Origin of the sequence: Aeromonas sp. R2-4, from assembly GCF_040908365.1 — a bacterium.
Taxonomy (GTDB): Bacteria; Pseudomonadota; Gammaproteobacteria; order Enterobacterales; family Aeromonadaceae; genus Aeromonas; species Aeromonas veronii.
On the sequence record NZ_JBFODO010000051.1, the window covers coordinates 1 to 56621 of the forward strand.

Here is a 56621-nt window from a genome sequence, read left to right on the forward strand (position 1 = left end):
GCGCCGGACAGCAACACGGTGACCGAAGACACCCCGCTGGTGGTGGGCAAGGCTGGTGGTCTGCTGGCGAACGACAGTGACGTGGACAACACGCTGACGGTGAGCAAGATCACCGTGAACGGTACCGACTACACCGTGGGTGCCAACGGTGCGACCGTGGAGCTGGCGGGCAAGGGCACCCTGGTGGTGAACAGTGATGGCAGCTACAGCTTCACGCCGGTGAAAGACTTCGCCGGAGCCCTGCCGGTGGTGGGTTACACCACCAACACCGGCGCGAGCTCGACACTGACGCTGACCATGACGCCGGTGGTTGACGGCGTGACGCTGAAGGTTGAGCTGGTGAGTGGCGGGTTTGTGCCGGGAGCGGTGAAGGTGGAACAGATTGTGTCCGGCCTGAATGGCAAGACGCCTTCTACGTCGCCAACTAACAAAGATGATTATCTGGTTTCCAGTAATGGCGGCTGGGTTCAAGGCGGTGTTGGCCATGACACCATCAAATACGGCAGTGGCGATAGCTTCCTGGCCGATGGCGGGGTGGGGGATGATATTCTGATCGGTGGTGCGAGTGATGTTGATTATCTGATCGGTGGCGATGGGGATGACATATTGATTGGCGGTAAAAATGCTGTTGCGTCGGTCACTCTACATGGCGATGCCGGCAACGATACGCTGATTGCCCAGAGCTTGAAGGCCTCTACATCATATTATGGTGGCGATGGTCTGGATGTGGCCTATATGCCGGGCTCGATGAAGGATCTCAAGCTGATTAAGCCTAGTGGCTCACAGAGCTTTGATTACAGTCTCGTGTATAAAGACCCGATTAGCGGTGCTTTGACTTACCATGATTTTTACAGCGTTGAGACCCTTTATCTGCAAGATGGCAAGTATGAGTTCAAGGATGGCAACCTGACTAAGGTGGCAGATCTGGCGACCTTGAAGGTTGATGTCGATTTGATCGATACCGATGGCAGCGAACATTTTACCGAGTTGACTATCAAGGGGTTGCCACAGGGTACTGTGCTTTCGGGTGGCACACTGCAAGCCGATGGTAGTTGGAAAGTACCGGCCAGCATGCTGGATAGAGACGGGAAATTGTCGCTGCAGGTGGAGTTGCCTGTCGGTAGCCAGAATATCAAGGTGACCGTGGTGGCAGGCTCGCAAGAGTATGACATGAATGGTCAGCCGATAGTCGGTGAAGTGAAATATACCGAAGCGGATACCGGCTTTATGGTCAAGCCCACTAACCCGAATGGGGACAATGGTACGTCAGACAAACCTGTCGAGGGTGGGCGTGGTGATGATGTATTGCTGGGAGATATAGGTGGTATCAAGACCTCTGTTGAACCGGGTAAAAACTACAATATCGCGCTGATCGTTGATACGTCGGGTAGCATGCAATGGGGATTGGATGGCAGCCAATACCCTGCTACGGGTAAAGACAGAATGACGTTGACGATTAACGCCCTGAAAGCGTTGGCCAATCAGCTGGCGGACCATGATGGTGTCGTTAACGTGACGCTCATAGGCTTTCATGAGTGGGCAAGTTCACTCTTGACGATTAGCGATCTGTCCAAGAGTAATGTGCAGTCATTTATCGACAAGGTCAGCTCGTTGTCTGCTGGCGGTGCGACCAACTATGAGGATGCCTTTATCAAGGCTACCCAGTGGTTTAACAGCAAGCCTGGCAGCAGTTCCGGATTGACCTTTGAGAATGTCACTTACTTCCTGACCGATGGTGATCCAACAGCTTATAATGGGAACAGTAATGCATCTGAATCTGATGCGATGCAAAAGGCTATCGATGCATTTGGACATTTGTCCGGGCAAAGCGAGGTCAAGGCGATCGGCATCGGTAATGGCGTGAAGAAGGAAAATCTGGAGTATTTTGACAATACGCAGGTGACTGGCTCAGGCACTAAATATGAGAATGCTCTGTTACTGAATGATTTTTCCAGCAATACGGGGCCATGGAGCGCGAGTAGTTGGAGCCTAGCCGGCGATATCTTTGGGAGTGTCACAAGGGTCGGTAGTCGGTTGGAATTGACGGACAATGCGAAAAACGATGCGTCGGTATTTGCTAGCGAAAAAATGACGTTGGCGGCTGGTAGCGGTCTGCGCTTCGACCTGAGCAAAGGTAGTGATGTCGGCTCCGCAGACAGTTTCTCGGTGCAGCTGCAACGCTGGAACGGTACTGCCTGGGTAAACATCGGTGCTGCGGTGACCTCAGTGGGGACAATCAACAGCGGTGCGCTGGCTGCGGGCGATTACCGTTATGTCTTTACCATAAACGAGTGGGGAAGCTCAGGAACGGCTACCCTGAAGATCGATAACTTGAATAAGGTGATAGGTGGGCGTCCGCCAGTTGGTCAGCCCGACATCATCAATACGGCAGATCAGCTCAAGGCCGTTCTGGTCGGCAGTTCGACCACCAACACTCCTGCCGAAGTGGGGGCCGATGTCCTGCACGGTGGCGCGGGTAACGATATCCTGTTCGGGGATGCCATCAATACTGATCACCTGCCGTGGGGCACGGCTGGCAACCCAGCCAAACCGGCAGATTGGGTTGATGGCAAGGGACTGGATGGTCTGACCCAGTTCCTGACCTTGAAAAACGGTTATGCACCCAGCTCCCTTGAGCTTTACGAGTACATCAAGGGGAATGCCAACTCATTTGATGTGGCGGGCGATACCCGGGGGGGCAACGACAAGCTGCACGGGGGGCTGGGGGACGATATCCTGTTTGGCCAGGGTGGTGACGATGAGCTCTACGGTGACGATGGCAAGGATATCCTTTATGGCGGCACCGGCAGCGACAAGCTGGATGGTGGTGCCGGGAACGATATTCTGAGCGGCGGCATGGGCAACGATACTCTGAGCGGTGGTCTGGGCAACGACATACTGACCGGTGGCGATGGAGCGGATATCTTCGTGTGGAACAAGGGGGATACCGAATCAGGTAAGTTGACGGTTGATACTGTCACGGACTTCAAACCGAGCCTGAGTGATCCGACGCTGCGCGACAAGCTGGATCTGAGTGACCTGCTGGATCATGATGGGTCTAAAACAGAGTCATTGCTTAAAAATCTGTTGTCTGTGTCTGCAGATAGCCAAGGTGTGCATCTCAAGGTTAGTGATTCGGTGGGTGGTTCTGTGACCCAGGAGATTGTGTTGTCTGGTCACACTTTTGGCTCTCTGACCGGTAATAGTGGTGCAACGGCTAGCCAGGTGATCGATTACATGTTGGCCAACAACATGCTCGATATTGATAAACAGTAAGCACTAACAACTACGCAATAAAAAAGCGGCAGAGCAATCTGCCGCTTTTTTTATCTTTGCAGGGAAGAGAAATCAGTTGCCGAGGGTGGCAAACAGGCTCTGCTCCAGGGTGCCGCGGGAGACACAGACCGGCTTGATGGACGGGGCCGGTACGCGCTCGCCTGAGGATTCAACGAAGAACAGCTCTGTGTTGCCCTTGACGTTGACCGTGGCCACGCTGCTGTTGCCGCTCTGGGTGATGATCAGGTTGATCTGCAGGTTCGGGTTGCCCAGTGCAACTTTGGAACCCATAGTTCCGCAGTCCAGCCACTCCAGCCCGTCGGCTGACTGGTTGACGTTGGCGGTCATCAGGCCGGAGCCACGCTGGCTGTTTTCGATGGTGAGGCCGTGATCGGTGAACCACTTCTCGGCGCGAGCCCACACCAGATCCACCGGGATCGCCATTTCCTGAGTGTTGTTGGTTGCCTTGGCAATTGGCGGGTTGTAGCGATACTCCTCACCGCCGTTATTGTCACCAGCACAACCAACCAGCAGCAGCGCCAATGCGCTCCCCATAATCTTTTTCATCTTGTTTCTCTCGTCCATATCACCAGGCCATTGGCCAACCGGCGCCTATTATCGCCGGAGCGACAATCTCTGTCAGCAACCATCCAGCGTTCGATGTTATGGGGAGGTGATCGGGGTGCTTTACAAAATTGGTTTGCTATCATAGATTTGCTCGAAATTCCTCCATAAGCACCCCTGTGACCAACATGCTCACCCCGGATCTGCTGCAGCAGATCATCGACCAATTGCCAATGAGTATCTTCTGTCGAGATAGTCATGGGTGTTACCTGTTCGCCAATCGTGAGTTCGCCCGTGAAGCCAAGCTGGAGTCGCCTGCCGAGGTAGTCGGCAAGACAGATGCTGAGATGCCATGGGGCGATCTCTTTCGCAGTGAGGATGAGCAGCTGCTTGCCGGAGGCGTGCCGATGCTGTATCAGCAGCTTCATTGCAACCGGGGCGGGAATACCTGCTGGATGGAGGTGCACAAGGTGCCTCTTTACACTCCGCAGGGGGAAGCTTGCGCAGTGTTCGGGGTGGTTAATGAGATTGCCCAGCGCAAGAGCCTGGAACAAACGGTCAAACAGCAGCAGTTGCTGCAGCGTTTTCTGCTCGATGCCATTCCTGACCTGATCCGTTTTGATGATCACAACGGGGTGTTGCTGGAGTGCAATCAGGCGTTTCTCGACTTTATCGGCCAAGGGGCGGATGAGGTGCTGGGTCAGCAGCTGCCGTTCCGGTTGGCGGCGCCGCAGGGGATGGGGCATGGCGAGTGCTGTCTGCTGGATGCCAGCGGGCAGGGGCGACACATGGAGATCACCCGGGTCGATGTCCCCGATGGTGACGGCCACTCCCTCGGGATCCTGACGCTGGGGCGTGACATTACCGGCCTGCGCACCACTCAGGCGCAGTTGCAGCAGGAGCAGCACTACGACAGTCTGACTGGACTGCTCAAACTCTCCCGGTTCTTGCAGACCAGCCGCCATCTTGGGGGACGCAGTGCCACACTGGTGCTGGTCGATCTGCACCATTTTCGTGAAATCAACGATCGCTTCGGGATCCGGATTGCCGACCGCCTGCTGAGCCAGGTTGCCAAGCGGTTGCAGCAGCTGGTACCGCCGCGTTCCCTGCTCTGTCGGGTCGCTGCCGATGACTTCAGCCTGTTGCTGCCGGATTTCAATGAGCCATTGCAGGGGTGGAGCCAGCATCTGCAGCAGCAGTTGATGGAGCACTATCAGGTGGAAGATCATCGCATCCAGATCCCGGTGTTTCTGGGGCTGGCCCAGGGGCGGGCAAGCGATGCCGAGCGGTTGCTCAGTCATGCCGAGGCTGCGCTGGCGCAGGGCAAACGGCAGCAACAGTACTGCACCCTGTTTGATCCCGAGCTGCATGCCCGGCTCAAGCGGCGTCAGCTGATCGCCGCCCAGTTGCCGCTCGCTATCAAGTCCGCCCAGCTGGTTGCCGTCTATCAGCCGATCATCTGTACCCGCACCCATCGGCTGCATGGCGCCGAACTGCTCTGTCGCTGGCCGCATCCCGAGCTTGGGATGATCTCCCCCGATGAGTTCATTCCGTTGGCGGAAGAGATGGGGATCATAAGTCAGCTTGGCCAGTTAATGCTGGAGCAGGGGTGTGCCCAGTTGGCGCAGTGGCAAACTGCGCAGCCGGATATGGTGCTATCCATCAACCTCTCACCGCTACAGTTCCGTGATCCGGCGCTCTGTGAGCGGGTCTCAGCCTGCATTGCCCGCCATGGTCTCAAGGCCAGCCAGCTGGAGCTGGAGATCACCGAAGGGGTACTGATGGAGAATGCCGACGAGATTGAGACCAACCTCGACAACCTGATCGCCGCCGGTTTTCAGCTGGCCATCGACGACTTTGGTACCGGTTACTGCTCGCTGGCCTATCTGCCGCGTTTGCAGGTGGCGACCCTCAAGCTGGATCGCAGCTTCACTCAGGGGCTCGCCAGCAATAGCGCGACCACCGCTATCGTGCGGTCAGTCATCGGGTTGGGCCATGAACTCGGGATCCGGATCACTGCCGAAGGGGTGGAAACGCCCGAGCAGCAGTTGTGGCTGACCGAGGCGGGGTGTGATCGGTTACAGGGCTATCTGTTCAGCCGCCCCCTGCCGCCGGCGGAGTTTGCTGCCAGCTATCTGGCGTGAGAGATCGTCAGAAACAACAAGGCCACCGCAAGGTGGCCTTGTTGTTTTACGATGGAGGCAGGATCAATCCTGGAAGTAGGTGCCCCAGCCATCGTAATCCACCCCGTATTTTTCCAGGATGGGCAGCATCTTGGCGATATCGGCGACGATCGCTTCGACATTCAGTTTGCACTCGATGGTGGCATCGAAGCAGAAGATGGTGGCGCCGTCATCCAGTTCCATCTCTTCGGCATCGGTCACTTCAAAACCAGCCTTGAACAGGTCAACCGCTGCTTTTTCCAGACGGTCGAAATCCTGGCAGGCGAAGTGGTGCTCGATATCGTAATCCGCATCGGGATTGCTGCCATCGGCCAGCAGTTCGTTGACGATCTCGGTGGTCTCATCACGCCACTCTTGCATATTCAGACTCATGTTGCCTCCAGGCGGTATCATTGCGGCAAAGCATACTCGCAGAGTGGATTCGGCTCAATGCGGCGGACCCACTGAACCTCGAATTTCCATCATATTGGCGCAGCCTGCAGGGTGTTCAGAGGCCAGCAAGTACGGCAAACAGGACTGAAATGGATAATAAATGGCCGCTTCGTTCGGTTGTTGAGCGAACGCGCTTTTTATCGTGCCATCATGGTTGACACTCAGCGCTGGAAAGGGTTTAATGCGCGCCGTTGCCCAGATAGCTCAGTCGGTAGAGCAGGGGATTGAAAATCCCCGTGTCGGCGGTTCGATTCCGTCTCTGGGCACCATAATTCCTCCTTAGTTCAGTCGGTAGAACGGCGGACTGTTAATCCGTATGTCACTGGTTCAAGTCCAGTAGGAGGAGCCAAATTCGAAAAGCCCGCTCAATCGAGCGGGCTTTTTCATTTCTAGTTGCTGTTGCATGCTGCCAAAAAGAGCGTCGCGCCACAGGTGGCACTGAACAGCAGCATTCCGGTCTGCAGCATGCTGCCAGGGCATGGCTTCTTCTCTCTTTTTCTGGCCCTGATCCACTTCGGTTTCATCACATTCCCTTATCCATTTTGTCGGCCTGAATGGCTGCACTCCTGTGCAGGCGAGCCATCTTTGTTGAATGGCGCCATGGCGTCAATCTCCCCTGCAAAACAATTAATTCAGCACTGTTGAAGAGCGGCTTGTCTGGTGATGTTTCGACCTTTAAGCCATTGTTAACATTTTGGAAAACCGGAGTGACCCTGTGGCTGGGCGGGGATATGATGGGGTCAATGATGTTCCCATCCTGACGGAGAGACCCCAGATGAGCAGCCCCTTGAGCTATGTATTGGACGGCATTCATTGCGAGCCGCACTTTTTTACCGTTCCCCTCGATCATGATGAGCCGGATGGCGACAGCATTACTCTGTTTGCCCGTACCCTCTGCCGTAAAGACAAGCTCGATGAGAAGTTGCCCTGGCTGCTTTTTCTGCAAGGGGGGCCGGGATTCGGGGCTCCGCGCCCGACGGCCAACAGTGGCTGGCTCAAGCGGGCGTTGCAGGAGTTCCGAGTGCTGCTGCTGGATCAGCGTGGCACCGGGATGTCGAGCCCCATTCACGGGCAGATTCTGGCCAAAATGACACCGACCGAGCAGGCGGAGTATCTCGGCCATTTTCGCGCCGACAGCATAGTGCAAGATGCCGAGTTCATCCGGCAGGAGCTCAGCCCCAAGCATCGCTGGAGCCTGCTGGGGCAAAGCTTTGGTGGTTTTTGCTGCCTGACCTATCTCTCGCTCTTCCCCGATAGCCTGCGGGAGGTCTATATCACCGGCGGCATCGCGCCGATTGGCCGCAGCGCCGAGGAGGTTTACCGCGCCACCTACCAGAGGGTGGCTGACAAGAACCGAGCCTTCTTCGCCCGCTTCCCCCATGCTCAGGGGATTGCCAACCGGCTGGCCAACCATCTGCACCAGCATGATGTGCGACTGCCCAACGGCCAGCGCCTGACGGTGGAGCAGTTCCAGCAGCAGGGGCTGGATCTCGGTGCTACGGGTACCTTTGAGGAGCTTTATTACCTGCTGGAAGAGGCCTTTATCGGCGACAAACTGAGCCCGGCCTTTCTCTATCAGGTGCAGAGCATGCAGCCATTCAATACCAACCCGCTGTTTGCCATTCTGCACGAGGCTATCTACGCCGAAGGGGAGGCGACTCGCTGGGCAGCGGATCGGGTCAGAGTGGAGTTTCCTGCGGTGAACTGGGTGCCCGGCAAGGATTTCGCTTTCACCGGCGAGATGGTTTACCCCTGGATGTTCGAGCAGTTCCGCGAGTTGCTGCCCCTGAAAGAGGCGGCCCATCTGCTGGCCAACAAGGCGGACTGGGGGGTGCTCTATGACCCGGCCCAGCTGGCCCGCAACCAGGTGCCGGTAGCCTGCGCCGTCTATGCCGAGGATATGTATGTGGAGTTTGACTACAGTCGCGAAACCCTGCGTGGCCTTGGCAACAGCCGTGCCTGGATCACCAATGAGTATGAGCACAACGGCTTGCGGGCAGATGGTGAAGCGATTCTTGATCGTCTGATCGCGTTGAATCGCGATCGTTAATTGTCGTTATCGGCAACCATCGCGGGAGCCGGACTCCAGCGATGGTTGTTATGAATGCGTGACACCCTGAACCTTGACCCTCACTTGCCGACGATTCGTGGATAGCTGGCTGATTAATTCACCCCCTTTCACTGTCTCTGCCGATCCCTCACCATATACATGCCAAACGACTCTGTATTGAGTAGCGGTCAAACCGATTGACCAGCCCGTGCTCGTTACCATTAGAAAGTCGCTCTGCCACTCTGTATCCCGCATATCAGATTTGCCATCCCTGCATGCTCCGTGATCGGGAGAGGGATGGCCGTGCTTTTCAATCAAGATAAGGATGTATGATGAGAAAGTCTCTGTTGGCCTGCTCCCTGTTGCTGTGCCCTGCTGTGTTTGCTGCCACCCCCCATTGGGAATATAGCGGTGAGGCGGGGCCTACCCACTGGGCCAAGCTGACTCCCGAGTTTGGTCAGTGCGCGGGCAGCAATCAGTCGCCGGTTGACCTGAACGGGCTGGTTGATGCCAAGCTGGCCCCGCTGGTACTTCACTATCAGGCGGGTGGTAACACAGTGGTCAACAACGGTCACACCGTGCAGGTCGGTTATGCCCCGGGCAGCACCTTGCAACTCGATGGCACCAGGTTTGAGCTCAAGCAGTTTCACTTCCACGCCCCGAGTGAAAACCTCATCGAGGGCAAATCCTATCCGCTGGAAGGGCATCTGGTGCACGTCAGTGACAAGGGAGAGATCGCCGTGGTGGCGGTGATGTTCGAGGCTGGCAAGGCCAATCCAGCGCTGGCGGCAGCTTGGGGTGAACTACCGGCCAAGGTGGGGGATATTCACACTCTCAAGGCACCGCTCTCTGCTGAGCAACTGCTGCCCGAGAATCGTGACTACTATCGCTTCAGCGGTTCCCTCACCACGCCTCCCTGCTCGGAAGGAGTGCGCTGGCTGGTGATGAAGCAGCCGGTTGAGGTCAGTCAGGCCCAGATCGACGCCTTCAAGGCGGTGATGTACCACCCCAACAACCGGCCGGTGCAGCCCCTCAATGGGCGCGTTGTACTGCAATAACACAGCATTGCAATGGCGTTGCAGATAGCAAAAACAACAAAGAGGGCCGCGAGGCCCTCTTTTACATGGCGAGGTATCGGTGTGCAATTAAAGCGCGGCGGCGATGCGGGCGCCAAGCGCCGCGTTGTTCAGTACCAGCTGGATGTTGGCGGCGAGCGAGTTGCCGCCAGTCAGCTCGCAGACGCGGGCCAGCAGGAAGGGGGTTGACGCTTTGCCCTTGATACCCTGCTCGTCCGCTTCATGGAGCGCCCGGGCAATGGCTGCGTCGATATCGGCTTTCGGCATGGCGTGTGCGGTCGGGATGGGATTGGCCACTACGGCGCCGCCCGCCAGTCCCAGCTCCCACTTGAGGCGAAGCGCCTCGGCGATGGCTGCCGGACTCTCCAGTCGATAATCAACCTTGAAGCCGCTCTCGCGGGTGTAGAAGGCGGGCAACTCTTCGGTCTGATAGCCGATCACCGGTACGCCCTGGGTCTCCAGATACTCCAGCGTCAGTCCGATATCTAAGATCGATTTGGCTCCGGCACAGACTACGGCCACCGGCGTTTGCGCCAGCTCCTGCAGATCGGCCGAGATATCGAAGGTCTCCTGCGCGCCGCGATGTACCCCGCCAATGCCACCGGTGGCAAAGACCCGGATCCCCGCCATGGCAGCGATGATCATGGTGGAGGCGACCGTGGTGGCTCCCATCCCCTTGCGCGCCAGTACGAACGGAATGTCGCGGCGGCTGCACTTGGTCACGCTGTGGCCAGCCCGGCCCAGCGCTTCCAGCGCACCGGCATCCAGACCCACCTTGAGGCGGCCGTCGAGGATGGCGATGGTCGCCGGAATGGCGCCGTTGTCGCGCACCACCTGTTCAACCTGACGGGCCGTCTCCACATTCTGCGGATAGGGCATGCCGTGGGAGATGATGGTGGATTCGAGGGCGACGACCGGTTTGCCGGCGGCCAGTGCGGCAGCCACTTCCGGTTGGATATCGAGGTAAGTGTTCAGCATGAGTACTCCTCCAGTATGCGGTCAACGGCGGTCTTGCTCAGACCGGAAAAAACGGTATCGGAACAATTGACGGTGAGGGCGGCGCAGCCCAGGGCAAAGCGGGTGGTCTGGGCAATGTCGAGCTGTTGCAGCCAGGCGTGGGCGAGGCCAGCCATAAAGGCATCCCCGCCGCCGGTGACGTTAAGTACCGGACTGCCCAGCACCGGCAGGTGGCCCTGCTGCTCGCCATCGCTGTAGAAGATCCCCTGTTCACCCAGACTGAGGAACAGTCGCTTGACCCCGGCGCGGTGGAACCAGGCGGCCACCATGGGCCAGGTTTCGGGTCCGGCGATGGTCATGCCGCACAGCTGCTCAGCCTCGCTGCGATTGGGTTTGAGGGTGTGGATCTTGCCGAGCCAGGGGCGGATCTTCTCTACCTTGGCCACCGAAACAGTATCGACAAAGATGGCGTGCTCACCTTGCCGCTCGAACAGCCAGTCAAGGGTGTGAATGGCCAGATTGGTGTCGAGCACCCAGAGCCGGGCACCGCCGAGAAAGCCACCGAGTGGGGTCAGGCGGGCAGGAGTTAGCTGCTCGATAATGGCCATGTCATTGATGGCACAGCTCATTTCGCCGCTGCCATCATGCAGGCTGAGATAACAGGAGGTGGTGTGGCCATCGAGCACCAGAGTCTGGCGCACATCGACGCCGGCTCGCTGGCTTACCTCCAGCAGATGATGACCATACTGGTCGTTGCCGACTGCAGTCAGCAGTCGGGTATCGCTGCCGAGCCGCGCCAGATTCTCGGCGATATTGCGGCCAACACCACCCGCCGAGGTGCGCACCTTGCCCGGATTGGAGTCGCCGAGCAGCAGGTTGTCGTGGCTGGTGCCGCAAATATCCATATTGGCACCGCCGATCACCACCACGTAGGGACCCTCTCGCAGTACATAACCTCTGCCTTGCACATATCCCTGCCGGATCAGGCTGGAGATGTGGCTGGCCAGCGCGGAGCGGCTGATGCCGAGGCGATCGGCCAGCTCCTGCTGGGCAATCATGGGATCCTGACGCAGCAGGGCGAGGATCTCTTGTTCACGCTCAGTCATAGACAAACATCCATTTACAAACGTTTGTCTATTATTGCTGGGAAACGTTTGCTGGCTATCGACTTGTACAAAATTTGTCGGCTTGCGCACAAAAAATCGACATTCGTGATGGGGTGACGAGTCGTTGAGCCTGGCGAGGTACTTTTAACGGGTCGATGACCCCGCAGCGGCATATAATGGTCGCCGCAAGATGAGGAGAGATGATGGAAAAGAGTGCATTCTGCTGCGTGGGGCTGGTCAATCCCAAGTCCCCGGAAAATGTCGGCTCCGTGATGCGGGCTGCGGGTTGTTACGGGGTGGATGAGGTCTACTACACCGGCAACCGCTTCGAACTGGCGCGCCGTTTTGCCACCGATACCAAGCAGATGGTGGAGAAGATCCCGCTGCTCGGGGTGGATGATCTGATGGCGTTTATCCCGCAGGGATGCGTGCCCGTGGTGGTTGATCTGATCGATGGCGCTACGCCGCTCCCCGACTATGTCCATCCGGAGCGCGCTTTTTATATCTTCGGGCCGGAGGATGGCACGCTCGATCCCGCCCTCTATGGCGCGGTGAAAGATGTGGTTTATGTGCCGACCCAGGGCTGCATGAATCTGGCCGCCTCGGTCAATGTGATCCTCTATGACCGATTGGCGAAGGGGTTCCGGCAACCCTGAGTTGTGGCGTGGCTACGGTGACTTAAACCACAATGGAAAGGTGTTGCTCATGGGCAGGTTGCTGGCGGTGGCCGCGATTGACGGGGCTGCGGTATCCTTCTCTTTCCCCTATGGTGGGATCAGTTTTCGCCGGCCTTAACCGCCTGCTCCTCGAGAAAGTCGCGATAGTAGTCATAGAGGTGATAACGGCGATATATCTCGGCCAGCGTGCCGCGACGGATCAGATTCACCATCTCCTGATCCCACAGCTGCAGTAGCCGGTCGCCCTGCTCGGTATCGGCAAAAATGGGGTAAGTCGGGATCCAGCGCAAAATGGTGCGGTACATATTGGCCGGGGTCTCATCGGCGGAATGGAGCACCCCAGCGGTCAGGTAATAGCGATAGCGCCCCTTGCCAATCAGCTGCAGGGCCATCTCATGACTGTCGATCTCGTGCCACCGCATGGTGATCGGAAGATATTTATCCAGCACCCATCCTCGCCGCCAGAGGACGGTCTCGCCTTCCAGACTGCGCTCTCCCCGCCATTGCGGCTGCCACTGCTTGAGCATGAAGACGGTCACATCATCGGCGGAGGCTGGCTGATGGGGCTGCCTGACCCCCTTGATCTCGTCCAGATAGACACTCATCGCCATATCCCCCTCTTGCCTGGCTACCATGGCGACGGCACGTTTGTAGGGCACGATATGGGGCACGATCTGATAGCCGTGGGGTTGGTAAATGGTTCGCACCAGATCGAGATAGATACCGCGGCCATCCGGTTGGCAGAAACCGGGCCAGCCATCGCAATAGACGTGAATATCAGCTGTGCGAGCGTGGACGATCGCACACAGAGAGCAAAGCAGCAAACAACCGATGCGCAGCATGGTCAGCATTATCCTCGCAGGGGTGAGGAGAGCATTTATCACCTGATTTATACCATGCATTGATCGCGGCGGGCGGAGAAAACATCTCGCATCTCCATTTTGCGACAGGGTCGAGGGTTATTTGCGGTCGGAGCGTTATGATCGAGTAAAGATTCAATAGCACCCTAATCAGTAGAGGAGACTGCATTATGCCATCGATCAAGACTCTGCTCTGTCCAGTCGATTTTTCCCAAATGTCTCGCGCGGTACTCGACTATGCCGTTTTCATGGCACAGAGCCATCAGGCCCAGCTCAAGCTGATCCACGTGGTTGATCAACTGCACGGTTTTGACAGTTACAAGATCCTTCATATGACGGCCATCGAGATTACTCACGAGATGGAGCGTCAGGCCAGAACCCAGCTCAAAGAGCTGGTTGCCACCCTGCCGATCCCGGCCACCTTTGATATTCGCTTTGGCCGTGCCGCCGATGAGATTGTCATTCAGGCCAAGGAGGATGAGGTTGAGCTGATCGTGATGGGCAGCCACGGTCGCTCCGGTATCAGCCATCTGCTGGTAGGCAGTGTCGCCGAGTCTGTGGTGCGTCATGCACCCTGTCCGGTACTGGTGGTGCGCCAATAACGCGCCACGTTTAGAGTGAAAAGCGTAACAAACAAGGCCAGCGATCGCTGGCCTTGCGTTTTCTGGTGTTGTGCCCGCTAGCCGTGGGCGTAGATGACACTCCCTCCCTTGATGGTATCTATGATGGCTCTGGCCTGCTCTTTGGGCAGGGCGGGGCAACCCCAACTGCGGCCCAGCTTGTCATATTTGCGCAGATGGGTCGGGCTGGCATAGGCGGCGCCATGTACCACGATGGCACGCTTGCGGGCATTGCTGTTCTTGCCAGGGCTGAGCCCGTCCAGCCGCAGGGAGTAGCCATGCTTGCCCAGATAGGTTTCTGCGGTGCGATAGACGCCGAGGGAACTTTGGCGGGAGTTGAGCTGGTTGGAAAAGTGTTTTGCTGCCAGTTCACCTGAGTTGCGGCCATGACTGACCCAGGTGTGATAGAGCAGCTTATGGCGTTTCATATCGATGACAAACAGCCTGCGCTGGGTAGATGGCTTGCTGTAATCGATGATGGTGAGAATGGGTTTTCGTTTGTGGCGCACAGTTTGATAACTGTTGAGTGCCTGACGAAAGGTCTGTTTATCCAGCTTGCCGGCCAGACCCAGTTGACGATAGAGGCTCTGATCCCAGCTGGCATCTGCCGTGCTGCTCCAGATGAGCGATATCAACAGCAGTGGCAACAACAGCCACCCGCCTTGCCAGTCTATGTTACCGCGCGCTTGTCTCATCCGTGAATATCTCCTTGTCACTCCCTGTCAACGGCGCGGATATTGCCATCAATCCGCTCGATAGTTATATGCAAGGTGCTGAAAAGGCGCAATAAAAAAACCGGCCGCAGAGCGGCCGGAAGTAATTCAAACAGTAGACATTGGTATCACAGGGTATAACTGACTTCCAATTACTTAGAAGTTGTACTGCAGAGCCACACCGACTACGTCGTCAGTGTTCTGGCCCAGCTTGCTGGTAGAGTCAGCAACGGAATCCAGCAGGTTGACCTTGTAGTCAACGTAGGCGTTGAAGTTGTCGGTGAAGTTGTACCAGGCACCGATAGATACGTACTCGGTGTAGGTGTCATCGATACCGTGAGCGGAGTCTTTCACGTCAGTGCGCAGGTAGGCCAGAGAAGGCTTGAACTTGCCGATGGTGTACTGGGCTACAGCTTCGTAACCGTCGTGCTTCTCGGCGTAGCCGTTGAAGCCATTCCCGATATACAGGTGGTTCTCGCCGTGCGCATAGGTGGCAGCCAGGTAGAGGTCACCTACAGCGTACTTGGCACCAAAGCCCATCAGCTTGGCATCCTTGTCGCCACCGAAGGCAGCGAATTGAGCTTGTTCATCGGTCTTGCCAGCCTGGTTGTAGGCAGCTGACAGGCCCAGACCCATATCGAAGTCATAGGAGGCAGCTACAGCAAAACCTTCTTTGGAACCTTTCTTGTTCCAAGTTGTGCCATTGGTGTTGAAGTTGGAGCGATCGGCATTCTGCGGATCATTGTTGCCGGTGAACTGGGCACCCAGGGTCAGGCCATTGTAGGTGTACAGGTACTGGGCCAGACCGTTGGTACGGCCGGTACCGAACACTTCGGTGCCTTTGCCCAGGCCGTCACCGCCCCACTCGGGCAGTACGTCGGTGTAGTCGTTCACGATGCGGAACAGACCATCCTGACGACCGTAGCTGAATGCGCCGAAACGATCGTGCTTGATGCCGGCATAGGCATAACGCAGCTCGTCGTTGTCAGAACCGGAAGTCGGCAGGTTGTACTCGGCAAAGCCGAACGCCTTCATCTCAGGGGTGATCTTGGTCTCACCGCGCATGTTTACACGGAAATAGCTCTGGTCACCTTCGGAACCGTTGTCGTCAGTACCGTAGTAAGCACCTTGTGCACGGCCGCCGATTTCCAGTTTGGTATCGTTCTGGTTGTAAACGGTAGCAGCATGGGCGCCGCTCGCCAGCAGCAGGCTGGAGATGGCAATAGTCAGTGCAGACTTCTTCATATGCGTTATTCCTCTGATGTAAACACTTCCGAACTTGTTGTCGGTTCTGTGAAATCGGAAATGATCCGATAGCCACACGGTAGGCGCCCCAACCTTGACTGGGCCTGAATCCATCGCCATTTAATTGAGGTGGCGGGGTTGTTATCAAGACTGGATGTGACGGTTTTTGACAAGATAAAAAGAGATTAAATTCAATGAATTATTTTCTAGTGACTTTTTTGACATCAAGGCTGTTCTGAGCAACAAGGTCGATGGCTCAAGTTGTGAGCTATATCACACAGGGGAGAATGGGGGCGGGAAAAAAACGTGGGGAGCCTTGCAAGGCTCCCCCAGTGATCAGATGGGCTTTTGCCACAGGGTCAGCAGCAGATCCTGTTCCAGTTCACCCGGGCCCTGTTGAGCGAAAGCGTGACGCTGCTCACCGGTTGCCCGCCAGCCAAGACGGCTGGTCTCCAGAATAAAGCTGCGCATGGCCTGATCCATGGTGAGACTGAACTGGCAGCGCTGTTGAGCCATCGGATTGAGACCGCCGAGGGTTGGCCAGCTGAGGGGGTGTTCCATGCTCACCGGATTGAGGCTGACCCGCAGTTGCCACTGATGGCGCGGGCCCGGCTGCAGATAGAGCAGATAGCCACCGGGGGCCAGCCAGCTGACAAGCTGCTCGGTCTTGACCTTGAGATCGTTGACCAGCAACACCTGAACCGAGCCTGGTTGTAGCGGCGCACGGGCGGGATCGGCAATGACAAATTGACCGTCCGGCTGCGCTTTTTTTGCAGCAAAGATGGTGTTTTTGGCGATATCAATCCCGGCAAACTGCCAGCCGGGCAGGCGCTCTGCCAGCGCGCGACAGTAGTAGCCTTCACCACACCCAAGATGGATCAGCTCTTGTGGTGCCAGCGGAGCGAGCAGTGCGGCCATGGCCTCGACCAGCGGCAGTTGGTGCCCGGCTTCCAGGAAATGGTGCTTGGCGCGCATCAGGGCACGGCTGTCGCTGTCTTTGGGGTTTTTCTTGCCGGGGATGAGATCCAGATAACCTTCCGGAGCCGGATCGAAGTGATGCTTGTTGTCGCAATAGCGCCCCTGGGAGGCTTCATGAAGATGGAGCGGACTGCGGCAGCGGGGACATTGAAGGTGCATAGTAACTCTCTGGGCGAATGCCGGAACAGTGAAGGGCGTTCGGCATTATAGGGGAGAGGATCAAAAAAGGCTGCCGTAGCAGCCTTTTTTATCCCAAGGCCTCAGTCAGGCCTGCGGACGGGTCATCAGCGAGTGCCAAATACCACAATGGTCTTGCCGTGAGCAGAGATGAGCTCCTGCTCTTCCAGCATCTTCAGGATGCGGCCCACGGTTTCACGAGAGCAGCCGACGATCTGGCCGATCTCCTGACGGGTGATCTTGATCTGCATGCCATCCGGGTGGGTCATGGCATCCGGCTGCTTGGCCAAGTTGAGCAGGGTCTGGGCGATCCGGCCGGTCACATCCAGGAAGGCGAGGTTGCCCACTTTCTGGCTGGTGTGTTGCAGGCGCTTGGCCATCTGGCCAGAGAGACGCATCAGAATGTCCGGGTTGACCTGGATCAGCTGGCGGAACTTCTTGTAGGAGATCTCTGCCACTTCGCAAGAGCCTTTGGCGCGAACCCAAGCGGAGCGCTCGGGATTCTCGTTCTCCTCGAACATCCCCATCTCGCCCAGGAAATCGCCCTGGTTCAGATAGGAGAGGATCATCTCTTTGCCCTCATCGTCCTTGATCAAGACGGCCACAGTGCCCTTGACGATGTAGTAGAGGGTCTCCGCTTTTTCACCCGCATGGATCAGGGTGCTCTTGGCGGGATACTTATGAATGTGGCAGTGCGACAAGAACCATTCCAGGGTGGGATCGCTTTGCGGTTTGCCAATGACCATGAGAATTCCTCTGTAGTGTCTTTTTATGGACTTGTGCGTCCGGGCAAGCTGCCAATCTTGCCATTCCTTGTATTGGTCGCAGTAGGATAAGAGCCTTTGCCTGTGCTGACAAGGCTTTGCGGGCTTTTGACAGAGCCCTTTGAGTAATGCCTGCTGCGCCGCTTCGGCCATTCTAGGGAAGATAGAGGTCGGAGATGTTGATTTTGATCTATTTCCATCCTAACTCCCCCTGTTCGGCAGAGATAAGCGACTGGGTTATGCTAGGGATCCATCATCATGATTAACAGGAGAGAGTGCGAGATGAAAGCCAAGGTCAGCTGGGTGGAAGGGATGAAGTTTGTGGGTGAGAGTGAATCCGGTCACAAGGTGATCCTGGATGGTGCCAACCCCGGTGAGGGGGCCAGCCCGATGGAGATGATCCTGCTGGCGGTCGGTGGCTGCAGCTCCATTGATGTGGTTTCCATCCTCGAAAAAGCGCGCCAGTCGGTGACCGCATGCCATGTCGATGTCAGTGGCGAACGGGTCGATAGCGTGCCCCGGGTTTTCGAGAAGATTAATCTGCACTTCGTGGTGACAGGCAAGGGATTGGCGGAGAAGCAGGTGGCCAGAGCGGTCGAGCTGTCGATGGAAAAATATTGTTCTGTTTCCCTGATGTTGGAAAAAGCGGTACAAATTACCCATAGTTATCAAATTGTTGAAGCTTGATAACGATAGTTTCGTTGGTACCCTGGCATAAGGCCGTTACGTAAGGCCACTGCACAAGGCCATGACATAAAGCCATTACATAAGGAAAGTGCAATGAAAAAATTGATCGCTCTGCTTCCCCTTTTGGGCCTGGCGGCGTGCAGCAGCCCGCAACCTACCCAGTATCAATACAGCCAATACCAGTGTGGCGAAGAGATGCTGGCCGTTACCTATGATGCCCAGGCCGACATGGTGCAGTTCCCCTATGCCGGGGTTTATCACAAGCTGGCGCGTGTGGAGTCAGAGTCTGGCGCCAAATATTCTGACGGCCTGACCACCTTCTGGAATCAGGAGAAACAAGCCCTCCTCACCCAGAAAGGGGTCACACTGCTGACCTGTACGCTTAAATAAGTGACCACAGATAGTTGAAGGTGTGCAGCTTTGTGCCCGGGTCTGGCCTAGGCCGGATTGGGTCAAGAGGTTGAGACCACAAAAAACGGCTTGCCGGGAAGCAAGCCGTTTTTCTATCCATCCGTTATCACTAAACAAGCGCTAGTTGGTGGGGACGCGATGGAGCAGCTCGGCCGCGAGCTGTTGGCTAAGCGCCTGACGTTGGCTGTCTGCAATGCTCACGTCGCTGGTCAGCTGGATGATGCTGCTCCAGACCGCTTTCTGGGTTTTGCGATCGAGCAGCACGATGGCCAGCGACCCTTTGCGCTGGTTGGCCGAGGCATATACCCCCGGCGTCATGCCAAGACGGGCGAAAATCTCGCCGTCACTCATATCCTTGCCGCCTGCGACGCCGATGGCGACCCACAGATCCGCCTCGTCGAGCGGTGCACTCTGCCACCCCTTGCCATTGAGCTCCCGGCTTACCGCCTGCTGCATTGGCTCCAGCCACCCTTCCGCCAACTCACCGGCAAATTGATACTGTTCGGCCAGGGCGTAGCGCGGGGTTGCACCATAGGTCCAGTTGCCCATCGGGCGAACCAGCATGGTACCGGACTCCAGCGTGGGGGCCGCCGGCCCGCTGCTGCAACCGCCAAGCAGGGCGAGCAGTGCCACAGAGAGATAAGCAAGCCGCATCGTGAACTCCTTTGAATCAGGTTATTTTGCCGGTTTCGATCAATTGCTGGATGAGCGGGCGCAGGATCAGCTCCATCGCAAAGCCCATCTTGCCACCCGGCACCACTATGGTGTTCATCCGCGACATGAATGAGCCGTCGATCATCGACAGCAGGTAGGGGAAATCCACCTGCTTGATACCGCGAAACCGGATCACCAGCATACTCTCGTCCAGACTCGGGATCACCTTGGCGCTGAAGGGGTTGGAGGTATCCACCGTCGGTACTCGCTGGAAGTTGATATGGGTGCGCGAGAACTGCGGGGTGATGAAGTTGATGTAGTCATCCATGGAGCGAACGATGGAGTCGGTCACCGCCTCGCGGGAATGCCCTCGCTCCGAGGTATCGCGGATCAGCTTCTGGATCCACTCCAGATTGACGATGGGCACTACGCCTATCAGAAAATCCACGTGGCGCGCTACATTGTGATCCTCGGTGACCACACCGCCGTGCAGCCCTTCATAAAACAGCAGATCGGTATTGCTGGGCAGATGCTGCCAGGGGGTGAAGGTGCCGGGCATCTGGTTGAAGGGCACCGCCTCGTCAAAGCTGTGCAGGTAGCGGCGATACTGGCCATTGCCATCCTGCCCATAGCCTTGGAAAAAGCTCTCCAGCAGCCCGAAGTCATTGGCCTCAGGGCCAAAATAGCTGATATGACGCCCCTGTTCGCGCGCCTTGCGGATCGCTACATCCATTTCCGGTCGGGTGTAGCGGTGAAAACTGTCACCTTCCACCACCGCCGCGGTATATCCCAGTTGATGGAACATGGAGCGAAAGGCGTTGGTGGAGGTGGAGGTGCCGGCTCCGGACGAACCGGTAACGGCAATAATGGGGTGCTTGGCCGACATGGGATTCTCTCTTCCTTGGGAATTCCGTTATAAGGTCCGGATTGCGGTTGGGTCAAGACTGCTCGATGAAGCGGTCTTTCATCACGATATTCACCGATTCGTGCAGCTCGCTATAGACGATGACAGCTTTGCCTTGCTGTAATTGTTCTCTCACTGCATCGACTTTGACGCCAAGTGGGACATCCTGTTCTCCATATTCGGTTCCCTCCTGCAACACAAAGTGTTCGATCAGGTTGGTCAGGGTGTCGCCGTCCAGTTCTTGCCAGGGAATGATCATTTAAAGGTCTCACAGCAAAAGAGGTGATCGTCAGGCTATTGTTGTGTTGAATCCCGCGAATGCAATCACTTTTTACCTTTTCACCGGAGTCTGAGAGATGTTGTCTGAAGCGCAGCGCAGCGCGCCGTTAACCCTGACTGAGCATCTGGACAGCGCACGTCGAGAGGCGATTGCCCGAGGCATGGTGTGGTTCTGGTTGTTGAACTGGCTGGTGGTATTGTTTCTTTCGATACGCTACGAGGTTTACAGCCAGGTCGGGCTCGCCAGTGATGACAGCTTGCCCTGGCGCTTTCAGAGTGAGCTGGCCCTGGTCATGGTGGTGCTATTGCTGCTACCTGTTGTCAGTCTGTTTTGTGACCATCTGCAGGATCGCCTCTGGTTACGGATGGCTGCGCTGGTGATGGTGCTATGGGGCGGACTCTGGACGCTGCATATCTATACGATTGGTCAGGTGGAGCTGCGGGGAGGGGTCAGCTATGCCAACGGGATCATGCGGCTCAACCTGCTGGCTGCGCTCATTGCGTTTTATCCCGATCGCAAGGTTTTTTATGGCTATCTCTTGGGCCCGATGACGGTGGGTGTAGGGTTGGAGCTCTTTTTACGCGTCGATTTTCCCCAGATCTACCTGCTTGGCGTGTTGTTTGGCGTGATTGCGCTGGAGGTCGGCCGTCGCATGCTGCACCGCTGGTTTGAGCTGGCGATCATGCGAGAGCATGAAAATCTGATGCTGCTGCGCCAACTTGATCATCTCGCCAAGCAAGATCCTCTGACCGGTGTCGCCAACCGGCGGCATTTCAATATCGAGTTAGATCGCGCGTTGGCCCATAGCCAGGAGAGCGGCGCTCCGCTATCGCTCATTCTGATCGATGTGGACTATTTCAAGCGCTTCAACGACCACTATGGCCATCAGGTGGGGGATATGTGTCTCAAGGAGGTGGTACAAGCGCTCAACCGTGCGGTACGCACGCCATCTGATCTGGTTGCCCGCTATGGCGGAGAGGAGTTTGTGCTGCTGCTGCCCAATACCGACCGTCAGGCTGCGGCCAGCGTGGCGCAGCGGCTGCAAGATGGCTTGGCCAGCCTGCAGCTGGAGCATCTGGCGTCCGATGTTGCCCCCTGGGTGACGGTGAGTCAGGGGATTGCCAGCAATGTGTCCGGTGAAGGGGCAAACCAGCTGCTGGAGCGGGCCGATCAGGCGCTCTATCGGGCCAAGGAGTCGGGACGCAATCAGTTCTGTGTTGCGGAGTGACTCTGTTCGGCAATCCAGCGACTGATCCGTTCATCCAGCCAAAACCGTGGCCGCCAGGGAGTGCCGTGCAGAAAGCCGACATGGCCGCCACGCTGGCTCAACTCATAGCGCACCGTGGGCGAGAGTTGCTCCGGCCGGGGAATGGCCGCGTGTGACATAAAGGGATCGTCGGCGGCGTGCAGGATAAGGGTAGGGATGGGGATTTGAGCCAGCAGCGGTAGTCCCGAGCAGCTCTGGTAGTAGTGGTTGGCGCTGTGAAAGCCGTGCAGCGGCGCGGTAACCAGCTCGTCAAAATCGCGCAGGGTGGCAATCTGCTCCACTTGTCGAGGTTGCCAGCGTTCACTCGCTTTCTGCTGCTGGCTGATTTTGCTGAGCAAATTGCGGCGCATGGTGCGCAGCAGATAGTTCTGATAGACCTTCGAGAAGCCCTGATTGACCCGTTCGGCACAGCTCGCCAGTTGCAGCGGGGCCGAGACCACCACCGCCGCTTTCAATGCCGCAGGACAGCCCCGCGCCAGCAGATTGACCAGCATATTGCCACCCAGTGAAAAGCCGATGGCGATCAATGGTTTGCCCGGGAAGCGCTGGCTCAGCTCGGCAATCAGCTCCTGCGCATCACCGATGGCGCCGGAGTGATAGGCCTGCAGGTGGCGATTGGGCTCGCCGCTGCAACCGCGAAAGTGCATCAGCACGGCCTCTCTGCCCTCTTGCTGCAGGTGGGCGAACAATCCCTTGGCGTAGTGGGAGTGAATGCTTCCCTCCAGCCCGTGAAACACCACTATCAGCGGCCGTTCATCAAGGCTGACTTCCCCGCTCCAGGCGAGGTCGACAAAGTCCCCATCCTGCAGTTCAAACCGCTCCGCCACAAAACGGGCAGGGGGGCGGCGCAGCCATTTGGGCAGTATGGTCTGCAGATGAGGATTGCGTGCCCACCAGGGGGCGTGGAAGTGGCTCTCGGTCAGCATGGGGTCAGTCGGTCTGGGTCGAAGATAAGGAGGACGGGAGGCGTGTTCCTCCCGCCAGTCATTGCTTATTTCAGCAGGCGATCGTGATGTTCGGCGCCGCGCAGCATGGCCTGGATCAGCTCATTGGCTTCGAACTTGGTCAGCGCCTCATGGGCTCCCACCTGATGGGCCCGCTCCACACTGATCTCGCTGGAGAGGGATGTGTGCAGGATGATGTAGGCCCCCGCCAGTTTGCTGTCGCTCTGCACCTCGAAGGCCAGCTCGTAGCCATCAAGCCCGGGCATCTCGATATCGCTCACCAGAATGTCGATCGGGGTCTTCTGGCTCGCCCGCGTCTGCATCAGGGTCAGTGCATCCTTGCCATTGGTGCAGACCTCATAGGGGATATTGATGTAGTCGAGCGCGGCCATCAGCTGACGGCGAGCGACCGAGGAGTCATCGACCAGCAGGATCCGCATCGGCTTGATCCGCTCCCGCTGCACATCGGTCAGTACCGGATAGAGGTGGCTCGGATCGTCCGGATAGACCCGGGAGAGGATCAGCTCCACATCCAGCAGCTGGATCAGCTGGTCATTGACCCGGGTCACGCCGGTTACGAAGACATTGTGGCCGAGGGAGGCGGGGGGCGATTCGATATCGCGCCAGTTGCACTCGGTGATCTTGTCGATGCCCCGTACCAGAAAGCCCACCAGGGTACGGCGGCAGTCGGTAATGATGATGAAGCAGTGGGGCATCTCCTCCTTGCTGATGGGGCGATAGCCCACCGCCATCGCCATGTCGATCACTGGAATGGTGGAGCCGCGCATATTGGCAGCCCCCAATACGGTCGGGTGCGAGTGCGGCATTGCCGTCAGCTGGGTGTAGGGCACTATCTCCTTCACCTTGAGGGTTCCGATGGCAAAGGATTGTTTGGCTGAAAGGTGAAACAGCAACATGCCCTGGGATTGATTGGCTTTGCTCGTCATGGCAGATGTCCTGTTGGTCGAAACGTTGGCAGTCACTTCAGGCCTCTAGCATAAAGGATTACGGGTGGAATGGCCCTTCCTTGTTAACGACCATCTGGCAAAAAACTGGACTCATTCAGCCAATTTCGTTGGCGTATTCCATCGGCGTCCGGTTATTGATCGCTATCCTCGCCAACGCCCCACTGTTGGCAGGCCGCTTGCAACGCGGCCTCATCGGCATAACCCAGCTTGCTGGCCACCTGCGCGGGCTTGCTGCCGCCCTTGAGCAATCTGAGCGCCTGCAGCAGTTGCCACTGTTGTTGCAATGCAGACCCTTCCACTGGCGCATCGACTTGTTGTGCCCACAGTTGCAGAGACTCCGGTTGGCCATTGGCCAGCGCTTGCCAGCAGGCTTGCAGCTCACCGTGACCCTGCTGGCTGATGGCACACTGTTGCAGCTCATCCAGGATCACCTGCAGTCGCTGACCGTAGGCCCCTTGCCACTCTTTCGGACGTTGCCACCGGGCCAGCGAGTCGAGCAGGGCATCGAGCAGCGGGGGGGTCTGCAGCCAGCCTGCCTGCTGCGGCTGAGCCACGCGCAAAGAGACATTCAGCTGATCGTACTCGCAACCGCTGAGGGGGCTGAAGGCCGCAAGGGCATCGGCGCAGAGCCAGAAGCTGCTGCCAGCCGGCAGCAACAGCTCATGTTGACCCAGTCTCAGCAACGCGGCGCCCCGGGTGATCCGCAACAGCTGCCCGACCGGAGTTCGTTTGCGGTTGCCGGCGTGCAGGCCCTGGCAGGAAAAATGGTGATACTCGATGGCGTGATGCATGTAAAAACCCTGATATGATGCTGCCTGGAGGTAACAAATATGGAAACCAGACGTAAAAAACGCTTCATTGCCGGTGCGGTTTGCTCGGCGTGCGGCAAGTTGGACAACATGATGCTGTATCTGGAGCATGGAGTCGAGAAGGTGACCTGCGTCGCCTGTGGCGATACCCAGGTACAAACGCCTGCCGAGGTCGACAAGCAGACTCGCGAGGCGGAAGAGGTGATCGGGGTGTTTCGCCCCTGATAAGGCAACGGCGGGTGGAATGCGGGCCTTCTCGCTGACGCTGCTGCCGTTTTTTTCGTCACTCCGTGGCGCCGCACGCCATATGCGCGGCCCGCTTTTTAGGGTATTCTGAGCCCGTTTTTTTCTATCCGCAGGATCCTGACATGAAAGTAGCTCCTCTGAGCGTGGTTACGCTGGAATACACAGTCACCGACGAGCACGGTGAAGTCATCGACAGCACTGTCGGCAAAGAGCCGCTGGTCTATCTGCACGGCACCCGTTACCTGGTCTCAGGCCTGGAAGCCGAGCTGGAAGGTCGCGCGGTAGGTGAAGCCTTCGAAGTGACTCTGGCACCGAGCCAGGCCTACGGCGAATATGACGAGACACTGGTACAAGAAGTACCGGGCGAGCTGTTCGACGGCATGGAAGTCTCCGAAGGGGATACTTTTGTGGCTGAAACCGACGATGGCCACCGTCCGGTGACCGTGGTTGAAGTGTCTGAAGAGTTCGTCAAGGTAGATGGCAACCATCCGCTGGCTGGCGTGACTCTGGGCTTCAAGGTCGAGATCAAGGACGTGCGTGCCGCCACTGCCGAAGAGCTGGCTCACGGCCACGTTCACGGTGCCGGTGGTTGCGGTCACGATCACGGTCATGACCACGATCACGGCGGCTGCTGTGGCGGTCATGGTCACGACCACGATGAGGATCACGGCCAGGGCGGTTGCTGCGGTGGTGCTGGCCACGGTCACGATCATGGCCACGACCACGGTGACGACCATGGTCACGGCGGCTGCTGCGGTGGCGGCGGTTGTGGTGGCAAGGGCCATCACCACTGATCACGGCCATGCCGATGATAAGAAATCTGCCGTAGGAGTCATACCGAGCAATTAATGCTTATTAATTGCTCCTCCTTGGAGGATGAAATCCGAAGCCGGTTGTTCTGGCTTCGGATTTTTTATGTCTGTCAAATAGGCTCGCGGTTTTTCCCGAGCTAACAGGGCAGCTTATTTTTGGTTAATGCTAAACATTATTCCCTCTCGGTTCCGCGATGTGTTTTTGGCTCGGTGCGTAAACGGGGTACCAAATCGGTGTCTTCATCAGCACAATGTGACCAAGTTACTTCATGCCCCAACAGCTATAACGAGCCAGCGTCAGTCTCTATTTGGTCTCGTTGTGCCCATAAAAAAATAGCCAGTCAGGCTTAACTGACTGGCTATTGCCTAGTGACTAACTGATAGGCGCGAAGCCTTACAGCTGCTCGATACCGACGATATGCCAGGGGGCATTGTTCTTGGCCAGATCGCGCTCGAGGTGCCACACCTCTTTGATGTCTTCTTCGACCTGCTCCTGACGGTCCATGTAGCGGCCGCTGAAGCGCACGCTCACCTGGGCCCAGTCGCTGCCATAGTCAGCACGTACCAGCTGGGTGTCGACATACATTACTTCTGTGTGCTGGTCGCCAGTCAGTTCGGCGCGCTCGGCTTTGAGCTGCTCAAACAGCTCGGGGCTGACGTACTCGCGCACCTTTTCCAGATCGTTCTTGTTCCATGCCTCTTGCAGGGTGCGATAGTGATCACGGGCACCGGCCAGGAAGCTGTTCATGTCAAAGCCTGGCGGCAGGCGGAACGGCACGTCGCTGTCGGCAAAGCCGGTGGCTTGCGGTGCGCTGTTGCTCTGCTCAAATTGCTGCGGGGCCGCGGATTGCGGTGGCTGATAGCCCGCATAGGCCGCCTGTTGTGGCTGTGGCGTCGCGACCTTGCCCTTGCGCAGGGTACGGATCAGGAAGACGGCACCCAGCGCCAGCAGGGCGATCAGCAGGAAGTCCATTCCTTGCAGACCTTCAAAGGCACCGCTGCCCAGCAGGTAGGCAAACAGGCCGCCAGCCAGCAGGCCGCCCAGCAGGCCACCCATCATGCCGCTCTTTTTCGGCGGAGTCTGGGCATTCAGTGTCGGATTCTTGTTGTCGACCGGTTTGGCCGCAGGCTGGGCCGGCGCAGTTTTGTAACTTTTACCAAAGGATTTGCCGCCGCCAAATTTCTTGGCTTCGGCGTGAGGTGCCCCCAGGCCAATGGCCAGGATCACGGCAAACAGGGTCAGCATCTTTTTCATTTTGACTCTTTTCACTCTCGTCTGTGGGTGGGGCATGCTCCGCTTTGGCAAGCTCAGCAAGGCGCATGGCAGGCTGCCTGTCCCTAATTGTGTCGCAGCTTGTATTCATCAATATCACCTCTGGCATGAATTATTCATGAACGAGGTTGCCGCGATGCGGCGTCAAACAAGAGGAGTAAACCGGATGAAAAGCAGAAGATTGAGTCGCAAGGAGCGCAAAATGCGAAGCAAAATCAAAATGGTCAAGGTAGAGCAGACTCTGGTTTGGCCCTTTATGATGGTATGAGCCGCCAGATAGGGCTCGCCGTAGTTGGCTTTCTTTTGTAAAATTCCCGTCCCCTTCCCGCTGCGGTTTTTATGTGTATGGCAGAGCAAGTGACGGCGAAAAAAGACGCCAAGACACAACAGCTGAAAGTTCCTCCCCACTCTTTTGAGGCCGAACAGTCCGTACTGGGCGGCCTGATGCTGGATAACGATGCCTGGGATCGGGTTGCCGAACGGGTTATCGATCAGGATTTCTACAGCCGTCCGCACCGGTTGATCTTCCAGGCCATGACCCGCCTTTCCAACGCGGGAAACCCCATCGACCTCATTACCCTGCAGGAGGAGCTGGAGCGCTCCGAACAGCTGGAAGAGGCGGGCGGCTTCGCCTATCTGGTGGAGATCGCCAAGAACACCCCGAGTGCCGCCAACATCAACGCCTACGCCGAAATCGTGCGCGAGCGGGCGGTGGTACGGGAGATGATCTCGGTCGCCAACGAGATAGTCGAAGCGGGCTACGAGCCGCAAGGCCGTACCTCCGGCGATCTGCTGGATCTGGCCGAGAGCAAGGTATTCAAGATTGCCGAGCAGCGCACCAGCGCCAACGAGGGGCCCCAGCCCCTGAAGCTGATCCTCGAGCAGACCGTCGACAAGATTGAAGAGCTGTTCAAGACCCCGCACAACGGGGTGACTGGGGTATCGAGCGGTTACAACGATCTCGACAAGATGACCGCCGGTTTGCAGCGTTCGGACTTGATCATCGTGGCGGCCCGTCCCTCCATGGGCAAGACCACCTTTGCCATGAACCTCTGTGAGCATGCGGCCCTCACTGCCGACAAGCCGGTGCTTATCTTCTCGCTGGAGATGCCCTCCGAGCAGATCATCATGCGTATGCTCGCCTCGGTCGGTCGTATCGACCAGACCAAGGTGCGTACCGGTCAGCTCGACGACGAGGATTGGGCGCGTCTCTCCTCCACCATGGGATTGCTGCTCGAGAAGGGCAAAATGTATATCGATGACGCCTCCGGCCTCACCCCGACCGATGTGCGCTCCCGTGCCCGTCGGGTGGCGCGCGAGCATGGCGGCCTATCCATGATCATGGTGGACTACCTGCAGCTGATGCGGGTGCCGGCGCTCTCCGATAACCGGACCCTGGAGATCGGCGAGATCTCCCGCTCCCTCAAGGCCTTGGCGAAAGAGCTGCAGTGCCCGGTGGTGGCGCTTTCCCAGCTGAACCGAAGCCTGGAACAGCGGGCCGACAAGCGCCCGGTCAACTCGGATCTTCGTGAATCGGGCTCCATCGAGCAGGATGCGGATTTGATCATGTTTATCTATCGTGATGAGGTTTATCACGATGACAGCCCGGACAAGGGGATTGCCGAGATCATTATCGGCAAGCAGCGTAACGGCCCTATCGGAAGAGTGCGTCTCACCTTCCAGGGTCAGTTCTCCCGGTTCGACAACTACGCCGGTCCGGCGTTTGACGACGATTATTGATGTAAACCCAAGGTGATGGCGGTTTCGCCATTACCACGATTGCCCTGATCGATAGCCAGTCATTGGCTGCTGCTCAGGGCCTGTTTTCCCGGTTCGACAATTATGCCGGTCCGGCCTTCGACGACGATAAGTGAGTGGCGGTCTTCTGCCCGATGAGGGGGAGACCATTTGTGCCCTCGTAAGGGAAAACCATGAAAGCGGCTACTGCCCAAATCAACACTGCGGCCTTGCGCCACAACCTCGCCGTGGTCAAGCGCCACGCCCCCGCTTGCAAGATCATCGCTGTGGTCAAGGCCAACGCCTATGGCCACGGACTGCTGCCGGTCGCCCGCACCCTGGTGGATGCGGATGCCTATGCGGTGGCCCGAATCGAAGAGGCGCTGATGCTGCGCTCCTGCGCTGTGGTCAAGCCCATCGTGCTGCTGGAGGGCTTCTTCTCTGCCGACGATCTGCCGGTGCTGGCGGCCAACAACCTGCAGACGGCGGTTCACACCTGGGAGCAGCTCGAAGCGCTGGAGCAGGTCGAGCTGCCAGCGCCCGTGGTGGCCTGGCTCAAGCTCGACACCGGCATGCACCGTCTCGGGGTGCGTGCCGACGAGATGCCCGCCTTTATCGAACGACTCGGCAAGTGCAAGAACGTGGTGCAGCCGTTCAACATCATGACCCACTTCAGCCGCTCCGATGAGCTGGAGCAGCCCACTACCCGCGAGCAGATCGATCTCTTTAGTCGCCTGACGGCGCCGCTGGCGGGCGAGCGGGCCATGGCCAACTCGGCGGGCATTCTGGCCTGGCCAGACTCCCACTGCGACTGGGTTCGCCCCGGTGTCATCCTCTATGGCGTGTCGCCCTTCCCCAACACGGTGGCGGCCGATTACGACCTGCAGCCGGTGATGACCTTGAAGACCCAGCTGATTGCGGTGCGGGATCACAAAGCGGGCGAGCCGGTGGGCTATGGCGCCAACTGGGTGTCGGATCGCGATACTCGGCTCGGGGTGATCGCCATCGGCTACGGTGACGGCTATCCGCGCATGGCGCCCAATGGCACTTCCGTGCTGATCAACGGCCGCATCGTGCCGCTGGTGGGGCGTGTCTCCATGGATATGAGCACCGTCGATCTGGGCCCAGGCGCGACCGACAAGCCCGGCGACGAGGCGGTGCTGTGGGGCGAGGGGCTGCCGGTGGAGCGGGTGGCCGACGAGATTGGCACTATCCCCTACGAGCTCATCACCAAACTCACCTCCCGCGTCTTTATGGAGTACGTCTGATGTGGCAGCAGTGCCTGCTGACTCTGAAGCCCCGTTCGCGGGGCTTTCATCTGGTTACCGACGAGCTGGTGGCCAAGCTGCCGATGCTGGCGGATTACCGGATCGGCATGGTCCACCTGCTACTGCAACACACCTCCGCCTCGCTCACCCTCAACGAGAATTGCGACCCCAGCGTGCGCAGCGATATGGAGGCCCATCTGCACCGGCTGGCGCCGGAGGATGCCCCCTACTATCGCCACACCTATGAGGGGGCGGATGACATGCCCGCCCATATCAAATCCTCCCTGCTCGGGGTGAGCCTGCAACTGCCGATCCGTGATGGTCAGTTGGCGCTCGGCACCTGGCAGGGGATCTGGCTTGGCGAGCATCGTGTCGATGGCGGTGCCCGCAAGGTGCTGGTGACCCTGCAGGGTGAGTAATCAGGCTGCAACCAGCTGAAAGATGACGATAAAAAGAGGGATGGCATTGAGCCATCCCTCTTTTGTTTTTACGATTTCGCGAGCTATCCGCCTGCCAGTAGTGAAGCGCTCTGCTTGGCTCAGGCGACCTTGAAGGGGGTCAGCTCGGCCAGCGGGGCGGCGTCCATAAAGGCTTGCGGCTCCTGGCCATGTTTGAAGATCTTGAAGTCCTGCTCGCGGGCGCTCCAGTACTCAACGGTATCGCCGCTGATCTGCAGCAGGCTCGCTTCGCGCAGAGCCACCACATATTCGCTCGGGTTGATGGCGCAGAACTCGGCCAGACGCTCGTCGCGGGTTTCACCCATGTGGCCGCTGATGCTGGCATCCAGATAGTGCGGGTTGATCTGCAGCGGGAACAGGCCCAGCGCGGGCAGCACGGCGGCGTTGCAGACCGGCATGTCGTTGGTGGTGCGGATGCTCGGGGTCGCCACGTTGCAACCGGCGCTCCAGCCTACATAGGGGACGCCCCGTTCGCGCACGGCACGCTGGATCGGCACGATCAGGCCGTTTTCATGCAACATCTGGTTGAGGCGCCAGGTGTTGCCGCCACTGATAAAGATGGCATCGGCCTGATTGACGGCCTCGACCGGATCATCGAAGTGGTGAATGCTGATGGTCTCGAGCCCGAGGCTCTCGGTAAGTTCGTTGGCGCGGGCATCCCAGTCGCTGCGGATCACCGCGTAGGGGATGAGCAGGATGCGCTTGACCTGTTTGCGCGCGAGCAGGCTTTGAACCCGATCGCGGGCCCAGCCGAGCAGACCCGGAAATTCGTTGGCTTTACCGTTGCTAAGCAGAAGCAGTTCCATCAAATCGTTCCTCAAAAAGTGAAAGCGGAGGAGGGAGGGCCACCGGATCCGCCGTGCGGCCGGATGGCAAGAGAAGGCATGCTACCACCATTGGCGCGGCGGTTCTGTGATCGGGGGGCCTATTCAACCGCTATGGATGAGTGATGCCATGCCAAGCGGTGGATTAATGAGCCGTGGTCAGCTCGCCACCCATTGCCAATAAAAGACCCCGCCGCAGCGGGGTCATGGCAGAGTTAGTCGAGTTTGAGATCGACCCACACCATGCGGTGATCCGAACTGACTCCCTTGGCGATGCCGAGTTTCGCATCATAGACCAGGTGATAACCGGCCTCGAAGCTGGCAGGCCAGAAGACGCCGCTCTTGACCGCGTTGAGGTTGGCGGAGGGGATGACGTGATCCAGCTGCAGCACGCTGCTGTTGGTGATGCGTTCCGGGTTGGGGCGATTGAGGTTGCGTTTGCAGTCGGCCCCCTTGCTGACACACTCCGGGCCCCCCTCGCTGACCGGGATCAGGGTGCCATTGGTGATGGCCTGATTCATCAGCGGGTTGTTTAGCAGATCCTGAATGGCGGTCAGGTCGCCGTCACCGGTGAGCGGATCGGCGTTGAGATCGCCGGCGATGACGAACTTGGCGTTTTTGGCCAGCCCACCCTTGGAGCCCTTGTCATCGGTCATGTAGTCGAGACCCTTGACGTAATCATTCCAGAAGGCGATCTCGGCGCGGTTGTGCTTGACGGTGTGACGCGCCGCGTTGGCAAAGATTGGCGGGGTCGGGTGGGAGATCAGGAAGTGGATCACCTCTTCACCCTTCTCGGTCTTGATGCGTACCGGCACATCGGCGTGGTTCTTGGAGGAGAGCGGGTACTGCTGCCACACCTCATCTGAATACCAGGCATCGCCGCATTCACGATATGGGTTTTTGACCCCGTTCTTGTCGAACAGCTTGTTGCAGTCATCGATGATGGGGTTCTTCTCGCCCGGCATATCCTTCCACTTGAAGTGCTGGAAGGTACGTATCTGCTTGGTGTCGATAGGATATTGGGACATCACCGCAAAGGCGTACTGGCCGTGGTAGTTGCCAAAGCCCCAGGCATCGTCGGGGCCGCTGTTGACCTTGCCATCCAGATTGAGGTCATAACCGCTCATCAGGCCGGTGTTGGTGGCGAAATTCTGCATCACCGGATAGCTGATGGCCGTCACCTCTGCGTGCTGGGCGTGGGCCAGATAGTTGTCGTTGAAGGCTTTCAGATCGGCGGTGCTCTCGCCTTTGCCGTCGTTGTCGAACTCGTTGAGCAGGAACACATCCGGGCGGGTGCGCTGGATGATCTCCGCCACGTTGCGGATCTGCTGCACGTTCTTGGCTTTGGTTTCAGTGGCGCCGCTCAGGCTCCCTTCGGCGAGGCGGGCCAGCAGGGCATCCTGCTCGGTGCGGGTCAGCGCCAGCTCACCGGTCAGCATACCGGCGGCAGTGCGGTCAAAAGAGAGGTTGAAGGTGGCAAAACGAACCATGGGATCAGCTGCCTTTGAGTCGTTGTCGCTGTTGCAGCCAGCCAGCATCCCGAGGGAGATGGCGGCAGCCAGTAGGGTCTTGTTGATATTCTTCATTGTAATTATTCCGTAGCATCAATGAGTTATGCCTTCTGTGAGGCGGCGCCATTATAAGTAGACGGAGATGCTGCGGGGATTTTGCCTGAGCAAAGTGTGAGGATATTCACACCACATATCTGGCGATGATGAATGTTAGCAGGGCGATATGGGGTGTGAAAAACCGGTTTATACGCTGCAGTTTCCGGGATGAATGGCGTATTTCCTGCCGTTACCGCACTCTGAATTTGTCACACCACCATCGGCAGGCCGCTCTCGGGGTGGTGGATCACCTGTGCCGGATAGTCATAGAGACGGGCGATCAGCTCAGGGGTCAGCACTTCGGCAGGTGTGCCATCGGCCATCAGCTTGCCCCGCTCCAGCATCACCAGCCGATCGGCATAGCGCGCCGCCAGATTGAGGTCGTGCAGCACCACCAGCACCGCAGTATTGCGGCTGGCGAGGGCGCGTGCCATGGTGAGCAGCTGATGCTGGTATTTCAGATCCAGCGCCGAGGTGGGCTCGTCGAGCAGTAGCAGGCGGGGTTGCTCGGCCTGCTCGGTCGGGGAGGGGGCTTGCCAGATCTGCGCCAGCACCCGGGCAAACTGCACCCGCTGCCGCTCGCCGCCAGAGAGCCCGGGATAGAGCCGCTTGGCCAGATGCTCGACCCCGGCATGAGTCATGGCCGCCGCCACTATCTCGTCGCGCCGTGCCGCCGGTTCACTGTGGGGCAAGCGCCCCATGGCGACCACTTCGTGGCAGAGAAAGGGGAAGTTGAGGGAGGAGCTTTGCGGCAATACCCCGAGCCGGTGGGCCAGCTGGCTGCTGTCCCACTGCTGGCGATCCGCGCCAAACAGGGTGATGGAACCCTCATATTCCAGCTCGCCGGTCAGGCACTTGAGCAGCGAGCTCTTGCCCGCCCCGTTGGGGCCGAGCAGCGCGGTGAGGGTGCCGCTCTCGAGACTAAGATCGAGCCCATCCAGGACCTGGCGCTGGCCACGGCGCAGGCTGAGTCGGCTGCAGCTCAACAGGGGGGAGGAGAGTGAGGATGAGAGTGGTTGCATAACAGTCCGTATCACAGGGCGCGGCGGCCTTTTACCAGCAGCCAGATGAAGAAGGGGGCGCCGAGCAGAGCGGTGATGATGCCCACCGGCAGCTCGGCCGGGGCCAGCAGGGTGCGTGCCAGCATATCGGCTGCCAGCAGCAGGGCGGCGCCAAGCAGGGCCGAGAGCGGCAGCAACCTGACATGGTTGGGGCCTGCCAGCAGGCGCACCAGATGGGGCACTACCAGCCCGACGAAGCCGATCATCCCCGATACCGCCACCGCCACCCCGACGCCCGCTGCGGTGAGCAGAATCAGGCGGCGCTTGAGGGATTGCACATTGACTCCCAGATGACGAGCCTCTCCTTCCCCCAGCAGCAGGGCGTTGAGGGGATTGGCATCGCGCATAAAGAGCCACAGCAGGGCCGCCAGGGTGAGCAGGGCCAGCGCCACATCGGCCGGTTTGCCTGCCGCCAGCGTTCCCATCTGCCACAGGCTCAGGTTGCGCAGCATCTGATCGTCCGCCAGATAGGTGAGCAGGCCGATCACTGCACCGGAGAGCGCAGTGATGGCGACCCCGGCCAGCAGCATGACGGTGACCGAGGTGCCGCCCTCACGGGTGCCGAGCAGATAGACCAGAGTGGTGGTGAGAGCGCCGCCGAGAAAGGCGAGCAGCGGCAGCAAACCAACCCCGATGGTGGCTTGCAGCTGCTGGCCATATTGTGGTGCAAGAGGGGCCAGCAGCACGATGGCGAGCGCCGCACCGAGTGCCGCACCGCCGGAGACACCTATGATGCCGGGGTCAGCCAGGGGGTTGCGAAACAGCCCCTGCATCACGGCGCCACAGAGCCCGAGGATCCCCCCCACTGCGATGCAGAGCAGGGTACGCGGCAGGCGAATTTCCTGCACGATCAGCTGCTTGTGCGACTCTATCCCGCTCTCCTGTCCGGCAAACAGCGCCCGTAGACTCTCGCCCAGGGTGAGGGTCATGGGGCCGGTTGCCAGCGAACCGAGCAGCAACAGTGCCAGTGCGGCCGTGGTAAAGGCCAGCAGCCAGGAGAGGGGTAACCGCATCATGACCCCTGTTTGATCCACTGGGCGATCTGGTTCGCCTGTTGCAGGGAGTTGAGGCTCAGGCCCCCTTGCAGGGCGTGGCCGTCGATGGCGTGAATGGCGTTACGCTTGCCAGCCGGGGTAGCCGCCAGGGCGGGCACTTCGGCCAGCACCTTGGCCGGGTCGGCATATTGCTGCCAGTCACGACCGCTGACCAGCACCAGATCGGGCTGCATCTCGATGAGGGATTCGGCGGATACCGGCTTGTAGTTGCGCAACTCGGCGACCGGATTGATGCCGCCCGCCAGCGAGACTAGCGCGCTGGCGGTGGTGTCACCCCCGGCGATGCTGGTGGGTTGCCCCTTGTGCAGCAGCAGGAAGGCGACCTTGAGCGGTTTGTTCTGTTTGGCTTGCGCCGCCAGCTGATCGGTCTGGGCCTGGATCTCTGCCTTCAGGCGATCGCCAGCGGCTTTGTCGCCCAGCAGGCTGGAGAGGGTGTCGATACGCTGGTTGAGGTTGGCGAGGGTCGGCGCGGTATCCAGCACTTCCACCTTGACCCCGGCACGACGCAGCTGATCCAGGGTCGGGGCCGGGCCCATCTCGTCGCTGCCCACCAGTCGGGTGGGGGAGAGGCTCAGGATCCCTTCGGCGGCCAGCGCCCGGTGATAACCCACCTTGGGCAACCCTTTTGGCAAGGGGCTGCTGACATCGGTGGCGATCAGGCTCGATTCACCGCCAAGGGCCAGAATGAGTTCTGTGGTGGCGGGGCCGATACTGACGATACGCTCTTTCTGTCCGTCGGCGGCAACGGTAGAGAAGGGAGAGAGTGAACTGCAGAGCAGGGTGATGGCGAGGGCAAGACGACGGCCCATGCTAACCTCCGAAGGGGTGAATGAAACGGGTGTGCCGCCGAGAATATCAAGGCTTTGGAAAAAATGCACTGATAATGATAGCAATTATCAATTGCATTGGTTTCGGTGCTTTATTAGAGTAGCCGCCATGATAAACAGCGGGACAGTATGGTCCCGCAGAGGGAGAAAACATGAGCATTGCACAACGCATTCACGCGCTGCTGGAGCAGGATCCCGGCGTTCATCCGTCCACCCTGGCGGCCCAGCTTGCCATCAGCGAATGGGAGGTGGTTCGCCATCTGCCCGCCGAGCTGGTGACCCTGTTGCCCGCCGATCGCGCACAAGGTCTGCTGGAAGATCTGGCCGACTGGGGCCCGGTGACCACCATCGTCGAATCAGAAGGTTCCATCTTCGAGGTAAAAGCCCCCTTCCCGAAAGGCAAGGACGCACGCGGCTACTACAACCTGATGGGCCGCGACGGTGAGCTGCATGGTCATCTCAAGCTCGACAACGTGGCGGGGATTGCGCTGGTCAGCAAGCTGTTCATGGGCAAGGAGGGGCACTCCTTCCAGTTCTTCGGTCACTCCGGCCGCTGCATTTTCAAGGTCTATCTGGGTCGCGACGAGAAACGCCAGTTGCTGGACGATCAGGTCACCCGTTTTATGGCGCTGCGCCACAACTCTCAAGAGGAAGTCAAAGCATGAGTGAACGTCAGGAGCGTCTGCAGAACCGCCTGCAACCGGAGATCCGCGAGTTTCGCGACAGCTGCCGCACCCTGCAGCTCGCCACCGTCGATGGCGAAGGCAATCCCAACGCCAGCTATGCCCCGTTCGTGCTGCAGGAAGATGGCTACTATGTGCTGATCTCCGAGATCGCCCGCCACGCCCGCAACTTGCAACAGGTGCCGCGGGTATCCCTGATGCTGATCGAGGATGAGAGCGGTGCCCGCGAGCTGTTTGCCCGCAAGCGCTTGACCTTCGATGCGGTGGCTGAAGTGGTGGCCCGTGACGACGCTCGCTGGAGCAAGGCGGTGGCGGCGCTGGAGGGGCGTTTTGGCGAGATCATCAAGGGTCTCTCCAACCTCAAGGATTTCAAACTGTTCCGCCTCAAGCCGGAGCAGGGGCTGTTCGTCAAGGGCTTCGGCCAGGCGTTCGCAGTCTCCGGTGACGAGCTGGTGGATTTCGTCCATCTGGTGGAAGGGCACAAGCGCATCGACAACGGTGCCGAGCTCACCAGCCCGGCCGATGCGCCGGTCTGACGATCCCTGTCGACCACGACAGCCGTCATAACAAAACGGGCAGCCACTGGGCTGCCCGTTTTTATTGCGTTATCTCATCAGGCCTGATCAATCCTGCCAGCTGGCCTTGTTGGGAAAAGCGCGACGATCGGCGTCGGTGGCCGTTTCGTTGCACTCGCCCCGTACCTTCCAGGAGGTCTGGCTCAGCACTATGTAGCCCTGGCGGCAATACTGCTTGGTCGCCAGGGTCTCGGTCAGCAGATTCTCCTGCAACGCCTCCCGCTGTTCCAGCAGCCGTTGGCTCTGGGCTGCCGAGAGGCCGCGTGGCAAGGTGTCGTTGGGCGAGGCTTCAAAGGTGAAACGCTTGCTCCCCTCTTCGTTGATGTGGGTCAGAAAAAGAGGTTCCGGCCCGTCATACTTCTGTCCGGGCAAGCTGGAGCAGGCCGACAGCAGGGGAACAATCAACAACAGGGTGGCAGACAACAGGCGCACGACAGACTCCAGTGAGAAACGAGGCGAGGCTCGCAGATTAGCACGGCTGCAGTGCGGGTGTTACTGCCAGCAGCTCGTCGGTGGTGAGCAGGGTCACACTGCGCCCCTCCGGCAGGCTGAGGTGGCGCCACATCCAGTGATGGTGCTCGGTGATCTGGGCCGCGCTCAGGTGGGGGCGATCGGCGGTGGTGTGACCATCGCTCAACACCAGCACCTCGTACCCATGGGAGGCCGCACTGCGCACCGTGGTATCGACGCAAAAATCGGTGGCGCAGCCACAGAGGATCAGTCGATCGACCGGCTGCTCGGCCAGCAGGAAGGCAAGCTCGGTATCGAGAAAGCTGTCACAGGCCGTCTTGCGCACCCGGCTATCTCCCTTGGCCGGTTGCAGCGCACTGTGCAACTGCCAACCCGGGGTGCCCGGTTCCAGTTCGGTGCCGGGGGGCGAGTCATGCTGGATATAGATGACCCGTCCCTGTTGCAGCCTGACATGGGCCGCAGCTCGATTGATATTGGCCAGCACCTGCTCCTGGCGGTAACGGGGCTCGTTGAACAAGCCTTGCTGCACATCGATGATCAGTAACACATCCATATTTTACCCGCCGTTTCCTGGAAGATTAGGGTTGCAGCCACTGGCTGCAGTCACGACTGCGGGATTGATGCAGCGCGCCCATATCTTGCTTCATCTCGTCACTGTTTTGCCAGCGCTTAGGCAGCGGCATGATGGTTACCTGCACATCGGCTGCGCGATCTGCAACAGAGGTCTCATCTGTACGGGGCACGACCAGCGCTACCTTGAGGGCAGGATTGCGGCTGGCGATGCGACTGGCGAGCCCAAGCCCCCCCTCGACGTGGAAATTGCCGGCGATATGCATGATCTGCTGGCCCGGGTGCTTGGCGAGATAATCCACCATGCTCTCGGCCATGGTGTCATCCCAACTGGTCTGAGCGGCGAAGCGGCGGGCGTTGCTGTCGGCATCGCCGTGGTGCATGGAAGCCATAAATTTCTGGCGATAGGGATCATCCCCCAGCGTCAGTTGGCGGGCCAGCTGGCTGCGGCGCGACGCGGGCAGTTTGTCGAGCCACTCAGCCCCCTCCTGACCGACACAGCTCACCAGCGGCTTGGGGGCGTTGGCGGCGATCACCGGCATCTGGTGCGCTTTGGCAAACTCCACCAGCGGGCGATAGTCGCTCGGGTAGTTGGGCCAGGCGTTGCCTTCGCGGATCAAGGCCGCTTCACCAATCTGGTTCGCCAGATAGGCATCCAGCGTCTTCTGATCGGCGCGGCTGAACTGCTCCATGGAGAGGGCCAATGGCCGACCGTGCTGCTGACCTGCGGTGTAGAGCCCGCTCAGCAGGCGCGATTGCAACAGATGCACGGCGGGATGGCTGTGCAGCTCACCCACCAGAATGATGTCGGCGTCGGCAATGCGCGCGATTGCTTGCTCCAGCGTCAGGTCTGCGTCTCCCTCGCTGCTTAGCCGGTAGTCATAGAGCGTCTGCAACTGTGATGACTGGGTCGGTTGGGTGGGGGTGGCACAGGCTGCCAGCAGCAGCGGCAGGGCGAGCAGGGGAAGTCGTCTAATCATGGGATCTCACGGCTGATATGCCCGGATGCCGGTGCATCTCGGGGGGCTAATAGAGAATAAGGGCAACACAGGGCGACAGTGTAAAACCAATTTGGTTCAAAACAAATGAGAATGATTTCGTTTCTTGTTGATCTTTGTCGAGAGCCGGGTAATATGCGGCCTGTTTGATAACAGTTCTCAATAAGGATTCGCTGTGACCCATCATAACGCACTCTCTCTGGTTGCCCTCGCCGTGGCGGCCGGTCTCTCCTCCCAGGTCTTTGCTGCCACCCAGAAGGCGGATGAAGTCGTGGTCGTCAGCGGCTCACGGATGGAGCAAAAACTGGAAGATGTCTCCGGCCCCATCTCGGTGATCACCGCCAAGCAGATTGAAGAGCAGGTCGTCACCAACGTCGCCGACCTGTTCCGCTACGAACCCGGTGTGACCGTGCTCGGCGGTCAGGGTGATGCGCAGACCTTCATCATCCGCGGCATGGGGGAAAACCGGGTCAAGGTGGTGCGCGACGGTGTGCGCCAGAACGATGCCTATAGCAAGGGCGGGGTTGGCCAGAGCTACTTCGATACCGACATGATTAAGCAGGTAGAAGTGGCCAAGGGGCCGGCGTCTGCCGCCTACGGCTCCGATGCGCTGGGTGGCGTAATTGCCATCACCACCAAGGATGCCAGCGATTTCCTCAAGGGCAAGGATAGTTATTTGGATGTGACCAGCGGTTACGCCTCCAGCAGCCACCAGAAGATGGCGGGCTTTACCGGCGCCCTGCGCACTGGTGAAGTGGAGAACCTGCTGCGCTACACCTGGCGCGATGGCGGTGTGACCCAGAATTTCGACTCCACCAAGAACGACTTCGATATCGGTACCCACGCCCTGCTGCTCAAGAGCAAGTGGAACCTCTCCGATGAGCAGTTCCTCAAGCTGACCGTTGACTACCTGACCGATGGCGAGGAGCCGGATGCGGTCAAGCTCAACAAGGTCGGTACCGGCACTGCCCGTGTCTTTGATCAGCCCATCACCGACAAGCAGACCGACAACCTCTCAGTGGTGCTGGATCACGGCATCGCGCTGAATCAAGGCTGGGCCGATCGGATGGATAGCAAGGTTTACTTCGCCCGCACCAAGCAGACGCTGGATCAGTACGCCTCATCCAAGTATCCGGTCAGCCCCGGCAACCCCTATGTGACCAAAAACTCGCTGGATCACAACGTGTTCGATCAGAAGAACATCGGCGCCCAGCTGCAGTTCCACAAGGCGGTCGCCAACCATCGCCTGGCCTGGGGGGCTGAATACGAGCACACCGACAACGAACGTACCCGTTACAAGGGGCCGACGACACCCGGTGATTTTGTCGGCTACAACGAGCTGAGCTTCCCGGCTACCACCAGCGAGCGCAGCGCCCTGTGGGCCTTTGACGAGATCAAGTTTGGCGAGCGCTGGGTACTGACCCCGGGTGCCCGTTATGACTACTACCGGATGACCCCGGACAACGATCCGGCCTACACAGGCGACAAGCTGCACAAGTTCTCCGAAGGGGAGTTGTCACCCAAGCTGGGTCTGGTGTTCAAGGCCCACGAGGCGGCCAACCTGTTCGCCCAGTACAGCCACGGTTTCAAGGCCCCCATGTATGACAGCGCCTTCTCCACCCTGAACCATCAGGCGTACGGCTATCGCATCGAGCCCAACCCGAACCTCAATCCGGAGAGCAGCGACGGCATCGATCTTGGCGTACGTGGCAGCAGCAACGGTTTCAGCTATGAAGTAGCCAGCTTCTACAACAAGTTTGAAGACTTCATCGAGATGGTGGAAGTGGGCAAAGAGGGGAGAACCGCCGTCTACCAGTACCAGAACCTGAGCAAGGCGACCACCAAAGGGGTCGAAGCCAAGGCGGATTACTGGCTCAACGACATCGTCAATGTCTGGGGCAACCTTGCTTACATCGAAGGCAAGGATGGGGATGGCAACTACATCAACAGCCTTAGCCCGCTGAACGGCTCCGTCGGTGTGCGTCTGGAACAGTCCCAATGGAACTTCAACACCGCGCTGCGCTTTGCTGACGACATGGACAAAGTCCGTAAAGACAGCAAAGGCAACGATTACGTGAAGAGCGCCGGTTGGGGTGTGGTGGATATGTACGCCCAGTTCAACCCGATGACCGACCTGCAGCTCAACGTCGGGGTCTTCAACCTGTTTGACAAGGAGTACACCAGCTACGAGCGCATCGCCGGTCGTGCTGAGGGCTCCGATAACAGCATGATGACCGAACCGGGCCGCAACCTGAGTGCACGGGTCAAATACGTATTCTAAAGAGCAAACAACAGACGCAGATGATTAAAGGGGCTTCGGCCCCTTTTTTGTCGCCGCCATGTTGTGACGATGGAGCAGAGCAGATGTTTGCCTAAAAAAAGAAACCCGCCATGGGCGGGTGGAAGGATTGCAACACTAACCAGGAGGAGGTGTTACCAAGTAGACCCCACCTCTTCGGTAATAGTTCAATTTTATTGAAGTTTTTTCGATTTCTTCGCGGGGTTTCCATCGGGATCTGCGGGGGAGGATGGGTTATCATTCTGCTCCCGTCATCCGGTTGCAGAGGATCTATGCCCGCGTTTTCCTGGTTAGCGCTCTTTTTCGGCGCCTTCTATTTTGTCTACGGTGCTTACTTGCCGTTCTGGTCGCTCTGGCTGGAGGGGGTGGGCGTCAGTGCCGAGATGATAGGTCTGCTGCTGGGGGCGGGGATGGCGATCCGCTTTGCCGGCAACCTGATGGTGATGGGGCAGATCAAGGGGGCGGGCCATCTGCTGCCGGTTACCCGGTTGCTCTCCCTGCTCAGTCTGCTGGCGTTTCTCGGCTTCTATCTCAGTCATAACCTCTGGTGGCTGGTGGGTTTGACCCTGCTGGCGAACTTTATCTATCCGACCCTGATGCCAGTGGGGGAGGCGCTGGCGACCCGCATGGTGGTGCAGGCGCACCTCGATTACGGCAAGGTGCGGCTGTGCGGCTCCTTTGCCTTTATCGTCGCCTCTACCCTGGTGGGGGCGCTGGTGGGCAACTTCGGTAGTGACTGGATTTTGCACACCATGGTGGCGGGGTTGGCGCTGATGCTGCTGCTCAGCTGGCTGCCGCTCTATCCGGCGCCACAGGATAGTCAGGGCGAGCGCGCCAAGGCGTCCTTGCTGGCAACCCTGCGCAGCGCGCCGGTGCGTCGCTTCCTGCTGCTGACCGCTCTGCTGCAGGGGAGCCACGCCGCCTATTACGGTTTCAGTGCCATCTACTGGAAGGCGCAAGGGTATAGCGGCACCATCATCGGTTACCTATGGGCGATCGGGGTGGTGGCCGAGATCTGCATGTTCGCCGCCGACAAGCGTTTCTTGCAGCGCTTTGGCGCGCAGAGCCTCTTTATTGCAGGTGCCATCGGTTGCGTGGTGCGCTGGGTATTGCTGGGGGCTTCGACCGAGCTGTGGGTACTGGTGCTGGGGCAATTGCTCCACTCGGTGACGTTTGGCATGAGCCATCTGGGGGCGGTGCGCTTCATGACTCGCCAGTTGCCCGCCGAGCAGTTGATCCCGACCCAGGCGCTCTATGCGGCCCTTGGCCTCGGCATGACGGTGGCGGCCCTGATGGCTGTCTGTGGCGTGCTGTTCGAGCCTCTCGGCGGCGGCATCTTCTTCCTGATGGTGCTGGTGGTCTTGCCGGTCTTCTTCCTGCGGCTGCGCCCCTTTGCGCCGTCTGCGCAGGAGAGGGCTCCGGCCTGATTGAATCATCACCTAACAAAAGGGAGAGCCACTGCTCTCCCTTTTTCGTTGTCGCGGTTGCGCTGTTACTGCTGCTCGCCCAGATAGAGGCGGCTGAGGCGGCGCCAGGTATCCGAGCCGATGGTGCCAGCAAGCAGCTCATTGGATGCAGCATCAAAGCGGCCATCCGGCAGCCAGCCCAGTTGGGGCAGCAGTTGCGCCAGCGTCACGTCATTGTGTTGCAACTCCCGCTCCAGCGCTTCCCAGAAGGCGCTCCCCTTGACGTAAAAGAGCGGGTAGTAGGAGCGATCGCCCGCCAGCACCTCGCGAGCTGCCCGATAGAGGCCGCTCTCGCTATGGGGCAGCTGTTTGCCCCGCTCGGCCAGCTCGTTGACCGCCGTGACTTGATGCAGCCGAAAGCGGCGCAGCGCTTTGATGGCAAGGTACTCGGCGAGGCTCTCGTTGACCCAGGTGGGTTGTGGAGCAGAGTGGCGAGCGCTGAGGATATGCACCGCCTCGTGGGCCGAGGTGCGCAGCAGGCGCAAGGGGGCCTGTGGCGTCGGCTTGCCAGCCTCGGTGGGGTAGTTGGCGACAAACACCTGATTTCCGGCGGCGCCGCCGAGGGAGCGGGTCGCCACATCCCGCCCCAGCCACACCAGTTGCCATGGATGAGCGGGCGGATCCACATCGAGCTGGAAGGCCAGATAGTCGATGATCTCATTCAGTTGCTGCTGCAAGGCCGGCAGATCGAGCTGGTTGGCGGTCTCGTCATGGCTCAGCACCAGCCGCGGATCCGGCTTGGTGACGGGCTCTGTGTCCAGACCAAACGGCAGGATCAGCGGCGGTTGGTTGACATCCGGCAGCGGTTGGCAGCTGCCATCCGGCAGACAGACCTCCCCTCGGTGGTTCCCCATCTGGCGCACAAAGTTACCCCATTCGGTCAATAGCCACTGGTTGGGAGCGAACAGCAGCGACTGTTGGGCCGAGGCATCCGCACCCTCTGCCAGAGCCGGTGTGAGCGTGATCTGCCAGCCGATCTCCTTGCAGGAGAAGGGCTGGTTGAGGGCAACCGGCCGGTTGTCTGCAAGGCAGACCAGCGCGGGGGAAACCGGCGTGGCACTGCCCGGCAACTGACGAGCGGGGAGCAGGGTAAAGGGAGGTTTGCCCTGCATAGTGAGGCGCACTTGCAGCACATTGGCGCTGGCGCCCTGCTCGATATGGTAGCGGGGGCCGTTCGCGTCATTGCCAGCGCAGGCCCACAGCGGCAGCAGCCACAGGGCAAACAGGGTGATATGACGACTCATAAGGGGGTTAGCGCTCCTGCTCGTAGCCCAGCAGATCGCCGGGCTGGCAATTGAGTTCACGGCAGATGGCCTCCAGGGTGGAGAAGCGCACCGCCTTGGCGTGGCCATTCTTGAGGATCGAGAGGTTGGCCTCGGTGATGTCGATGCGCTGGGCCAGCTCGCGGGCGGTCATTTTGCGCTCTGCCAGCAGGGCATCGAGGCGGATGATAATGGGCATACGTTCCTCACACCGTCAGTTGCTGTTCATCGGCCAGCAGTTTGGCCTCGCGCATGACCAGTGCCAGCGCCAATACGATCAGTCCCGCCAGCAGTACCCGGAAATCTGAGGTACTCAGCGCTATGGTACCGAGTACTTCCGGGCCTCTCATGGTGAGCACCGTATCCAGCAAGGGGGTCAGGATCAATTCGACCAGGAAGGTTGTACAGAGCAGCAGTCCGATCTGCCGATAGCGGCGGATCTGCTCGAAGGTGAAGAGCAGACCGGCGCGGTAGCCACGAAACAGCTGGCGCAGTTGCCAGAGCATCATCATAAAGACCAGATCCGGCAACAGCTGCACCAGGGTGCCGAGCAGCCGGGTGGAGAAGTGAAGGGGATAGTCGGCAGGATTGATGCCGGGGCGGCTCAAGATGGTGTTGAGCTTCTCCTGCAGCAAATCGGCGCCACCGAAGGGGGTCCACGCCTCCAGCAAGGTGATCAAAGGGGTCGCCAGCAGTGCCAGCAGTAGCAGCCATTCGATCAGCATGCTCGAGCGTTCGAGTTTGTTGGAGATCATCTCATTCCTCACTGTGATGGTTTTATCTGAAAGGTAAAGTTTATCGTTTATCAATATTTACATCGGCAATGTTTATTGTTTTGCGATATACAGTCAAGATAAAACTTATTGAAAAACGATAATTTCAATCTGTCCGAAGGGGATGACTTTTGGCTGCAGCCTCTCTAGACTGGCGAGGCTGTATACAAAAACTCAACATGGACAAGGAGTTATCGATGCACCAGGGATGGCTGCTGATCGGATTGTCGCTCACCTATCTGGGGCTGCTGTTTCTGATCGCCTTCGTGGCAGACAAGCACAAACGGCACCGTCTCAAGGGGCAACCGCTGCTCTACAGCCTGTCGCTGGCGGTCTACTGCACCTCCTGGACCTTCTTCGGCACCGTGGGGCAGGCGAGTGAATCCCCCTGGTCGCCGGTGCCCATCTACCTTGGCCCCATGCTGGTCTTTCTGTTTGGCTGGCGGCTGCTGGCCCGCCTTATTCTGGTGGCCAAGCGCGAGCACATCACCTCCATCGCCGACTTTATCGCCGCCCGTTACGGCAAATCCCAGCGGCTCGCCATGGTGATCGCCCTCATCGCCATCATGGGGATCCTCCCCTATCTGGTGTTGCAGCTCAAAGCCATCGTCACCGGGCTGGATCTGCTGATGGTCAACAGCGGCGGCATCAGCCCGACCAGCAATACCAGCGAGTTGGCGCTCGGGGTCACTCTGCTGCTGGCGCTGTTCAGCATCCTGTTCGGTACCCGCCATCTCGATGCCACCGAGCACCACAGGGGGATGGTGGTGGCCATCGCCTTCGAGTCGGTGGTCAAGTTGCTGGCCTTTATCGCGGTGGGGGGCTTTGCCCTCTGGCTGATCCTGAGCAAACCGGGCGAGGCTCACGAGCAGGTGACCCGCGACTTCTTTGCGCAGGTGGTGGCGGTGAGCCCCGGCAACCTGCTGGAGCTTGCCATCTACACGGTGCTGGCGATGTGCGCTGTTATCTGCCTGCCGCGCCAGTTTCATGTGACTGTGGTGGAGAACAATCAGGGGCAGGATCTTCACTGGGCGCGCTGGATCTTCCCGTTCTACCTGTTCGTGATGGGGCTCTTTATCTGGCCGCTGGCGCTGGCGGGCAAGCAGTGGGTGGGTGCCGATATGGCCTCCGACACCTATGTGATCAGCCTGCCGATGGCACTCGGGTTCGATGGCATGGCGATGCTGGCGTTTCTCGGCGGTACCTCGGCGGCCACCGGCATGGTGATCGTCTGCACCATCGCACTGGCGATCATGGTGAGCAACGATCTGGTGCTGCCGGTGCTGCTGCGCCGCTTCTGGCGGCAGGGGCGCGACGAGCGGCTGGTGCGGCTGCTGTTGCAGGTGCGCCGTGGCGCCATCCTGCTGATCTTGCTGGCGGCCTGGGGGCTCTACCTATGGCTCGGCGATCTCACCAGCTTGTCGCGCATCGGTTACCTCTCCTTTGGCGCGGTGGCCCAGTTTGCGCCGGCCCTGCTGCTCGGCCTCTACTGGCGTCACGGCAATCGCAAGGGGGTCTATCTTGGGTTGAGCCTCGGGGTGAGCCTCTGGTTCGTCACCCTGCTGGTGGAGAGCGGGCTGTTGGCCGGTTCACCGCTGGCCGAGCTGCTGGCGCCGCCGGACTGGCCTGCGTTTCGCGAGCTGAGTCTCGGGGCTTGGTGCATCTTCCTGAGCCTGCTCTTCAACCTGCTCGGCTATGTGGCCGGTTCCCTGCTGTCGCGCCCTGCGGTGAGCGAGCGGCTGCAGGCGGCTAACTTTGTCGGCAAGCCGAGCCGCGATACCGCCGCCCTCTATCAGGCGCGGGTTTCGGTCAAGGAGCTGGAGATGCTGGCGGCCCGCTTTGTCGGCTCAAGCCGGGTCAAACGCGCCTTTGGTCGCTTCGCCGGTGAGCGCGGCGGCACCCTGGCGCCCCAGATGCAGGCTTCGGCCGAACTGATTGCCCACACCGAGCGGCTGCTGGCGGGGGTGTTTGGTACCTCGTCGGCACGGCTGGTGCTCGCCTCTGCCCTGCAGGGGCGCAACATGCAGCTCGAGGAGATAGCCACCATTGTCGATGAGGCTTCCGACGTGTTTCGCTTCAACCGCGGCCTGCTGCAGGGGGCGATCGAGCATATCGGGCAGGGGATCTCGGTGGTGGACAGGGAGCTTCGGCTGGTGGCCTGGAACCGCCGTTACATCGAGCTGTTCCACTATCCGCCGGGGCTTATTCAGGCAGGGCGCCCCATCGAGGAGATCATTCGCTACAACGCCCAGCAGGGGCTCTGTGGCCCCGGCGATATCGAGGATCACGTGGCGCGGCGCGTCGCCTTTATGAAACGCGGCAGCGCCCATATCTCGGCGCGGGAGCGCCCGGATGGGCGGGTGATCGAGATGCAGGGCAACCCCATGCCCGCCGGTGGTTTTGTTATGACCTTTACCGACATCACGCCGTTTCGCGATGCGGAGCGGGTGCTGCGCGAAGCGAACGAACATCTGGAGGCACGGGTGGCCGAGCGTACCCGTGAGCTCTCCGAACTCAACCGCCAGCTGCTGCTGGTGAACCAGCAGGTGGAGCGGGCCAATCAATCCAAGAGCCGTTTTCTGGCGGCGGTCAGCCATGATCTGACCCAGCCCCTTAATGCGGCCAAGCTGTTTACCTCCTCCCTGCTGGAGATGTTGCCCGATGCTGGCGAGCAGGCCCGCATTGCCCGCCATATCGATGATGCGCTGGGGGCGACCGAGGATCTCATCACCGATCTGCTCGATATCTCGCGGCTCGAAGCGGGCAAGTTCAAGGCCAAGAAGCTCGATTTTGCCCTGCGGGATCTGCTCGACAACCTCAAGGCGGAGTTTGGCGTGCTGGCCCAGGCGGGGGGGATCCACTTCTCGGTGGTGGAGAGCAAGCACGCGGTGCACAGCGATGTGCGGCTGCTGCGCCGGGTGCTGCAGAACTTCCTCACCAATGCGTTTCGCTACAACCCGGGCGGCCGGGTGCTGCTTGGTTGCCGCCGGATGGGGGATAAGATCCGCATCGAGGTATGGGACAACGGCCCCGGCATCCCGCAGGACAAGCAGGAGGCGATCTTCGACGAGTTCTCCCGTCTCGATCACTCCCGTACCGCCAAGGAGCAGGGGCTGGGTCTGGGGCTTGCCATCGCCCGTGGCATCTCGCAGGTGCTCGGTCATCAGCTCACATTGCAGAGCTGGCCGGGCAAGGGATCGGTCTTTGCGGTGACCCTCAATCTGGCGACCCGGCCGGTCACGGCCCATCAGCTGGCGGCGCCGGTGGTGCGTGACAGCCAGCTGGAAGGTGTAGCCGTGCTCTGCATCGACAACGAGCGGGACATTCTGACCGCCATGAGCACCCTGCTTGACCGTTGGGGCTGCGAGGTGCGCTGCGCCGTCGATCTGGCCGAAGCCGAGGTGCTGGTGACAGACGGGTTTGTGCCGCGTCTGGTGCTCTCTGACTACCACCTCGACGACGGCAAGACCGGGTTGGAGGCGCTCGCTGCCCTGCAACGGGTGTGTGGCGACGAGCTGGGGGGCATCATCATCAGTGCCGATCGCAAGAGCGAGTTGCAGGCGCAGATCCGCGAGCGGGGGTATGGCTACATCAGCAAACCGGTCAAACCGCTCAAATTGCGGGCCCTGATGAACAGCCTGCTGCTGCGCTAGCCGCATCCGGAGCGGCAAGCCGTGAACCGGCTCACAAAACCGCGCAATGATCCTGTGGCCCGTGGTCATGGATGAATGCCGAAAACAGAGATTTATTGGCGAAGATCTCTTCATCTTCCAGCGCAATCGCCGCCAGTTACAGTATTGGCTTGCCACTGTCGTTCAACGCCGACAGTGGCAGACCGGATTGGCTCACTCTATAGTCGGGATGCGATTTTTTGCATCGCAAATGAAGTAACCGAAGGGCAAACCGATCGCAAGGTCGGGACGCAAAGCTTCCGGTCCAGGGATGAGCCGTACTTGAGATAGCGGGGCCACCACAGGTTGTTGTGCACCTTTGCCAAGAGGCCGCACTGCCGTCTGCGTTACCTGTCAGGGCGTAGCCCTTTTCGTTGCCAACATAACGAAATAGGGAAATATAAAAAATGCTAAGTCCAAAGCCTACCATGCTGGCCCTTGCGGTCGGTCTGTGCTGCGCCTCGTCCGCTTATGCTGCGGCGCCCGGCAAGCCGACCATCGGATGGGGCCCCACCAAGTTTTCCATCGTTGAAGTCGATCAGGCGGCTACTGCCTACAACAATCTGGTCAAGGTAAAGGATGCCGCCGATGTGGAGGTGAACTGGAACCTCTGGAGCGGCGATCTGGGCCAGAGTGCCAAGGTGCTGCTCAATGGTCAGGAGGTGTGGTCCGGCCCCTCGGCCGCGGCGGGCAGCGCCAAATTCAAGGTGAAGAAAGGGGGGCGCTACCAGATGCAGGTGGCGCTGTGCAACGCCGATGGCTGTACCCTCTCTGATGCCAAGGAGATCGTGGTTGCCGATACCGACGGCAGTCATCTGGCGCCACTCAAGGCGCCGCTGCAGGAGAACAACAAGCCCTACGCCAACAAGTCCGGCAAGGTGGTGGGGACTTACTATGTGGAGTGGGGAGTCTATGGCCGCAAGTTTACGGTGGACAAGATCCCGGCCCAGAACCTGACCCATATCCTCTATGGCTTCACCCCCATCTGCGGCGGGGATGGCCTCAACGACAGCCTCAAGGAGATCGAAGGGAGCTTCCAGGCGCTGCAGCGGGCGTGTGCCGGTCGCGCCGACTTCAAGGTGGCGATGCACGATCCCTGGGCCGCCATCCAAATGCCGCAAGGCAACCTCACTGCCCATGACGAGCCCTACAAGGGCAACTTTGGCGCCCTGATGGCGCTCAAGCAGGCCTATCCGAACCTCAAGATCCTCCCCTCGGTCGGCGGTTGGACCCTCTCCGACCCCTTCTACTTCCTCGGTGACAAAACCAAGCGTGACGTGTTTGTCGGTTCGGTGAAAGAGTTCCTGCAGACCTGGAAGTTCTTCGACGGTGTGGATATCGACTGGGAGTATCCGGGCGGACAGGGTGCCAACCCGAAACTGGGTAGCCCGAGCGATGGTGCCACCTATGTGGCCCTGATGAAGGAGCTGCGGGCCATGCTCGACGAGCTGGAGGCCGAGACCGGTCGCCAGTATGAGCTCACCTCGGCCATCGGGGCGGGGGGCGACAAGATCCAGGATGTGGACTACAAGGCGGCCCAGCCCTACATGGACCACATCTTCATGATGACTTACGACTACAACGGTGCCTGGAGCAACACCGAACTGGGCCACCAGACCAACCTCTATCCGGCGAGCTGGGATCCCGCTACCAAGTACACCACCGACAAGGCGGTGAATCAGCTGCTGGCGCAGGGGGTTGAACCGGGCAAGCTGGTGGTCGGGGCCGCCATGTATGGCCGTGGCTGGACCGGGGTAAGCGGATATCAGGGCAACAACCCCTTCACCGGCAAGGCGACCGGCAAGGTGAAAGGCACCTGGGAGGACGGGGTGGTGGATTACCGCGACATCGTCAACAACCGGATGGGGGCGGGCTGGGAGAAGGGCTATGACGAAGTGGCCGAGGCGCCCTATCTGTTCAAGGCTGCGACAGGCGACCTCATCACCTATGACAACGAGCGCTCGGTCAAGGCCAAGGGGCAGTATGTGCTGGCCAACAAGCTCGGTGGCCTCTTCTCCTGGGAGATCGATGCCGACAACGGCGACATCCTCAACGCCATGCACGAGGGGTTGGGTCACGGCAGTGGCGTCACGCCACCGGCCAACAAGCCGCCGCTGGCCAACGCGGGCAGTGACCTCAAGGTGACCGGCCCGACCGAGGTGACGCTGGATGGGTCGGCCTCCCACGATCCGGAAAACAGCGCGCTCAGCTACAGCTGGAAGCAGATCTCCAGCCCGCAGGCTGCCCTGCTTGATGCCACTCAGGCCAAGGCCCGTGTTGTACTCGATGCCGTGTCCGCCGACATCAATCTGGTGTTCGAGCTGACCGTGACCGATGACCAGCAGTTGAGTGCCAAGGATCAGGTTGTTGTCACCAACAAGGCGCCGCAGGCCAATCTGGCGCCTGTGGTGAGTCTACCTGCTACGGCCTCTGTGGAGGCGGGCAAGCAGGTGACCATCAAGGCGACCGCCTCCGATCCGAACGGTGATCCGTTGACTTATCAGTGGAGTGTGCCGGCAGGCATCACCGCAACGGGTCAGAACAGCGCGACTCTGGTGGTCACCGGCCCGAGCGTCACCAGCGACACCGGCTATGACCTGAGCATCACTGTCTCCGACGGTGGGCTGGATGCCAGTGCGGCAATCCATCTGACGGTCAAACCGGCCAGCGGCGGCGGTGGTTGCACGGCGACCGATCCGGATGCGGCCAACTGGCCGGTCTGGAAAGTGGCAAGCACCTATAACAGCGGCGACAAGGTGAGCCACAACCAGCTGGTGTGGCAGGCCAAGTACTGGACCCAGGGCAACGAGCCGAGCCGCACCGCGGATCAGTGGCTGCTGGTGAGCAAGGTGCAACTGGGTTGGGATGCCAATGTGGCCTACAACGGTGGCGAGCTCACCACCCATAACGGCCGTCAGTGGAAGGCGCAGTACTGGACCAAGGGCAATGAGCCTGGCAAACACGACGTCTGGCAGGATGTGGGAGCCGCCAGCTGTAAATAAGCATTGAATGGTGGCGGGGCATGCCAGTCATGCCCCGTTTTTCCTCCCTGCTTCGCCACATTCTGGCGGGTCTGCCAACCGGTTTCCCCCAGCTTCTCTCGTGTCCCTGCAAAGTGCTCACTCCTGCCTAGTGATTAATGCTCTCCCCGATAGCTGGTATCTGTGCCGCACGCTGTTCTTTGTGGTGCCGCTGGTGTTGATACATGTCGGCATCGGCTCTGGCAAACGCAGCGGCAAAGTCGCCGCGATAGGGGGCCATCCCCATGCTGCACGAGATAGTGGGGGAGGCGCTGGCCAGCATGGCCGTCAGCCTGGCCATCGTCTGTTGCAGCTCGGTCGGTGTCAGAGTGGTGAGCAGCACAAACTCATCCCCGCCGAAGCGGGCGGCAATCCCCCCCTGACCAAAGTGCTGGCGTATCCCTGCAGCGATAAGGCGCAGGGCCTGATCACCGGCCAAATGGCCACAGCTGTCATTGAGCTGCTTGAGATTATCCATGTCGATCAGCAGCAGGATGCCTTCCGGCTGTGCTTGCAGAGCGAGTTCGAATTGCTGGCGATTGGCGAGCCCGGTCAGCTGGTCGGTATTGGCCAGCTGATAGATGCGGCGGGACTGCTGATAGATGGTGATGGCGTGGCGAATATCCCGCGCCAGGATCGCCATCAGGTGGCTGTCGTAGCGGGTAAAGGCATTACGTTTGCTGCTGTCCATATTGATCATGCCGTAGAGCTGACCATCGATATGGATCGGGGTCGCCAGCGTGGCCTGGATGGGCAGGTCGGTGCAGTTGACCAGCAGCTCTCTGTCCTGTTCGGACAGGGGCATGGTGGCATTTATCTTCGACAGGTCGTTGATCAGCAGTGTTTTGTTGCAGCGCCCCTGAGTCAGCTTGTACTGAAAGGCGTGCTCCAGCGGCAGATTGATCCGCCGCAGTTTCACCAGATCCATGCCGATGGCGGCTTCATACCTCAACATGCCTGTGCCCGGCAGCAGCTTGATCAGGCAGCCCATCTCGGCTCCCGGGATCAACATCACGGCTCGTCTGAGCAGATCCTCCAGAAAGGCCTCTTCGGTCTGGTATTGCGCCGAGTTGCGGGCCAGTTCGGCGGTGGTTTCGTTGATCTTGAGCGCCTCACTCAGATGCTGCCACTGGCGGTGCAGATGGTAGCGGTAGTGGCGATAGAGCCAGAAGGTGCAGATAAGGTAGCTCTGGACTAGCAAGGTGCTGGCAAGCGGCGCCCTTTGCCAGCCATTGAGGCTGTTGATAAGCCAGATCATCCCGGCAAGTGGCAAGGCATAAATCGTCAAACGAACAAATTTGTCGTATCTGGATAACCGGGTGCGTGAGGGCAGTTCGCTGGGCATGAAGACACCTGCTGGCCATGCAAAGCGGCGATTATAAATTCATTAGTTGCGATACAGATGGGTCTTTTGTCGCATATTGTTCTTACTCATTGATTTTTCTCAATTTGGTGTGATGCAGATCAAAAAAATGGTGTGAGGTATCTGGTTGGAGGTGATGAGATTAGGTCTGCATATCCGGTTGTTTTTTAAACATTAATTTCTTGAAAGTGGGTAATTGTCGGGGTTGGTAACCGGTGGGCTGGCAATGGTCCGATTTGCTTACTTATCAGAATTACCCTACAGTCAATCGGCGATTATTTATCGCCAGAAATAACGTTGTGACAAGGGCAAACCGATTGAAAAGTCGGGACGCAAAGCTTCCGGTCTAAGGGTCAAGACGACCTAGGATAGCGGGGCCACCACAGTAGAATGCAGGCTGCCTTTGCCAAGGGGTGGCCGTTTTTGTGTCACCTGTCGTGTTGCGTTGCCCTTTCGTTTTTCCAATAACGAAAAGGAAAGCAATATGCTAAGTCCAAAACCCGCACTGCTGGCCATGATGGTCGGCACCCTGCTCGCCTCCTCCGCCGCTTATGCGGCAGCTCCCGGCAAACCCGCTATCGGTTGGGGCCCCACCAAGTTTGCCATCGTCGAAATCAGCCAGTCCGCGACCGCTTATAACGAGCTGGTCAAGGTGAAGGATGGCGCCGATGTGACCGTCACCTGGAATCTCTGGAACGGCGATATCGGCCAGAGTGCCAAGGTGCTGCTGGATGGCAAGGAGGTGTGGTCCGGTCCCTCTTCCGCTGCGGGTACCGCCACCTTCAAGGTGCACAAGGGGGGCCGCTATCAGATGCAGGTCGCGCTATGCAACGGCGATGGCTGCACCCTGTCTGATGCCAAGGAGATCGTGGTCGCCGATACCGATGGCAGCCACCTTGCGCCGCTCAAGCCTGCCCTGCAGGAGAATAACAAACCCTATGTCAACAAGTCCGGCAAGGTGGTCGGTACCTACTATGTGGAGTGGGGGGTCTATGATCGCAACTTCACCGTGGACAAGCTGCCGGCCCAGAACCTGACCCATATCCTCTATGGCTTCACCCCGATCTGTGGCGGTGCTGGCCTCAACGACAGCCTCAAAGAGATTGCCGGCAGCTTCCAGGCGCTGCAACGTGCCTGTGCCGGGCGCAAGGATTTCCAGGTCGCCATTCACGATCCTTGGGCTGCGCTGCAAAAAGGGCAGGGGTCACTGGTCGCCTGGGATGAGCCCTACAAGGGCAACTTCGGCAATCTGATGGCTCTCAAGCAGGCTTATCCGGACCTGAAGATCCTCCCCTCCGTCGGTGGCTGGACCCTTTCCGACCCCTTCTTCTTCATGCATGACAAGGCCAAGCGTGACGTGTTCGTCGCCTCGGTCAAAGAGTTCCTGCAGACCTGGAAGTTCTTCGACGGTGTCGACATCGACTATGAGTTCCCGGGCGGCGACGGTGCCAACCCCAATCTGGGGGACAAGACCAAAGATGGGGAAACCTATGTGCTGATCATGAAGGATCTGCGCGCCATGCTCGACGAGCTGGAGGCCGAGACCGGTCGCACCTATCAGCTCACCTCCGCCATCGGGGCCGGTTACGACAAGATTGAGGATGTGGATTACAAGGCTGCCCAGCAGTACATGGACCACCTCTTCGTGATGAGCTACGACTACAACGGTGCCTGGAGCAACACCTCCCTGGGTCATCAGGCCAACCTCTATCAGGCCATCAACGGCTCGGCCAACAAGCGCTACAACACTGATGCAGCGGTACAGCAACTGCTGGCGCAAGGGGTCGACTCCGGGAAGCTGGTGATCGGTGCCGCCGCCTACGGTCGCGGCTGGAAAGGGGTGAGCGGATATCAGGGCAACGATCCCTTCACCGGCACCGCCACCGGCAAGATCAAGGGCACCTGGGAATATGGCGTGCTGGATTATCGCCACATCGTCAACAGCCATATGGGCGCAGGCTGGGAGTACAACTACGACGAGACTGCCGAAGCGGCCACCCTGTTCAAGCCCTCCACCGGCGAGCTGATCACCTATGACGACGAGCGCTCGGTCAAGGCGAAAGGCCAATACGTGCTGGCCAACAAGCTGGGCGGGCTCTTCTCCTGGGAGATCGATGCCGACAACGGTGACATCCTTAACGCCATGCATGAAGGTCTCGGTCACGGCGAAGGGGTCACTCCGCCCGCCAACAAGCCGCCGGTTGCTAATGCGGGCAGCGATGTGGCGGTGACCGGCCCGGCTACCCTGCTGCTGGATGGCTCAGCCTCCCACGATCCGGAAAAAGGCTCCCTTACCTACAGCTGGAAGCAGGTTTCCGGTCCGCAAGCCGTGCTGGGTGATACCACGCAGGCCAAGGTGCGGGTCGATGTGAATGCCGTCAGTGCCGATACCGCCCTGGTATTCGAGCTGACGGTGACCGATGACCATCAACTGACCGCCAGGGATCAGGTGGTGGTGACCAACAAGGCGCCGCAGCCCAACCTGCCGCCAGTGGTCACATTGCCCGCCAGCGTCAAGGTGGAAGAGGGCAAGCAAGTTACCATCACCGCCAAGGCATCCGACCCCAATGGCGACGAGCTGATCTATCAATGGCAAGTGCCTGCCGGTATCACGGCGACCGGCCAGAGCAGCGCCACCCTGGTGGTCACCGGCCCGGCGGTGGATACCGAAACCGCTTATGACCTCTCCGTGACCGTCTCCGATGGCGCACTCGATGCCAACGCGGCCACCCGTCTCACCGTCACGCCAGTCAACGAAGGTGGTGAGGGTGGCTCTTGCAGCACCACAGATCCGGAAGCGGCCAACGTTCCCGCATGGCAGGCCAGCAAGGTCTACAACGGCGGTGACAAGGTGAGCCATAACCAGCTGGTATGGCAGGCCAAGTACTGGACTCAGGGTAATGAGCCGAGCCGCGCCGCCGATCAGTGGGCGCTGGTGAGTCAGGTTGATCTGGGTTGGAACGCTGCCGTTGCCTACAACGGCGGGGATCTCACCAACCACAACGGCCGTCAGTGGAAGGCCAAGTGGTGGACTCAAGGCAATGAGCCGGGCAAGCACGATGTCTGGCTGGATATCGGGGCAGCAAGCTGTAACTGAGGCCTCCTCACCGATGACGGGGCATGGCGACATGCCCCTCATTCCCGGTAGCAATATGAACGAGAACCCGACAATGACCACAAATGTGACCCGAATCGCTGCCCTCATCATGGCAACCCTGGCGGCTGGCCCCCTGTCTGCCACCACCTCGCCCCTGATATTCAATGACACGACACCGCAAAGCGATCTGGCGGGTAGCCTGGCTGCCAGCGTGCAGTTTGCCCAGAGCCAGATCCTGCCTTCCCATCCCAAGGAGGGGGATCGCCAACCCATCCTGACCAGCCTGCGCAAGAGCCTGCTGCTGGTGAAACCGCTCCAGGCCGACGGGGTGACCCCGATGACGGTGGAGGCCCGTGACGGCAGCGGCACACTGCTTGGCACCCTGACCTTGTCGCCGCCATCGGCGCTGCCAGAGACGGTCTACCACCTCGCGGGGGCTCCAGAAGGGGGAGTGAGTTTCATCCCTGAGAGCGGCACCACTGCCGTCATCAGCAGCAGTGCTGATCTGGCCAAACTGAGCGACAAGAGCGGCGCCTTCCTCAAGGATCGGCTGACCGGGCGCGCGCTGGTGGAGATCCAGACCGCCGACGGCCGCTGGGTTCG

General features: G+C 59.3%; 50 protein-coding genes, 2 tRNA genes and 2 riboswitches (1 of these 54 running past the window's edge). Of the genes, 24 read left to right on the forward strand and 28 right to left on the reverse strand.

Annotation, left to right across the window (positions count from 1 at the left end):
• Positions 1-3276, forward strand: a 3276-nt coding sequence (locus tag AB5Z05_RS18675; RefSeq protein WP_368152687.1) for a type I secretion C-terminal target domain-containing protein, incomplete at its 5' end; no start/stop codon positions are given.
• 72 nt (positions 3277-3348) lie between these two features.
• Here the strand turns inward: AB5Z05_RS18675 and AB5Z05_RS18680 are convergent.
• Positions 3349-3843, reverse strand: coding sequence for a hypothetical protein (locus AB5Z05_RS18680; protein WP_005335330.1), 495 nt, complete (start codon positions 3841-3843; stop codon positions 3349-3351).
• A gap of 185 nt (positions 3844-4028) precedes the next feature.
• Here AB5Z05_RS18680 and AB5Z05_RS18685 point away from each other — a divergent pair, with 185 nt between their 5' ends.
• Positions 4029-5984: an EAL domain-containing protein gene (locus AB5Z05_RS18685; RefSeq protein ID WP_368152756.1), complete on the forward strand. Its 1956-nt coding sequence runs from the start codon at positions 4029-4031 to the stop codon at positions 5982-5984.
• Positions 5985-6047: 63 nt separating this feature from the next.
• On the opposite strand, the gene rraB is transcribed toward AB5Z05_RS18685, so the two are convergent.
• On the reverse strand, positions 6048-6383 hold the full coding sequence (gene rraB, locus AB5Z05_RS18690) for a ribonuclease E inhibitor RraB (RefSeq protein WP_026034893.1): 336 nt from the start codon (positions 6381-6383) through the stop codon (positions 6048-6050).
• Between the two features lie 265 nt (positions 6384-6648).
• On the opposite strand from rraB, the gene AB5Z05_RS18695 reads away from it, so the two are divergent.
• From AB5Z05_RS18695 to AB5Z05_RS18710, 4 genes are all read left to right on the forward strand, one after another.
• Positions 6649-6724, forward strand: a tRNA-Phe gene (locus AB5Z05_RS18695).
• 4 nt (positions 6725-6728) lie between these two features.
• A tRNA-Asn gene (locus AB5Z05_RS18700) sits at positions 6729-6804 on the forward strand.
• A gap of 426 nt (positions 6805-7230) precedes the next feature.
• Positions 7231-8505, forward strand: coding sequence for an alpha/beta fold hydrolase (locus AB5Z05_RS18705; RefSeq protein ID WP_368152690.1), 1275 nt, complete (start codon positions 7231-7233; stop codon positions 8503-8505).
• A 332-nt stretch (positions 8506-8837) separates the two neighbouring features.
• Positions 8838-9563 (forward strand): carbonic anhydrase, encoded by a 726-nt coding sequence (locus AB5Z05_RS18710; RefSeq protein ID WP_368152758.1) that lies wholly within the window; start codon positions 8838-8840, stop codon positions 9561-9563.
• Between the two features lie 87 nt (positions 9564-9650).
• Here AB5Z05_RS18710 and AB5Z05_RS18715 read toward each other — a convergent pair whose 3' ends face one another.
• Both AB5Z05_RS18715 and AB5Z05_RS18720 read right to left on the reverse strand, forming a co-directional pair.
• Positions 9651-10559, reverse strand: a complete 909-nt coding sequence (locus tag AB5Z05_RS18715) for a pseudouridine-5'-phosphate glycosidase (RefSeq protein ID WP_368152693.1) — start codon at positions 10557-10559, stop codon at positions 9651-9653.
• Positions 10553-11644, reverse strand: a complete 1092-nt coding sequence (locus AB5Z05_RS18720) for a PfkB family carbohydrate kinase (RefSeq protein ID WP_362773104.1) — start codon at positions 11642-11644, stop codon at positions 10553-10555. Before AB5Z05_RS18720 ends, AB5Z05_RS18715 begins: the two co-directional genes overlap by 7 nt.
• A 203-nt stretch (positions 11645-11847) precedes the next feature.
• Between AB5Z05_RS18720 and AB5Z05_RS18725 the strand changes: the two genes are divergently transcribed.
• A complete protein-coding gene (locus tag AB5Z05_RS18725; RefSeq protein WP_005335311.1) occupies positions 11848-12300 on the forward strand; it encodes an RNA methyltransferase in 453 nt (150 codons plus the stop codon).
• Between the two features lie 119 nt (positions 12301-12419).
• Here the strand turns inward: AB5Z05_RS18725 and AB5Z05_RS18730 are convergent, their stop codons facing one another.
• Positions 12420-13163 (reverse strand): substrate-binding periplasmic protein, encoded by a 744-nt coding sequence (locus AB5Z05_RS18730; protein ID WP_368152760.1) that lies wholly within the window; start codon positions 13161-13163, stop codon positions 12420-12422.
• A 188-nt stretch (positions 13164-13351) separates the two neighbouring features.
• Here AB5Z05_RS18730 and AB5Z05_RS18735 point away from each other — a divergent pair, with 188 nt between their 5' ends.
• On the forward strand, positions 13352-13783 hold the full coding sequence (locus AB5Z05_RS18735; protein WP_005335309.1) for a universal stress protein: 432 nt from the start codon (positions 13352-13354) through the stop codon (positions 13781-13783).
• 77 nt (positions 13784-13860) lie between these two features.
• Here the strand turns inward: AB5Z05_RS18735 and AB5Z05_RS18740 are convergent, their stop codons facing one another.
• From AB5Z05_RS18740 to crp, 4 genes are all read right to left on the reverse strand, one after another.
• Entirely contained in the window at positions 13861-14496 is a 636-nt protein-coding gene (locus AB5Z05_RS18740; RefSeq protein ID WP_236368558.1) for a murein L,D-transpeptidase catalytic domain family protein, read from the reverse strand.
• Between the two features lie 174 nt (positions 14497-14670).
• Complete coding sequence (locus tag AB5Z05_RS18745; RefSeq protein ID WP_368152698.1) at positions 14671-15759, reverse strand: porin; 1089 nt, start codon at positions 15757-15759, stop codon at positions 14671-14673.
• 336 nt (positions 15760-16095) lie between these two features.
• A complete protein-coding gene (locus tag AB5Z05_RS18750; RefSeq protein ID WP_368152701.1) occupies positions 16096-16896 on the reverse strand; it encodes a putative RNA methyltransferase in 801 nt (266 codons plus the stop codon).
• Between the two features lie 125 nt (positions 16897-17021).
• Positions 17022-17660 carry a cAMP-activated global transcriptional regulator CRP gene (gene crp / locus AB5Z05_RS18755; protein ID WP_005335304.1) on the reverse strand — a complete coding sequence of 213 codons (639 nt, stop codon included), beginning with the start codon at positions 17658-17660 and terminating at the stop codon, positions 17022-17024.
• A 300-nt stretch (positions 17661-17960) separates the two neighbouring features.
• Between crp and AB5Z05_RS18760 the strand changes: the two genes are divergently transcribed.
• Positions 17961-18365 (forward strand): OsmC family protein, encoded by a 405-nt coding sequence (locus AB5Z05_RS18760; RefSeq protein ID WP_019446908.1) that lies wholly within the window; start codon positions 17961-17963, stop codon positions 18363-18365.
• Between the two features lie 93 nt (positions 18366-18458).
• A complete protein-coding gene (locus AB5Z05_RS18765; protein WP_005348285.1) occupies positions 18459-18755 on the forward strand; it encodes an MliC family protein in 297 nt (98 codons plus the stop codon).
• A gap of 141 nt (positions 18756-18896) precedes the next feature.
• On the opposite strand, the gene AB5Z05_RS18770 is transcribed toward AB5Z05_RS18765, so the two are convergent.
• From AB5Z05_RS18770 to AB5Z05_RS18780, 3 genes are read right to left on the reverse strand one after another with little or no spacing between them, the layout of a single operon-like run.
• Positions 18897-19430 carry a DUF4136 domain-containing protein gene (locus AB5Z05_RS18770; RefSeq protein WP_123172456.1) on the reverse strand — a complete coding sequence of 178 codons (534 nt, stop codon included), beginning with the start codon at positions 19428-19430 and terminating at the stop codon, positions 18897-18899.
• A 16-nt stretch (positions 19431-19446) separates the two neighbouring features.
• The gene (locus tag AB5Z05_RS18775; protein WP_005335299.1) at positions 19447-20316 is read right to left on the reverse strand and encodes a phosphoribulokinase; all 870 of its coding nucleotides are present in this window, start codon (positions 20314-20316) and stop codon (positions 19447-19449) included.
• A gap of 52 nt (positions 20317-20368) precedes the next feature.
• Positions 20369-20593, reverse strand: a complete 225-nt coding sequence (locus AB5Z05_RS18780) for a YheU family protein (RefSeq protein ID WP_005335298.1) — start codon at positions 20591-20593, stop codon at positions 20369-20371.
• A 97-nt stretch (positions 20594-20690) separates the two neighbouring features.
• On the opposite strand from AB5Z05_RS18780, the gene AB5Z05_RS18785 reads away from it, so the two are divergent.
• Positions 20691-21842 (forward strand): GGDEF domain-containing protein, encoded by a 1152-nt coding sequence (locus tag AB5Z05_RS18785; protein ID WP_368152706.1) that lies wholly within the window; start codon positions 20691-20693, stop codon positions 21840-21842.
• Here AB5Z05_RS18785 and AB5Z05_RS18790 read toward each other — a convergent pair.
• From AB5Z05_RS18790 to AB5Z05_RS18800, 3 genes are all read right to left on the reverse strand, one after another.
• On the reverse strand, positions 21821-22807 hold the full coding sequence (locus AB5Z05_RS18790) for a hydrolase (protein WP_368152709.1): 987 nt from the start codon (positions 22805-22807) through the stop codon (positions 21821-21823). The two genes, AB5Z05_RS18785 and AB5Z05_RS18790, sit on opposite strands and share 22 nt — an antisense overlap.
• A gap of 65 nt (positions 22808-22872) precedes the next feature.
• Entirely contained in the window at positions 22873-23772 is a 900-nt protein-coding gene (locus tag AB5Z05_RS18795) for a chemotaxis protein (RefSeq protein ID WP_005335289.1), read from the reverse strand.
• 152 nt (positions 23773-23924) lie between these two features.
• A complete protein-coding gene (locus tag AB5Z05_RS18800) occupies positions 23925-24584 on the reverse strand; it encodes a hypothetical protein (RefSeq protein WP_368152711.1) in 660 nt (219 codons plus the stop codon).
• 39 nt (positions 24585-24623) lie between these two features.
• Between AB5Z05_RS18800 and AB5Z05_RS18805 the strand changes: the two genes are divergently transcribed.
• Together AB5Z05_RS18805 and slyD are read left to right on the forward strand one after the other, a co-directional pair.
• A complete protein-coding gene (locus tag AB5Z05_RS18805; RefSeq protein ID WP_368152714.1) occupies positions 24624-24827 on the forward strand; it encodes a YheV family putative zinc ribbon protein in 204 nt (67 codons plus the stop codon).
• A 143-nt stretch (positions 24828-24970) separates the two neighbouring features.
• Positions 24971-25642, forward strand: coding sequence for a peptidylprolyl isomerase (gene slyD, locus AB5Z05_RS18810; protein WP_005348264.1), 672 nt, complete (start codon positions 24971-24973; stop codon positions 25640-25642).
• A gap of 412 nt (positions 25643-26054) precedes the next feature.
• Here the strand turns inward: slyD and AB5Z05_RS18815 are convergent, their stop codons facing one another.
• Positions 26055-26915, reverse strand: a complete 861-nt coding sequence (locus tag AB5Z05_RS18815) for a Tim44 domain-containing protein (RefSeq protein WP_005335275.1) — start codon at positions 26913-26915, stop codon at positions 26055-26057.
• A 363-nt stretch (positions 26916-27278) separates the two neighbouring features.
• Here AB5Z05_RS18815 and dnaB point away from each other — a divergent pair, with 363 nt between their 5' ends.
• From dnaB to AB5Z05_RS18830, 3 genes are all read left to right on the forward strand, one after another.
• A complete protein-coding gene (gene dnaB / locus AB5Z05_RS18820) occupies positions 27279-28673 on the forward strand; it encodes a replicative DNA helicase (RefSeq protein ID WP_026035132.1) in 1395 nt (464 codons plus the stop codon).
• A 191-nt stretch (positions 28674-28864) separates the two neighbouring features.
• On the forward strand, positions 28865-29938 hold the full coding sequence (gene alr / locus AB5Z05_RS18825; RefSeq protein WP_042060915.1) for an alanine racemase: 1074 nt from the start codon (positions 28865-28867) through the stop codon (positions 29936-29938).
• Positions 29938-30357, forward strand: a complete 420-nt coding sequence (locus AB5Z05_RS18830) for a secondary thiamine-phosphate synthase enzyme YjbQ (protein ID WP_236320795.1) — start codon at positions 29938-29940, stop codon at positions 30355-30357. The genes alr and AB5Z05_RS18830 overlap by 1 nt, the downstream gene beginning before the upstream one ends.
• 119 nt (positions 30358-30476) lie before the next feature.
• Here the strand turns inward: AB5Z05_RS18830 and pepE are convergent, their stop codons facing one another.
• From pepE to AB5Z05_RS18855, 5 genes are all read right to left on the reverse strand, one after another.
• A complete protein-coding gene (gene pepE, locus AB5Z05_RS18835) occupies positions 30477-31202 on the reverse strand; it encodes a dipeptidase PepE (RefSeq protein WP_368152718.1) in 726 nt (241 codons plus the stop codon).
• Positions 31203-31435: 233 nt separating this feature from the next.
• Entirely contained in the window at positions 31436-32806 is a 1371-nt protein-coding gene (locus AB5Z05_RS18840) for an endonuclease/exonuclease/phosphatase family protein (RefSeq protein WP_368152721.1), read from the reverse strand.
• A gap of 230 nt (positions 32807-33036) precedes the next feature.
• The gene (locus tag AB5Z05_RS18845; RefSeq protein WP_193860125.1) at positions 33037-33849 is read right to left on the reverse strand and encodes a heme ABC transporter ATP-binding protein; all 813 of its coding nucleotides are present in this window, start codon (positions 33847-33849) and stop codon (positions 33037-33039) included.
• A gap of 11 nt (positions 33850-33860) precedes the next feature.
• Complete coding sequence (locus AB5Z05_RS18850) at positions 33861-34904, reverse strand: FecCD family ABC transporter permease (RefSeq protein ID WP_368152724.1); 1044 nt, start codon at positions 34902-34904, stop codon at positions 33861-33863.
• Positions 34901-35752: a hemin ABC transporter substrate-binding protein gene (locus tag AB5Z05_RS18855; RefSeq protein ID WP_368152727.1), complete on the reverse strand. Its 852-nt coding sequence runs from the start codon at positions 35750-35752 to the stop codon at positions 34901-34903. Before AB5Z05_RS18855 ends, AB5Z05_RS18850 begins: the two co-directional genes overlap by 4 nt.
• Positions 35753-35922: 170 nt before the next feature.
• On the opposite strand from AB5Z05_RS18855, the gene hutX reads away from it, so the two are divergent.
• On the forward strand, positions 35923-36435 hold the full coding sequence (gene hutX, locus AB5Z05_RS18860; protein ID WP_368152730.1) for a heme utilization cystosolic carrier protein HutX: 513 nt from the start codon (positions 35923-35925) through the stop codon (positions 36433-36435).
• Positions 36432-36989: a heme utilization protein HutZ gene (gene hutZ, locus AB5Z05_RS18865; RefSeq protein WP_005335257.1), complete on the forward strand. Its 558-nt coding sequence runs from the start codon at positions 36432-36434 to the stop codon at positions 36987-36989. Before hutX ends, hutZ begins: the two co-directional genes overlap by 4 nt.
• Before the next feature lie 87 nt (positions 36990-37076).
• Here the strand turns inward: hutZ and AB5Z05_RS18870 are convergent, their stop codons facing one another.
• Genes AB5Z05_RS18870 through AB5Z05_RS18880 form a run of 3 tightly spaced genes read right to left on the reverse strand, consistent with a single transcriptional unit; the run spans position 37077 to position 39049 of the window.
• Entirely contained in the window at positions 37077-37460 is a 384-nt protein-coding gene (locus AB5Z05_RS18870; RefSeq protein WP_368152732.1) for a hypothetical protein, read from the reverse strand.
• Positions 37461-37497: 37 nt separating this feature from the next.
• Positions 37498-38052, reverse strand: a complete 555-nt coding sequence (locus tag AB5Z05_RS18875) for a cysteine hydrolase family protein (protein WP_368152735.1) — start codon at positions 38050-38052, stop codon at positions 37498-37500.
• A 25-nt stretch (positions 38053-38077) separates the two neighbouring features.
• Positions 38078-39049, reverse strand: a complete 972-nt coding sequence (locus AB5Z05_RS18880; protein WP_288727740.1) for a ChaN family lipoprotein — start codon at positions 39047-39049, stop codon at positions 38078-38080.
• Between the two features lie 193 nt (positions 39050-39242).
• Here AB5Z05_RS18880 and AB5Z05_RS18885 point away from each other — a divergent pair, with 193 nt between their 5' ends.
• Both AB5Z05_RS18885 and AB5Z05_RS18890 read left to right on the forward strand, forming a co-directional pair.
• Positions 39243-41348 carry a TonB-dependent hemoglobin/transferrin/lactoferrin family receptor gene (locus AB5Z05_RS18885; protein WP_139442008.1) on the forward strand — a complete coding sequence of 702 codons (2106 nt, stop codon included), beginning with the start codon at positions 39243-39245 and terminating at the stop codon, positions 41346-41348.
• Between the two features lie 290 nt (positions 41349-41638).
• Positions 41639-42793 (forward strand): 3-phenylpropionate MFS transporter, encoded by a 1155-nt coding sequence (locus AB5Z05_RS18890; RefSeq protein WP_368152738.1) that lies wholly within the window; start codon positions 41639-41641, stop codon positions 42791-42793.
• 65 nt (positions 42794-42858) lie between these two features.
• Here AB5Z05_RS18890 and AB5Z05_RS18895 read toward each other — a convergent pair whose 3' ends face one another.
• From AB5Z05_RS18895 to AB5Z05_RS18905, 3 genes are read right to left on the reverse strand one after another with little or no spacing between them, the layout of a single operon-like run.
• Positions 42859-44076 (reverse strand): hypothetical protein, encoded by a 1218-nt coding sequence (locus tag AB5Z05_RS18895; RefSeq protein WP_368152740.1) that lies wholly within the window; start codon positions 44074-44076, stop codon positions 42859-42861.
• A gap of 7 nt (positions 44077-44083) precedes the next feature.
• On the reverse strand, positions 44084-44293 hold the full coding sequence (locus tag AB5Z05_RS18900; protein WP_005348179.1) for a helix-turn-helix transcriptional regulator: 210 nt from the start codon (positions 44291-44293) through the stop codon (positions 44084-44086).
• Positions 44294-44300: 7 nt separating this feature from the next.
• The gene (locus tag AB5Z05_RS18905; protein ID WP_368152742.1) at positions 44301-44849 is read right to left on the reverse strand and encodes a DUF2975 domain-containing protein; all 549 of its coding nucleotides are present in this window, start codon (positions 44847-44849) and stop codon (positions 44301-44303) included.
• A gap of 215 nt (positions 44850-45064) precedes the next feature.
• Here AB5Z05_RS18905 and AB5Z05_RS18910 point away from each other — a divergent pair, with 215 nt between their 5' ends.
• Together AB5Z05_RS18910 and AB5Z05_RS18915 are read left to right on the forward strand one after the other, a co-directional pair.
• Positions 45065-48520 carry a NahK/ErcS family hybrid sensor histidine kinase/response regulator gene (locus AB5Z05_RS18910; protein WP_368152744.1) on the forward strand — a complete coding sequence of 1152 codons (3456 nt, stop codon included), beginning with the start codon at positions 45065-45067 and terminating at the stop codon, positions 48518-48520.
• A gap of 234 nt (positions 48521-48754) precedes the next feature.
• Positions 48755-48842: riboswitch (cyclic di-GMP riboswitch) on the forward strand.
• 103 nt (positions 48843-48945) lie between these two features.
• Entirely contained in the window at positions 48946-51540 is a 2595-nt protein-coding gene (locus AB5Z05_RS18915) for a glycosyl hydrolase family 18 protein (protein WP_368152746.1), read from the forward strand.
• A gap of 127 nt (positions 51541-51667) precedes the next feature.
• Here AB5Z05_RS18915 and AB5Z05_RS18920 read toward each other — a convergent pair whose 3' ends face one another.
• Entirely contained in the window at positions 51668-52903 is a 1236-nt protein-coding gene (locus tag AB5Z05_RS18920) for a diguanylate cyclase (RefSeq protein WP_368152748.1), read from the reverse strand.
• A 315-nt stretch (positions 52904-53218) separates the two neighbouring features.
• A riboswitch (cyclic di-GMP riboswitch) is annotated at positions 53219-53306 on the forward strand.
• Positions 53307-53405: 99 nt separating this feature from the next.
• Here AB5Z05_RS18920 and AB5Z05_RS18925 point away from each other — a divergent pair.
• Positions 53406-56018: a glycosyl hydrolase family 18 protein gene (locus tag AB5Z05_RS18925; RefSeq protein WP_368152750.1), complete on the forward strand. Its 2613-nt coding sequence runs from the start codon at positions 53406-53408 to the stop codon at positions 56016-56018.
• Positions 56019-56091: 73 nt separating this feature from the next.
• Positions 56092-56621, forward strand: the 5' end (the start) of a protein-coding gene (locus AB5Z05_RS18930; RefSeq protein ID WP_368152752.1) for a M66 family metalloprotease. It continues 2452 nt past the right edge of the window; 530 of the gene's 2982 nt are visible here — the first part of the coding sequence; the start codon lies at positions 56092-56094; its stop codon lies beyond the right edge, outside the window.

Excerpts from the sequence above, each read along its gene's own strand:
- AB5Z05_RS18740 (WP_236368558.1), bottom strand. The coding sequence starts at position 14,496 with ATGAGACAAGCGCGCGGTAACATAGACTGGCAAGGCGGGTGGCTGTTG.
- AB5Z05_RS18800 (WP_368152711.1), bottom strand. The coding sequence starts at position 24,584 with ATGCATCACGCCATCGAGTATCACCATTTTTCCTGCCAGGGCCTGCAC.
- AB5Z05_RS18745 (WP_368152698.1), bottom strand. The coding sequence starts at position 15,759 with ATGAAGAAGTCTGCACTGACTATTGCCATCTCCAGCCTGCTGCTGGCG.
- AB5Z05_RS18730 (WP_368152760.1), bottom strand. The coding sequence starts at position 13,163 with ATGCTGCGCATCGGTTGTTTGCTGCTTTGCTCTCTGTGTGCGATCGTC.
- hutZ (WP_005335257.1), top strand. The coding sequence starts at position 36,432 with ATGAGTGAACGTCAGGAGCGTCTGCAGAACCGCCTGCAACCGGAGATC.
- rraB (WP_026034893.1), bottom strand. The coding sequence starts at position 6,383 with ATGCAAGAGTGGCGTGATGAGACCACCGAGATCGTCAACGAACTGCTG.
- AB5Z05_RS18735 (WP_005335309.1), top strand. The coding sequence starts at position 13,352 with ATGCCATCGATCAAGACTCTGCTCTGTCCAGTCGATTTTTCCCAAATG.
- AB5Z05_RS18890 (WP_368152738.1), top strand. The coding sequence starts at position 41,639 with ATGCCCGCGTTTTCCTGGTTAGCGCTCTTTTTCGGCGCCTTCTATTTT.
- AB5Z05_RS18875 (WP_368152735.1), bottom strand. The coding sequence starts at position 38,052 with ATGGATGTGTTACTGATCATCGATGTGCAGCAAGGCTTGTTCAACGAG.
- AB5Z05_RS18710 (WP_368152758.1), top strand. The coding sequence starts at position 8,838 with ATGAGAAAGTCTCTGTTGGCCTGCTCCCTGTTGCTGTGCCCTGCTGTG.
- AB5Z05_RS18900 (WP_005348179.1), bottom strand. The coding sequence starts at position 44,293 with ATGCCCATTATCATCCGCCTCGATGCCCTGCTGGCAGAGCGCAAAATG.
- AB5Z05_RS18725 (WP_005335311.1), top strand. The coding sequence starts at position 11,848 with ATGGAAAAGAGTGCATTCTGCTGCGTGGGGCTGGTCAATCCCAAGTCC.
- AB5Z05_RS18915 (WP_368152746.1), top strand. The coding sequence starts at position 48,946 with ATGCTAAGTCCAAAGCCTACCATGCTGGCCCTTGCGGTCGGTCTGTGC.
- AB5Z05_RS18685 (WP_368152756.1), top strand. The coding sequence starts at position 4,029 with ATGCTCACCCCGGATCTGCTGCAGCAGATCATCGACCAATTGCCAATG.
- AB5Z05_RS18760 (WP_019446908.1), top strand. The coding sequence starts at position 17,961 with ATGAAAGCCAAGGTCAGCTGGGTGGAAGGGATGAAGTTTGTGGGTGAG.
- AB5Z05_RS18905 (WP_368152742.1), bottom strand. The coding sequence starts at position 44,849 with ATGATCTCCAACAAACTCGAACGCTCGAGCATGCTGATCGAATGGCTG.
- AB5Z05_RS18840 (WP_368152721.1), bottom strand. The coding sequence starts at position 32,806 with ATGAAGAATATCAACAAGACCCTACTGGCTGCCGCCATCTCCCTCGGG.
- AB5Z05_RS18750 (WP_368152701.1), bottom strand. The coding sequence starts at position 16,896 with ATGCACCTTCAATGTCCCCGCTGCCGCAGTCCGCTCCATCTTCATGAA.
- alr (WP_042060915.1), top strand. The coding sequence starts at position 28,865 with ATGAAAGCGGCTACTGCCCAAATCAACACTGCGGCCTTGCGCCACAAC.
- AB5Z05_RS18775 (WP_005335299.1), bottom strand. The coding sequence starts at position 20,316 with ATGTCGGCCAAGCACCCCATTATTGCCGTTACCGGTTCGTCCGGAGCC.
- crp (WP_005335304.1), bottom strand. The coding sequence starts at position 17,660 with ATGGTCATTGGCAAACCGCAAAGCGATCCCACCCTGGAATGGTTCTTG.
- dnaB (WP_026035132.1), top strand. The coding sequence starts at position 27,279 with ATGGCAGAGCAAGTGACGGCGAAAAAAGACGCCAAGACACAACAGCTG.
- AB5Z05_RS18855 (WP_368152727.1), bottom strand. The coding sequence starts at position 35,752 with ATGGGCCGTCGTCTTGCCCTCGCCATCACCCTGCTCTGCAGTTCACTC.
- AB5Z05_RS18845 (WP_193860125.1), bottom strand. The coding sequence starts at position 33,849 with ATGCAACCACTCTCATCCTCACTCTCCTCCCCCCTGTTGAGCTGCAGC.
- AB5Z05_RS18780 (WP_005335298.1), bottom strand. The coding sequence starts at position 20,593 with ATGATCATTCCCTGGCAAGAACTGGACGGCGACACCCTGACCAACCTG.
- AB5Z05_RS18815 (WP_005335275.1), bottom strand. The coding sequence starts at position 26,915 with ATGAAAAAGATGCTGACCCTGTTTGCCGTGATCCTGGCCATTGGCCTG.
- AB5Z05_RS18805 (WP_368152714.1), top strand. The coding sequence starts at position 24,624 with ATGGAAACCAGACGTAAAAAACGCTTCATTGCCGGTGCGGTTTGCTCG.
- AB5Z05_RS18765 (WP_005348285.1), top strand. The coding sequence starts at position 18,459 with ATGAAAAAATTGATCGCTCTGCTTCCCCTTTTGGGCCTGGCGGCGTGC.
- AB5Z05_RS18920 (WP_368152748.1), bottom strand. The coding sequence starts at position 52,903 with ATGCCCAGCGAACTGCCCTCACGCACCCGGTTATCCAGATACGACAAA.
- AB5Z05_RS18715 (WP_368152693.1), bottom strand. The coding sequence starts at position 10,559 with ATGCTGAACACTTACCTCGATATCCAACCGGAAGTGGCTGCCGCACTG.
- AB5Z05_RS18785 (WP_368152706.1), top strand. The coding sequence starts at position 20,691 with ATGTTGTCTGAAGCGCAGCGCAGCGCGCCGTTAACCCTGACTGAGCAT.
- AB5Z05_RS18895 (WP_368152740.1), bottom strand. The coding sequence starts at position 44,076 with ATGAGTCGTCATATCACCCTGTTTGCCCTGTGGCTGCTGCCGCTGTGG.
- AB5Z05_RS18770 (WP_123172456.1), bottom strand. The coding sequence starts at position 19,430 with ATGCGGCTTGCTTATCTCTCTGTGGCACTGCTCGCCCTGCTTGGCGGT.
- AB5Z05_RS18795 (WP_005335289.1), bottom strand. The coding sequence starts at position 23,772 with ATGACGAGCAAAGCCAATCAATCCCAGGGCATGTTGCTGTTTCACCTT.
- AB5Z05_RS18880 (WP_288727740.1), bottom strand. The coding sequence starts at position 39,049 with ATGATTAGACGACTTCCCCTGCTCGCCCTGCCGCTGCTGCTGGCAGCC.
- AB5Z05_RS18790 (WP_368152709.1), bottom strand. The coding sequence starts at position 22,807 with ATGCTGACCGAGAGCCACTTCCACGCCCCCTGGTGGGCACGCAATCCT.
- AB5Z05_RS18830 (WP_236320795.1), top strand. The coding sequence starts at position 29,938 with ATGTGGCAGCAGTGCCTGCTGACTCTGAAGCCCCGTTCGCGGGGCTTT.
- AB5Z05_RS18910 (WP_368152744.1), top strand. The coding sequence starts at position 45,065 with ATGCACCAGGGATGGCTGCTGATCGGATTGTCGCTCACCTATCTGGGG.
- AB5Z05_RS18925 (WP_368152750.1), top strand. The coding sequence starts at position 53,406 with ATGCTAAGTCCAAAACCCGCACTGCTGGCCATGATGGTCGGCACCCTG.
- hutX (WP_368152730.1), top strand. The coding sequence starts at position 35,923 with ATGAGCATTGCACAACGCATTCACGCGCTGCTGGAGCAGGATCCCGGC.
- AB5Z05_RS18720 (WP_362773104.1), bottom strand. The coding sequence starts at position 11,644 with ATGACTGAGCGTGAACAAGAGATCCTCGCCCTGCTGCGTCAGGATCCC.
- slyD (WP_005348264.1), top strand. The coding sequence starts at position 24,971 with ATGAAAGTAGCTCCTCTGAGCGTGGTTACGCTGGAATACACAGTCACC.
- AB5Z05_RS18705 (WP_368152690.1), top strand. The coding sequence starts at position 7,231 with ATGAGCAGCCCCTTGAGCTATGTATTGGACGGCATTCATTGCGAGCCG.
- AB5Z05_RS18850 (WP_368152724.1), bottom strand. The coding sequence starts at position 34,904 with ATGATGCGGTTACCCCTCTCCTGGCTGCTGGCCTTTACCACGGCCGCA.
- AB5Z05_RS18680 (WP_005335330.1), bottom strand. The coding sequence starts at position 3,843 with ATGAAAAAGATTATGGGGAGCGCATTGGCGCTGCTGCTGGTTGGTTGT.
- pepE (WP_368152718.1), bottom strand. The coding sequence starts at position 31,202 with ATGGAACTGCTTCTGCTTAGCAACGGTAAAGCCAACGAATTTCCGGGT.